General features: G+C 68.7%; 41 protein-coding genes and 8 pseudogenes. 24 read left to right on the top strand and 25 right to left on the bottom strand.

What is annotated here, in order from left to right:
* The first annotated feature begins 98 nt into the window (after positions 1–98).
* Positions 99–578 (top strand): hypothetical protein, encoded by a 480-nt coding sequence (locus tag FNH08_RS02850; RefSeq protein ID WP_228033831.1) that lies wholly within the window; start codon positions 99–101, stop codon positions 576–578.
* 141 nt (positions 579–719) lie between these two features.
* Positions 720–926: pseudogene (locus tag FNH08_RS51530) on the top strand (flavodoxin family protein); the annotation flags it as partial.
* A 521-nt stretch (positions 927–1,447) separates the two neighbouring features.
* Here the strand turns inward: FNH08_RS51530 and FNH08_RS02835 are convergent.
* A complete protein-coding gene (locus tag FNH08_RS02835; protein ID WP_322723553.1) occupies positions 1,448–2,695 on the bottom strand; it encodes an MFS transporter in 1,248 nt (415 codons plus the stop codon).
* A 93-nt stretch (positions 2,696–2,788) separates the two neighbouring features.
* On the opposite strand from FNH08_RS02835, the gene FNH08_RS02830 reads away from it, so the two are divergent.
* From FNH08_RS02830 to FNH08_RS02820, 3 genes are all read left to right on the top strand, one after another.
* Entirely contained in the window at positions 2,789–3,328 is a 540-nt protein-coding gene (locus FNH08_RS02830) for a TetR/AcrR family transcriptional regulator (RefSeq protein ID WP_152769616.1), read from the top strand.
* Positions 3,329–3,630: 302 nt separating this feature from the next.
* Complete coding sequence (locus tag FNH08_RS02825) at positions 3,631–4,002, top strand: hypothetical protein (RefSeq protein ID WP_152769615.1); 372 nt, start codon at positions 3,631–3,633, stop codon at positions 4,000–4,002.
* Positions 4,003–4,151: 149 nt separating this feature from the next.
* The gene (locus FNH08_RS02820; protein ID WP_152769614.1) at positions 4,152–4,442 is read left to right on the top strand and encodes a Tn3 family transposase; all 291 of its coding nucleotides are present in this window, start codon (positions 4,152–4,154) and stop codon (positions 4,440–4,442) included.
* Between the two features lie 110 nt (positions 4,443–4,552).
* Here FNH08_RS02820 and FNH08_RS02815 read toward each other — a convergent pair.
* From FNH08_RS02815 to FNH08_RS02805, 3 genes and pseudogenes are all read right to left on the bottom strand, one after another.
* Positions 4,553–4,645: pseudogene (locus FNH08_RS02815) on the bottom strand (transposase); the annotation flags it as partial.
* A gap of 133 nt (positions 4,646–4,778) precedes the next feature.
* Complete coding sequence (locus FNH08_RS02810; RefSeq protein ID WP_152769613.1) at positions 4,779–5,147, bottom strand: hypothetical protein; 369 nt, start codon at positions 5,145–5,147, stop codon at positions 4,779–4,781.
* Between the two features lie 454 nt (positions 5,148–5,601).
* A pseudogene (locus FNH08_RS02805) lies at positions 5,602–5,997 on the bottom strand (MFS transporter); the annotation flags it as partial.
* Positions 5,998–6,039: 42 nt separating this feature from the next.
* On the opposite strand from FNH08_RS02805, the pseudogene FNH08_RS53875 reads away from it, so the two are divergent.
* The 4 genes and pseudogenes from FNH08_RS53875 to FNH08_RS02790 all read left to right on the top strand — a co-directional run.
* Positions 6,040–6,471 (top strand): annotated as a pseudogene (locus FNH08_RS53875) (sensor histidine kinase); the annotation flags it as partial.
* Between the two features lie 71 nt (positions 6,472–6,542).
* Positions 6,543–6,674 carry a hypothetical protein gene (locus FNH08_RS53425; protein ID WP_322723552.1) on the top strand — a complete coding sequence of 44 codons (132 nt, stop codon included), beginning with the start codon at positions 6,543–6,545 and terminating at the stop codon, positions 6,672–6,674.
* Entirely contained in the window at positions 6,671–7,315 is a 645-nt protein-coding gene (locus FNH08_RS02795; protein ID WP_152769612.1) for a LuxR C-terminal-related transcriptional regulator, read from the top strand. The genes FNH08_RS53425 and FNH08_RS02795 overlap by 4 nt, the downstream gene beginning before the upstream one ends.
* A 194-nt stretch (positions 7,316–7,509) precedes the next feature.
* A pseudogene (locus FNH08_RS02790) lies at positions 7,510–8,535 on the top strand (AI-2E family transporter); the annotation flags it as partial.
* A 248-nt stretch (positions 8,536–8,783) separates the two neighbouring features.
* Here the strand turns inward: FNH08_RS02790 and FNH08_RS54320 are convergent.
* The 5 genes and pseudogenes from FNH08_RS54320 to FNH08_RS02765 all read right to left on the bottom strand — a co-directional run.
* A pseudogene (locus FNH08_RS54320) lies at positions 8,784–8,960 on the bottom strand (IS701 family transposase); the annotation flags it as partial.
* Between the two features lie 19 nt (positions 8,961–8,979).
* Positions 8,980–10,185, bottom strand: coding sequence for an ROK family transcriptional regulator (locus FNH08_RS02780; protein WP_152769611.1), 1,206 nt, complete (start codon positions 10,183–10,185; stop codon positions 8,980–8,982).
* A 13-nt stretch (positions 10,186–10,198) separates the two neighbouring features.
* Positions 10,199–11,479, bottom strand: coding sequence for a sugar ABC transporter permease (locus FNH08_RS02775; protein WP_228033830.1), 1,281 nt, complete (start codon positions 11,477–11,479; stop codon positions 10,199–10,201).
* Positions 11,476–12,252, bottom strand: a complete 777-nt coding sequence (locus FNH08_RS02770; RefSeq protein WP_152769610.1) for an ATP-binding cassette domain-containing protein — start codon at positions 12,250–12,252, stop codon at positions 11,476–11,478. Before FNH08_RS02770 ends, FNH08_RS02775 begins: the two co-directional genes overlap by 4 nt.
* A 112-nt stretch (positions 12,253–12,364) precedes the next feature.
* Positions 12,365–13,459, bottom strand: a complete 1,095-nt coding sequence (locus tag FNH08_RS02765; protein ID WP_152769609.1) for a sugar ABC transporter substrate-binding protein — start codon at positions 13,457–13,459, stop codon at positions 12,365–12,367.
* Positions 13,460–14,104: 645 nt separating this feature from the next.
* On the opposite strand from FNH08_RS02765, the gene FNH08_RS02760 reads away from it, so the two are divergent.
* Positions 14,105–15,922: a ricin-type beta-trefoil lectin domain protein gene (locus FNH08_RS02760; RefSeq protein WP_194238339.1), complete on the top strand. Its 1,818-nt coding sequence runs from the start codon at positions 14,105–14,107 to the stop codon at positions 15,920–15,922.
* 169 nt (positions 15,923–16,091) lie between these two features.
* Here the strand turns inward: FNH08_RS02760 and FNH08_RS02755 are convergent, their stop codons facing one another.
* The 12 genes from FNH08_RS02755 to FNH08_RS02700 all read right to left on the bottom strand — a co-directional run bounded on the left by FNH08_RS02755 (position 16,092) and on the right by FNH08_RS02700 (position 27,958).
* Positions 16,092–16,820 (bottom strand): FadR/GntR family transcriptional regulator, encoded by a 729-nt coding sequence (locus FNH08_RS02755; RefSeq protein ID WP_152769607.1) that lies wholly within the window; start codon positions 16,818–16,820, stop codon positions 16,092–16,094.
* Complete coding sequence (locus FNH08_RS02750) at positions 16,811–17,824, bottom strand: aldo/keto reductase (RefSeq protein ID WP_152769606.1); 1,014 nt, start codon at positions 17,822–17,824, stop codon at positions 16,811–16,813. The genes FNH08_RS02755 and FNH08_RS02750 overlap by 10 nt, the downstream gene beginning before the upstream one ends.
* A gap of 38 nt (positions 17,825–17,862) precedes the next feature.
* On the bottom strand, positions 17,863–18,918 hold the full coding sequence (locus FNH08_RS02745; protein ID WP_152769605.1) for a sugar kinase: 1,056 nt from the start codon (positions 18,916–18,918) through the stop codon (positions 17,863–17,865).
* Positions 18,915–19,544, bottom strand: a complete 630-nt coding sequence (locus FNH08_RS02740) for a bifunctional 4-hydroxy-2-oxoglutarate aldolase/2-dehydro-3-deoxy-phosphogluconate aldolase (RefSeq protein ID WP_152769604.1) — start codon at positions 19,542–19,544, stop codon at positions 18,915–18,917. Before FNH08_RS02740 ends, FNH08_RS02745 begins: the two co-directional genes overlap by 4 nt.
* The gene (locus FNH08_RS02735) at positions 19,541–20,311 is read right to left on the bottom strand and encodes an SDR family oxidoreductase (RefSeq protein ID WP_194238338.1); all 771 of its coding nucleotides are present in this window, start codon (positions 20,309–20,311) and stop codon (positions 19,541–19,543) included. The genes FNH08_RS02740 and FNH08_RS02735 overlap by 4 nt, the downstream gene beginning before the upstream one ends.
* The gene (locus tag FNH08_RS02730; RefSeq protein ID WP_152769603.1) at positions 20,308–21,378 is read right to left on the bottom strand and encodes a zinc-dependent alcohol dehydrogenase; all 1,071 of its coding nucleotides are present in this window, start codon (positions 21,376–21,378) and stop codon (positions 20,308–20,310) included. Before FNH08_RS02730 ends, FNH08_RS02735 begins: the two co-directional genes overlap by 4 nt.
* The gene (locus FNH08_RS02725; RefSeq protein WP_322723547.1) at positions 21,375–21,812 is read right to left on the bottom strand and encodes an RbsD/FucU domain-containing protein; all 438 of its coding nucleotides are present in this window, start codon (positions 21,810–21,812) and stop codon (positions 21,375–21,377) included. The genes FNH08_RS02730 and FNH08_RS02725 overlap by 4 nt, the downstream gene beginning before the upstream one ends.
* Entirely contained in the window at positions 21,803–22,723 is a 921-nt protein-coding gene (locus FNH08_RS02720) for an amidohydrolase family protein (protein WP_322723545.1), read from the bottom strand. The genes FNH08_RS02725 and FNH08_RS02720 overlap by 10 nt, the downstream gene beginning before the upstream one ends.
* Positions 22,716–24,041: an L-fuconate dehydratase gene (locus FNH08_RS02715; protein ID WP_152769602.1), complete on the bottom strand. Its 1,326-nt coding sequence runs from the start codon at positions 24,039–24,041 to the stop codon at positions 22,716–22,718. Before FNH08_RS02715 ends, FNH08_RS02720 begins: the two co-directional genes overlap by 8 nt.
* A gap of 141 nt (positions 24,042–24,182) precedes the next feature.
* The gene (locus tag FNH08_RS02710; RefSeq protein WP_152769601.1) at positions 24,183–25,235 is read right to left on the bottom strand and encodes an ABC transporter permease; all 1,053 of its coding nucleotides are present in this window, start codon (positions 25,233–25,235) and stop codon (positions 24,183–24,185) included.
* The gene (locus tag FNH08_RS02705) at positions 25,228–26,793 is read right to left on the bottom strand and encodes a sugar ABC transporter ATP-binding protein (RefSeq protein WP_152769600.1); all 1,566 of its coding nucleotides are present in this window, start codon (positions 26,791–26,793) and stop codon (positions 25,228–25,230) included. Before FNH08_RS02705 ends, FNH08_RS02710 begins: the two co-directional genes overlap by 8 nt.
* A 94-nt stretch (positions 26,794–26,887) precedes the next feature.
* Complete coding sequence (locus tag FNH08_RS02700; RefSeq protein WP_152769599.1) at positions 26,888–27,958, bottom strand: sugar ABC transporter substrate-binding protein; 1,071 nt, start codon at positions 27,956–27,958, stop codon at positions 26,888–26,890.
* Between the two features lie 696 nt (positions 27,959–28,654).
* Here FNH08_RS02700 and FNH08_RS02695 point away from each other — a divergent pair.
* Positions 28,655–30,886 (top strand): alpha-L-fucosidase, encoded by a 2,232-nt coding sequence (locus tag FNH08_RS02695; RefSeq protein WP_152769598.1) that lies wholly within the window; start codon positions 28,655–28,657, stop codon positions 30,884–30,886.
* Positions 30,887–31,030: 144 nt separating this feature from the next.
* A complete protein-coding gene (locus FNH08_RS02690) occupies positions 31,031–32,203 on the top strand; it encodes a LacI family DNA-binding transcriptional regulator (RefSeq protein ID WP_322723542.1) in 1,173 nt (390 codons plus the stop codon).
* A 49-nt stretch (positions 32,204–32,252) separates the two neighbouring features.
* Here the strand turns inward: FNH08_RS02690 and FNH08_RS53870 are convergent, their stop codons facing one another.
* Positions 32,253–33,707: a glycosyl hydrolase family 95 catalytic domain-containing protein gene (locus tag FNH08_RS53870; RefSeq protein WP_407704322.1), complete on the bottom strand. Its 1,455-nt coding sequence runs from the start codon at positions 33,705–33,707 to the stop codon at positions 32,253–32,255.
* Positions 33,708–33,853: 146 nt separating this feature from the next.
* A pseudogene (locus tag FNH08_RS02685) lies at positions 33,854–34,513 on the bottom strand (glycoside hydrolase N-terminal domain-containing protein); the annotation flags it as partial.
* A 226-nt stretch (positions 34,514–34,739) separates the two neighbouring features.
* Here FNH08_RS02685 and FNH08_RS02680 point away from each other — a divergent pair.
* From FNH08_RS02680 to FNH08_RS02655, 6 genes are all read left to right on the top strand, one after another.
* Positions 34,740–35,786 (top strand): LacI family DNA-binding transcriptional regulator, encoded by a 1,047-nt coding sequence (locus FNH08_RS02680; RefSeq protein WP_322723541.1) that lies wholly within the window; start codon positions 34,740–34,742, stop codon positions 35,784–35,786.
* A gap of 255 nt (positions 35,787–36,041) precedes the next feature.
* Entirely contained in the window at positions 36,042–37,325 is a 1,284-nt protein-coding gene (locus FNH08_RS02675; RefSeq protein WP_152769596.1) for an ABC transporter substrate-binding protein, read from the top strand.
* A gap of 41 nt (positions 37,326–37,366) precedes the next feature.
* Positions 37,367–38,278, top strand: a complete 912-nt coding sequence (locus FNH08_RS02670; protein ID WP_322723540.1) for a carbohydrate ABC transporter permease — start codon at positions 37,367–37,369, stop codon at positions 38,276–38,278.
* Positions 38,275–39,093 carry a carbohydrate ABC transporter permease gene (locus tag FNH08_RS02665; RefSeq protein WP_322723538.1) on the top strand — a complete coding sequence of 273 codons (819 nt, stop codon included), beginning with the start codon at positions 38,275–38,277 and terminating at the stop codon, positions 39,091–39,093. The genes FNH08_RS02670 and FNH08_RS02665 overlap by 4 nt, the downstream gene beginning before the upstream one ends.
* Positions 39,094–39,278: 185 nt before the next feature.
* Positions 39,279–41,609, top strand: coding sequence for a beta-glucosidase family protein (locus FNH08_RS02660; RefSeq protein WP_228033829.1), 2,331 nt, complete (start codon positions 39,279–39,281; stop codon positions 41,607–41,609).
* A gap of 122 nt (positions 41,610–41,731) precedes the next feature.
* Positions 41,732–43,897: an RICIN domain-containing protein gene (locus FNH08_RS02655; RefSeq protein WP_152769595.1), complete on the top strand. Its 2,166-nt coding sequence runs from the start codon at positions 41,732–41,734 to the stop codon at positions 43,895–43,897.
* 148 nt (positions 43,898–44,045) lie between these two features.
* Here the strand turns inward: FNH08_RS02655 and FNH08_RS02650 are convergent, their stop codons facing one another.
* Positions 44,046–46,961: a glycosyl hydrolase 115 family protein gene (locus FNH08_RS02650; protein WP_152769624.1), complete on the bottom strand. Its 2,916-nt coding sequence runs from the start codon at positions 46,959–46,961 to the stop codon at positions 44,046–44,048.
* A 361-nt stretch (positions 46,962–47,322) separates the two neighbouring features.
* Here FNH08_RS02650 and FNH08_RS02645 point away from each other — a divergent pair.
* Together FNH08_RS02645 and FNH08_RS02640 are read left to right on the top strand one after the other, a co-directional pair.
* Positions 47,323–48,585: pseudogene (locus tag FNH08_RS02645) on the top strand (NtaA/DmoA family FMN-dependent monooxygenase); the annotation flags it as partial.
* Positions 48,586–48,700: 115 nt separating this feature from the next.
* The gene (locus FNH08_RS02640) at positions 48,701–49,312 is read left to right on the top strand and encodes a malonic semialdehyde reductase (RefSeq protein WP_152769594.1); all 612 of its coding nucleotides are present in this window, start codon (positions 48,701–48,703) and stop codon (positions 49,310–49,312) included.
* Positions 49,313–49,339: 27 nt separating this feature from the next.
* On the opposite strand, the gene FNH08_RS02635 is transcribed toward FNH08_RS02640, so the two are convergent.
* Positions 49,340–49,705, bottom strand: coding sequence for a winged helix-turn-helix transcriptional regulator (locus FNH08_RS02635; protein ID WP_322723537.1), 366 nt, complete (start codon positions 49,703–49,705; stop codon positions 49,340–49,342).
* Positions 49,706–49,794: 89 nt separating this feature from the next.
* On the opposite strand from FNH08_RS02635, the gene FNH08_RS02630 reads away from it, so the two are divergent.
* From FNH08_RS02630 to FNH08_RS02615, 4 genes are all read left to right on the top strand, one after another.
* Complete coding sequence (locus FNH08_RS02630; protein ID WP_152769593.1) at positions 49,795–51,504, top strand: MFS transporter; 1,710 nt, start codon at positions 49,795–49,797, stop codon at positions 51,502–51,504.
* Between the two features lie 1,805 nt (positions 51,505–53,309).
* A complete protein-coding gene (locus FNH08_RS02625) occupies positions 53,310–56,180 on the top strand; it encodes a CRISPR-associated endonuclease Cas3'' (protein ID WP_152769622.1) in 2,871 nt (956 codons plus the stop codon).
* A 303-nt stretch (positions 56,181–56,483) separates the two neighbouring features.
* Positions 56,484–57,077 carry a type I-E CRISPR-associated protein Cse1/CasA gene (casA, locus tag FNH08_RS02620; RefSeq protein ID WP_152769592.1) on the top strand — a complete coding sequence of 198 codons (594 nt, stop codon included), beginning with the start codon at positions 56,484–56,486 and terminating at the stop codon, positions 57,075–57,077.
* 24 nt (positions 57,078–57,101) lie between these two features.
* A partial coding sequence (locus FNH08_RS02615; protein ID WP_194238337.1) for a transposase occupies positions 57,102–57,671 on the top strand: 570 nt, incomplete at its 3' end.

Raw genomic sequence — 57,671 nt, 5'->3', positions numbered from 1 at the left:
TCCAGTCGGCCTGTCTGCCGACGCGGGTATCAATCTTCGAACACCGGCTTATGGGGATGTGGGTGGAGGTTGGATGCATGATCGGTGACCGTTGGGGTGTGAGCGACAGCGAGATCGTGCGCACCTACCCGTGCGACGACTTCGTCACCTCACCCGCGCTGCAGGCGTGGCGGGGCGTGGGTGTCGAGGCGCCTGCCGAAGCCGTGTGGCCGTGGGTCGCACAAGTAAGGCTTGCGCCATACTCGTACGACTGGATCGACAACCTTGGCCGCCGCTCGCCTCGCGAGCTGGTAGGTATTCCCGAGCCTCAAGTCGGAGAAAGGTTCACTTCCGCTGGCGGGCGAGAGCTGGGCCGGATCGTCTCGGTCGAACCAGGGATCCAGCTGACGGGCACCATTATGGGCGCCTTTATGTCCTACGTCCTCGTGCCCCAGGATTGCGACACGACGCGCCTGCTACTCAAGGTCGTCATGCAAACCAGCCGTTGGGCGGCCCTGTGCCTGTCGGTCGGCGATCTGATCATGGCTCGACGGCAGTTGCTGAACCTGAAGCTGCTCGCCGAGCGACACCAGCATTGAGCTGTGGGCGCGGGTTGAGCGGCTTGAGGCTGAGAAAGCTGAGTTGGGGCCAGTTCCCAATCCCTCTTGGCGGAGCTCTGTCCAGATCTACTTTGGCGGCGAGCTCTGCGACACCGTCCGCGCCAAGCGTGCCCAAACCACGGCGAGGCGGGCCCCGGCCCTTCCTCTCTCGACCCGGCTCCGGCTCGGGCGCTCACAGAACGACCTCACCAACTGCAACACCACCTTCATGACCTGGAACCTGCTGCACCTGGCCGGGCCTTGAAGGACCTCGGCGGCATCCCCGCCTACGGCACATGGGACGCCGGCTGCCGGCGCGACTGCCAGAACCCCGAGCGAAGTGGCTGAGCGTGCCCTGCTTCTGACGCCGTACAGCGGCTCGTCGTGGTTGTGCCAGCCCGTGCTCTGCCCGGGCGGGATGGCGATCTCCCGCAGCGTGTAGTCGGTGCTGTTCACGGTTTTCTGACCGATCGCGGCGAGGACGCTGACGCGGTTGGCTCCGAGTCAGTGGATGCCCGCCGCCCCGCGCACGGTCAGCTGGTTGCGCCGCGACAACGCCGCGGCTGCTGTCGTACCCCGCCAGGCCCCGGCTCGGCCGAGACCACCGTGACCGTATGGCCAAGGGCGGTCCGGCAGGCCAGGACGGTGGGGTGGCGACCGTGGCCATCACCAGGAGGCTGGTGCGCAGCCCTCACTCCATCGCGAGAAACCCGCCGCGCGGCCCTGTATCCCGTTCGGAGTGACGGCCTGCCGCACCGCCACGACCGTGGAATTCGAGTTCCCGGGCGGCTATGTGTGTATCTATCCTGAGATCAACTTCGGGGGGGGAGCTGTGGGTGCGGCGGGCGGTCGACGGCTCGGGACCCCACCTACCCGTCGGAAAAGGCCCGGCTGTCCTTCCCTGTTCGATGGGGCTCAGCCAGGGGGCGCCGTGCCAGGCGGTTCGCCAGTTCGGAGAGGCTGAGGGCGAGGACGGCGATCATCGCGGCGAGGATGCTGACGCGGTTGGCTCCGAGCCAGCGGATGCCCGCCGCGCCGACGAGTCCGGACAGAGAGATCGCCAGGTAGAGGACGGCCTGGTTGAGCGGGATCAGTACCGATGCCGACTCGGGGTCCAAGGTGATGAGCCGGTGCTGCTGCGGGGTGGTGATGGCGAAGGCGGCGAAGCCGTACGCGGCGATCATCACAGTGGCGGGGATCGGCGCCGCGGTTGTCAGTGGGAGGATCACCAGGCCGACGGCGAGTGCGATCAGCGCGACCGTCACCACCGGTCGTCCGCTCCATCGGTCGGCCAGGGCACCGGCGGCGAGGTTGCCGAGCAGGCCGACGATCCCCAGCGTGAACAGCAGGACGGCCAGTCGTCCGCCCGAGCCTCCGGTGGCGGGCGTGAAGATCACTGAGATGTAGGTGTAGGGGATGTAGACCGCGGTGAACGCGGTCAGTGTGGTGGCGAAGAGGGCGAGAGCGCGGCGATCGCCGAGCGGCCTCAGGCGCTCCCGCAGGCCCGGCGCGGCCGGGGTGGGGATGCGCTTCGGTATCAGGGTCAGTACACCGGCGAGGCCGAGCACGGTCAGCACGGTGACGAACCACATGGTCGCCCGCCACCCGACAGCGCCCCCGATGGCTGTGCCCAATGGCACGCCCAGTGCGGTCGCGGCGGTGAACCCGGTGACCGTGGCCGCGATTGCCCTGCCCTGCCTCTCGGGGGGAACCAGCGCGGCTGCGGTCACCGATGCCGCCGGGACGAACATGCCGACCCCGGCCGCGGCGACCGCCTGGGCCACCAGGACGACGGGGAAGGTCGGCGCCAGGGCTGTAGCAGCGTTGCCCAGCGTAGAGGCCAGCACGGCCACCAGCAGAACCCGGCGCCGTGGCCACGCGCCGGTGAGCGCGCCCAGCAGGGGAGCGGCGATGGTGGCCGCGAGGGCGAAAGTGGTGACGACCTGTCCGGCAGTGGTCTCGCAGATACGAAACGACTCGCTGAGCAGCGAGAGGAGCCCCGCGAGGACGAACTCGCCGGTGCCGACGGCGAAGACCCCGAATCCGAGGGCCGCGACGCCCCAGCGGCTCGTTATGGCACCGGCGGCAGCTGCGGGCCTTGGTGTTGTCCGTGACACGTGGGCCTACCTCCAAATGGTACTGATCGGTTCCGTTCGTAAGACGGTACTGATCGGTTCCGCTCCGGGTCAACTCTCGTTAGTCTTGGCGGTATGCCGACACGCGCCCGTGACCGTCTCGTTGAAACCGCCGGAGAGCTCTTCTACTCCGAGGGCGTCCGGGCGGTTGGAATCGAACGACTGCTGGCCGTCTCCGGGGTGGGTCGCGCCTCGTTCTACCGGCATTTCGCCAGCAAGGACGATCTCGTGGTGGCCACGCTCCGGGACTACGGCGAGCGCTGGTGCCGACGGTTGGAACAGCAGGTGGCGGTGCGCGGAGGTGGGCCGCTGGCGGTATTCGACGCCCTGGCCGACAGTTTCGAACAGCCCGCGTTCCGGGGCTGCGCGTCGATCAACGCGATGGTGGAGGCCGCCGATCGCGACAGCGCGGCACATCGCGTGGCGGCCGAGCACAAGCGCGCCGTCACGGACTACATCGACGGCCTGCTCGAGCGAGCCGGGTACGAACAGCACGGCGAACTGGCCGAGCAGTTCATGATCCTCGTGGACGGGGCCATCATCACTGCGGTGCGTGAGCGCGGCGGTGAATCCGCCCGCCGAGCCAAGGCTGTTGCCTCCGTACTCCTCGGCTGACCGCCCAAGTCCACGCACCGGCCGAACGCGGCGATCAACGTCGAGGGCGCAGCTTGCGCTTGATGACGCGGGTCAGGTCGGCGAGTCTGGCGGCCGCGAGGTCTGCCGATCTCCTTCACCGGCCCGAGGGCCACCGGCTGACCGTGCGCGGGGACTGACCTCGACGACCGCCCTTCCAGGTCCCTGCCGCCACCTGTGCCCCGGTATGGCCGGTTCCGCACTGGTGTACGTCGCACCCTTCCGAAAGGCTGCTGACTGACCTCATGTCGGCAGAGACATGACAAAAGTCGCAAGGGGGGCTCATGAGAGGGAGAATCCGCCACGCCCTTGTGGTGGCGCTGGGGGCCGCGACGGCGGTCGTGATGGCGGTCGGCCCCGCCCAGGCGAAGGCCGCCGCTCCGTGGGCCAACTGTCCGGACGGAGCCGTCTGTCTGTACCCCGAGGGCCAGGACCCCGCGCAGTCACCCAGCCACATCTTCTGGAGCTACGGCGCTCACAACCTGAGCGGCCAGTACAACTACCACTGGATTCTCAACAACCAGTACGGCGGCGCACACGCGAAGCTGTGCAGCGGCTACAACGGGACCGGCACCTGCCACCACGACATGGCGCCGCAGAACGGCTGGTGGACCAACTTCACACCGGTCAACTCGGTCGTGCTCTACCTGCCGTGAGCCGACGGGGCCGCTCGTCCGTGACGGGCGGTCCCGGGCCGCGCGCTCCGGGACCGGGACCCGGCGGAGCTCTGGCAAGGTGTTGCAACCGACGTGCCACACAGAAGGCGTTTCGATCATGAGTCGCCCGTCTCGCGGGCCCATGGGAGTTGCCCGGTCAGACAGTCGGGAGAGGATTCTCCGGTGAGGCAGCCTCTGCCGCAGTTGCCGTCTACGGGCGGATCTTCAAGACCTTGCACCTGCTCCAGTTCGTCTCCGACGAGGGGTACCGGCGGATGATCGGAGCCCAGCTCAACGTCACCGAGGCCCGCTACCGCCTTGCCCGGAAGATCTTCTTCGGGCAGCGCGGTGGAATACGCCAGCGCCACCTTGAAGGCATGGAGGACCAGCTCGGCGCCCTCTGCCTTGCGCTGAACTCCGTCGTTTTGGTCAACAGCTAGTACAACCACACCAACTTCCTCGGCCGCGACACCTTCACCAGCCCGCCGACACCAGGCCTGCGGCAACTCCGCGGCCCGTACACGGATACCGCGGCTCGATGCCGGTTCCCGCGCTTGATGCGGCCGGTGAACTCCTGGTGTATCCGGCGGGCAGATACGCCTTTGAGGCTGTTGACCAGCTTCGAGACGGTGGCCTTGGGAGGGCACGATCGGGCCTACCCGGACGCCTCCCAGCGCTGTGCGCTGGCGAGTGCGTTCATCCCGGCTTCGCATCACCCAGGCCAAGCACACTGAGTGTGGACGGTCGCGTATTTCCCAGTTGCTGGAGACCGAGGGTCAGTTTCGCCAGTCGAGTTGCTGTTCCGGGACGCCGACGGAGCGGCTGTAGTCCTGGGCTTCGCGGCGGTCTTCGGCTTGCCCAGGTGGATAGCGGAAGACCTTGTTGGCAAAGATCACGAACGTGTCGGACGGGGTGTGGAAGTCGGTGTACCAACCTCCCGTCGAAGGCAGGCAGGAGGTCAGCTGATCTGCGAAGTGCCGGGCCCCGGCCTCCTCGGCGGTGAAGTCCAGCAGGGTCCAGAGCCGCGGCTGAGCATCCCCGACGTTCGTCATCTCGACCCGTGTCAGCTTGGTGATCTGCAGAGGGATCCCCGTCAGCTCGGCTCCGGCCAGCAGGCTTTCGGCGATCAGGACACCCTCGAGCATCTGAACCTCCTTGATGTGGGCGGGGCGAGACTAACTGCCGTTCTTAGGAATCTTGTTGGGTCGGTAGCTGGGCGCTCTGTTGCTGGTGATGATCAGATCTCGACCATGTCGACCACAGTGAATGTTCTCCTTGCCATCCGGTGCGTCCGTTGACCTCTCGGCTCGCAGGTCAAGGGACCGCGACGGCTCCCAGAGGCCAGCACCCTCAGCTCGGGCACCGGCATGCCCATGGGAGCCCGACCGATTCGCAAGCGAGATTCAACTTGGAACCAAAGCGCACAAAATATGAAATGTCGACCTAATTTGAGTGCAGGCGGCAGCCACGGCGCCGACGTGGCATCGCATCCTCGCGCCGCAGGCGAATGCACGAGAGGCGGGTTGATGCCGTGTGCCAGGCGTTACGAGGTTGTCGTTGCTGGCGCGGACGGCTTGGCCGGTGTGCGCGCTGAGACGGCGCCGGGCGCTGGCGGGGCAGAAAGGCGGCGAGCGCACAGCACAGCGCGGCGGCACCGGCGCCGATGGCCAGGACCCTTCTGAAGCCGTTCTCCGACGGAAGGGCGCGGCCCGCGAAACCGGTGGTCATCTGTGTCAGGACCACGCCGACGACAGCGCTGGAGAAAGAGGTGCCGAGGGTACGTATCAGAGTGTTGAGGCTGTTGGCGGCGGCGGTCTCGGACACCGGTACGGCCGCCACGATGAGCGCGGGCATCGCACCGTACGCCAGCCCCATGCCTGCGCCGACGACACAGCCGACCACGACCAGCTGCCAGATCTCGGACATCAGCACGATGCCGATCCCGTAGCCGGCGGTCACGACCAGCGAGCCGACCATCAGGGTGACCAGCGGGCCCGGCTCGCGGAAGCGGCGGAACGGGCACGGATATCCCGGGAGATGCACGACATCCTCGGCCACACCCTCGCCGTCATGGTCGGTCTCGCCGACGGTGCGGCCGGACTGGCCGAGGCCAAGCCCAAGCGGGGCGCCGAGACGCTGCAGATCATCGCAGACAGCGGGCGCGGCGCCCTGGCCGATCTGCGTCGGCTTCTCGGCGCTATCCGCGAGAACGACACCGAGTCCCACGACTCCCCGTTGGCGCCTCAGCCCGACCTGACCGACCTCGACGCCCTCCTGGAGAGGGTCCGGGCCGCCGGCCCCGTCGTCACGGTGCACAGTGAGGGTGATCCGGCCGGTCTGCGCGCGGGCCTTCAACTCGCCGCCTACCGCATCGTCCAGGAAGCACTGACCAACATTCTCAAGCACGCGGCCCCCGACACGACGATCGATGTTGTCGTCGTTGCGACCCAGCACGCGGTCCGTGTCGCTGTCGAGGACAGTGGCCCGCCTCGTACTCCCCGCAAGAGCCCTCGGGGCAGTGTGGGCAAGGACTCCTCGGTATGCGCGAACGCACCGCGCTGTACCAGGGGACCGTTACCGAGGGCACCAACTCCCGCGGCGGCTGGAGCGTTCGAGCGGAACTGCGCCTCATCCCACCCACCAACGCCCCTACGGAGAAGCACCCGGAATGACCACTGTCCTCATCGTCGACCACCAGGCCCTGCAACGCCTCCGCTTCAGCATGCTCATGGAACAGCACCCCGACCTCACCGTCGTCGGCGAGGCCACGCACGGCGCCGAAGCGGTACGCATGACGGCCGAACTCCACCCGGACGTCGTCCTGATGGACGTCCGCATGGACGGCATCGAGGCGACCCGACGCATCGCCACCTCCGGTGGCCGCTCCCGCGTTCTGGTCATGACCACCTTCGACCTGGACGAGTACGCCTACGCCGCACTTCGCGCCGGAGCCAGCGGCTTTCTCCTCAAGGGCGCCCTGCCCGACGAACCCCTCGCCGGCATTCGCGCGGTCGCGGCCGGGGACGCCGTCATTTCACCAGGGCTGACCCGCAAACTCATCGACGCCTTCAGCACACGCCTGCCCGGCCACACCTCCGAGCGGGTGCGACAGGTGGAAGCCCTCACCGAACGCGAACGCGAGGTTCTCACCGCGGTCGCCACCGGCTACAGCAACGCCGAGGTCGCCGAACACCTGCATCTGGCCGAGACCACCGTCAAGTCCCACGTCAGCCGCATCCTCGCCAAGATCGGTGCCCGGGACCGGGTCCAGGCGGTCATCTTCGCCTACGTGGGGCTCGTACGGCCGGCATGAACAGCCGGGGCGGTGTGGGGTCACGAAGCCAGACAGGGGCAGTGGTCGCCGGGTTCGGCCACGTGTGAGCGGAGAAGAACAAAGTGAGCATGCACATCGGGAATTCTCGGAGAGTCCGTCCGGGAGCAGGGCATGGCCGACGGCGAGGGCTGGTGCACCGAACGCGTCCGGTGCTTCGGAGCACGGGCGCGTCCATGAGCAGGTCGGGGCGGAGCGACCGACGCCGGAGGGAGCACCGGCACAACCCCCTGCCCGAGATCGCACGACGCGTGGCCGTGGGGTGTGCGCTGATACTCCTCGTCAGTGGTGTCATCTCCGTGGCGGTGTGGTTCTCGGCGCGGCCCTGCTGGGCCCGCTCTATCGTCGGCTGATCGCGATGAGGATCAACAAGTCGCTCGCCGCCGGGCTGACCTGTGCCGCCGTCATCGTGGTCATGGGCGGGGCCGCGTACATCGTGGTGACCGCCCTCATCGACACCGGTGACCAGATCATCTCCTCCCTGCGCGACGCGGGCGCGTCACTCGGGGAGAGATTCGAAGTGGCCGGGACATCCCTGGACGATCACGCGGCGAACGCGAAGGACCTGCTGTCGAAGTTCGGCGGCACCGCCGTCTCCTGCCTCTTGAGCGGCGTGAGCGTGGTCGTCGAGATGACCGCGACGGGCGCGCTCGCGATCCTGCTCATGTTCTTCTTCCTGCGTGACTCCCACGGGCCGTTGCCGCACTGCACTCGCTCGCCCCTCGGGGCTCCGATGAGACCCTTGAGGTGATGGCCCGTCGCGCCTTTCAGGCGATCGAGGGCTTCATGCGAGGCACGACGATTGTCGCCTTCATCGACGCCGTCTGCATCACCGTCGGTCTGCTCGTCCTGAAAGTACCGGGCGCGGTCGTGCTCGGGGCACTGGTGTTCATCGGTGCGTACATCCCTTACCTCGGTGCGTTCCTGTCCGGCGCGGTCGCGGTCCTGGTCGCATTCGCCGATGGTGGCCTCAGGACCGCGCTGTGGGTGCTGGGCCTTGTCTTCGTGGTGCAGCTCATCGAGGGCAATGTGCTTCAGCCGATGATCCAGAGCCGCACGTTGCAGATGCACCCCGCGGTGATACTGGTGGCCCTCACAGCCGGCGCCTCGTCCGCAGGGGTCCTCGGCATGCTCCTCTCCGTGCCATGACCGCGGTGGTGTTCGGAGTGCTGTCGGAACTGCGGGGCCGATACCAGGAAGGAGACCGTGGTACGGAAGAGGGTGAGACCAAGGCTTTCGACGACCCAGGAACCGGTCCGGGCGACTCGCAACGACGCCTGAGACGTCGGTCTCGACGTTTGTTCGGCGTTCCGGCTATGGGAATGCCATTTCGTCGACCGCGCAGGCTCAAGGGCACAGTGTCCGAAGCCCGACGAGGAGGTCGTACTCCGGCGTGATGACGAAGGCGGGGGCGATACCGGTCAGGCCGGCGGTGTCGGAGGGATGTCATGGGGTCGGAAGCGTTTCTGCCGCGGGCCGGCGCCCACCGCCGACGGACCGGGACAACGCCTTGGTGGTCGCACTCGGCCACGGTGGGCAGTTCCAGTGCCGCCCAGTGGTAGAGCCGCGGACCCTTGGCCCCGTCGCCGCACGAGATCGGCTCCCATGCCTCCGCAGGAGCCTGAGCCAAGGGTTCCCCGCGCCGACTACGTGCTGGTACGGGCCAGTGCTTCCAGTGGGCCCGCGAGGATGGTGGAGAAGGCGAGTTCTGCGGCGCCGATGAGGACAGCGTTGTCGCCCAGTGCGCCGACGCGGAGCCGCAGGTTTTCACGGGAGGCTGCCAGCGCGTGGCTGTTGACGCGGCTGCGGATCTGGGCGGCCGAGCCGAGGAACACCTCGCGGAGCGTTCCGCCGAAGACGACGGTGCGCGGGTTGAGGATGTTGACCAGGTTGGCGACGCCGATGCCGAGCCAGTCGCCGACGTCATGCAGGGCGGCGCGGGCGCTGATATCGCCCCGGTCGGCCGCCTCGACGACGGCGCGTACGGCCTCCCGACCCGTGGCCGAAGGGTCGCGCTGTGCGGCCTCCAGGAGAGCGCGTTCACCGGCTTCGGCTTCGAGGCAGCCACGCCCTCCGCATCCGCAGGGTCTGCCGGCCCGCGGGTTGACGACCATGTGCCCGATCTCCCCGCCGTATCCGCAGTCGCCGCCCAGGAGTTGGCCGCCTGCGATGACACCGCCGCCGATGCCTATGTCGCCGTGCAGGTACACGAGGTCCTGGCAGCCGGTCCCGGCGCCACGCAGGTGTTCGGCGAGGGCTCCGAGGCTTGCCTCGTTCCCGACCGAGACGGGAAGGCCGAGGTCCAGCCGGCGCGTGAGGCTTTCGCCGAACTCCTCGTCCTTCCAGTCGATGTAGGGTGCGGCACGGACCAGGCCGTCGGGCCGGCGCACCATTCCGCGAACGGCGGCGGCCACGCCGACGCAGACGGTTCCCTGCCGTGTGGTGTCCATCATCTGGTGGGCGAAGTCGGCGAGGACTTCCGTCACTTGGCCGGCTTCGCGATGGTCTGGGCGCATGCGGGCCTCCCTGCGGTCGAGGAAGACCCCGCCGAGACCGATGCGGGCGGCGGTCAGCCGGTCCACGCCGACGTCGAAGGCGAGGACGTACGCCTGGTCGGACTCGGGCCGCACGACCAGGGACGGCCGGCCCGCTCTGCCCGTGTCACGGGGTAGTTCCTCACGGACCAGGCCGGCCGAGGTCAGCTCGCTGACCAGACCCAGGATGGTGCTGCGGTTGAGTCCCATGCGGTCGGCGAGGACCGCCCGTGACATGGATCCGCCGATGTGCACATGGCGGAGCAGGGTGCCCAGGTTGTGCCGGCGGATCTCTTCCTGCGAGGGACCGGCTTTCATGGTGCCCCAGACCTCATCGTTGTACGGCCCTGCGACGGGACAGAGCGTCCACGCCTGCGGCCACCAGCAGGACCGAACCCGTGACAGCGTACTTGACCCCGGAGCTGTAGCCCATCAGACCCATGCCGTTCTGGATGACCGCGACGACCATGCCGCCGAGCACGGCGTCGACGACCCTGCCCCGCCCGCCGAAGAGGCTGGTTCCACCGATCACCGCGGCGCCGACCGCCAGCAACAGCACGTTGCTGCCACCGGTGTTGGGGTCGACCGAGTTGCCCCGGGACGCGGCGATGATGCCGCCGACCGCGGCCAGGGACGAGCAGATGACGAACGCGGTGATACGGATGGCGGCCACGTTGATGCCGGCCCGCCGTGCCGCCTCGGCGTTGCCCCCCACCGCGTAGATGTGCAGGCCGAACGAGGTGCGCTGGAGCAGGAAGGTACCGGCGACGAGCAGGACGGCGATGACCGGTACCACGATCGGCACGCCCTTGAGCGAGTCGACGATGACGTTGCGGCTGCGCTCCTGGTTGAGCAGGTGGACGGCGACCGCGCCGAGCACCGCCAGGCCGCCGATCCTGACCGCGAGCAGGGTAGGGGGAGAGGTGGCGAGCCCGCGCTGTCGGCGGTTGCGGTTCTGCCGGAACTGTATCGCCGCATAGGCCGCGACGCTGACGGCGAACAGTGACCAACCGAGCGCGGGGGAGAGGTTGTTGTTGGCGACGGCCAGGATCGTCTGGTCGCGGATGGAGATGTTGGTGCCCTCCTTGAGCAGCATCAGCACGATGCCCTGGAAGCCGAGGAAGGCGGCCAGGGTGACCACGAAGGAGGGGATGCCGACCTTCGCCACCAGGACGCCGAGCAGCAGGCCGATGACCGTGCCGGTGAGGATTGCCGCACCGACGGCGGCGAACCATGGCCATCCGTGGTCGGTGAGCAGGATGGCCAGGACGGCGGCACAGACCCCGCTGGCGTACCCCGCGGACAGGTCGATCTCGCCGAGGAGCAGGACGAAGACCAGTCCCATGGCGATGGCTATGCTGCCCGCGCCCTGAGTGAGCAGGTTGGCGAAGTTCAGCTCGGACAGGAAGACCGGGCGCAGGGCCGCGAAGAACACGCAGAGGACGATCAGGCCGAGGACGGCGGGCAGGGCCCCCAACTCTCCGCCGCGTACCCGCTCCACGTAGTTTCGGGCGACCGAGCGCAGACTCGCGGCTCCGGCCGTTCCGTTCCTCTTCGACGTACCAAGGCTGTCCGGCATCTCTGGCTTCTCGGGGGCGACGGCGGCGGTCATGCGGTGGCTCCGTTGGTGGTGGCGAGGCCGAGATCTCCGCTGCGGCCTGAGGTGATGAGTTCGACGACCTGGGCGTGCGTGACGTCGGACGTCCGGATCTGGGCGGCCATCCGGCCCAGGTAGAGGGCGGCGATCCGGTCGGACACCGCGAAGACGTCGTTCATGTTGTGCGAGATCAGGACCACGGCGAGCCCGTTGTCGGCGAGCCGCCGGACCAGTTCGAGGACCTGCGCGGTCTGGGCCACACCGAGCGCGGCGGTCGGCTCGTCCAGGATGACCACCTTGCTGTTCCACAGCACGGCCTTGGCGATGGCCACGGTCTGCCGTTGGCCGCCGGAGAGGCTGGAGACCTGCTGGCGGATGGACTTGACGGTGCGGACCGACAGCCCTTCGAGGGTCTTGGCGGCCATTTCCTCCATCGTCGCGTCGTCCAGGACGAGTCCCCGGCGCTTCTCGCGACCGAGGAACATGTTCTGGACGATGTCGAGGTTGTCACAGAGCGCCAGGTCCTGGTACACGATCTCGACGCCCAGGGCCGCCGCGTCGCGCGGGCTGTGCACCTGCACCTCCTCGTCCTCGAACCAGTACTCACCGCCGTCGATCGGGTGGATGCCGCCGATGCACTTGACCAACGTGGACTTGCCGGCTCCGTTGTCGCCGACCAGGGCGGTCACCTCGCCCGGGTGGACGTCGAAGGACACGTCGTGCAGCACCTGCACCGGGCCGAAACTCTTGTCGATCCCGCGCAGTCGGAGGATCGGGGTCGCTGTCATGGGAGACGGCTCCTTACGGTCGTGAGGTCGCGGGCCCCGGGGGCGAAAGGTTCCCGGGGCCCGCGGTCGGCCGGTCCGGACGGGGGGATCGTTCGAACCGGCCGGTCAGGGGCTACTTGATGCCGGCCTTGGCACACAGGGCGGCGTACTTGCCCGTGCACAGCTCGTCCTTGGTGACGAAACCGTCGTCCACGACGTCCTTGACGTTGTCCTTGTAGATGGCCACCGGCGTCTCCAGCACGGCCGCCACCTTGCGCTTGCCCTCGGGGTCCTCGACGGTCGCGTTCGTCTCGCCCTTCTCGCCCTTGGCGAGCGAGATGGCGAGCTTGGCCGTGGCGTCCGCCTCCTTCTTGACCGCCTTGTATACGGTCATGCACTGGTCGCCGGCGAGGATGTTCTGCAGGCCCTGCACGGTGGCGTCCTGGCCGGTGACCGGCACCTCGCCGTTGCGGTTCTGCTTGCGCAGCACGGCGATGGCCGCGTTGCCGAGACCGTCGTTGGCGGCGAGCACGCCGCCGATCTTCGGCGCGCTGGTGAGCATCTGCTCAAAGATGGTGCCGGCCTGGGTGTTGTCCCAGTCGGGGACGGACTGGTCCGGGCCCTTGACGTACTCGCCCGACTTGTACTTGGGGTCGAGGACGCTGTTGTAGCCCTTGGCGAAGAGGGTCGCGTTGTTGTCGGTCGGGGAGCCGTTGAGCGTGGCGATGATGGGCTTCTTGGCCTTCATGTCGCTCAGGCACTTGCTCAGGCCCTCGCCCTGCAACTTGCCGACCTCGGTGTTGTCGAAGCTCACGTAGTACTGGGCGGAGCCGCCGAGGGTGAGGCGGTCGTAGTCGATCGTCGCCACGCCCTGCGCCTTGGCCTTGTCCAGAACGGCCTTGCCGGTGCCGCTGTCCAGGTTCACGATCACCAGGACGTTGACACCGTTGGTGATCATCTGGTCCGCGATGGTCTGGAACTGCTGCTTGTCGCCCTGCGCGTTCTGGATGTCGTAGTCGACGCCCGCCGCCTTGAACGCCTCGCCGAGGTACTTGCGGTCCGCGGTCTCCCAGCGCGCCGAGGACTTGCTGTCCGGGAGGATCACGCCGATCTTCGGCTTCTTGGCGTCGGAGCCTGAGGCACTGTCGCTCGACGAGGAGCCGCCGCAGGCGGTGAGCGAGCTGACCAGCGCCACCGAGGCGGCGGTGAGGAGGAGTCCTTTGCGCATGGGCAGGGTCCTTTCTGGTGTTACGGCCGGACGACCGGACGCACGAGGGTGGAGAGGAAGAAGGCGAGAAGGGCGCTCTCGGAGGAATGGCCGGGGCTCAGGCGATCCGCCCGGCTGAATGTTGTGAGCGGGAACTTACGACGCTCTGCGGACTGTGCGCCAGATCTGGAGCGCGAGAATTTGTTACCTGCCATAACAATCAGGTGACGCGGTCGAAGCGCGGCGCCCCCTCCCTGTCTGGTGAGGTCCGGGGGAGTGTGGTCGCCCGAGTGGCGGCGCGGTCCGGTTCGCCGGGCTCGCATTCACCTGTTACGAAACCTTTCGCGGTCCACTGCTCCCTCGCCGGCGAGACCCGGATGATGATCTTCGGAACGTGGACTTCCGCAGGAGAACGCTGGTTCGGTCAGGATGATTGGTGCTGACGAACGGCCTTCCGGCCGGGGTGTGTCGGCGGTTCGAGCCCGCCCGCCGCGCCTGTCGCGGGTCTTGACGCGGGCATCGTTGGCCCTCGAAGGTGTGCCGCAATTAATCAACGGCCCTTACAAATGCACTGTCCTGGGGGACGGGACGGTGGGGGCCAGGGCAGGAAGAGGGACTGCTTCCATGCTTGTCAGACGAAGGCTCCGCAAAGGCGCTGCGCAGGTCATGGCATTGACAGTGGCTGTCGTAGGCGGGGTGGCGGTGCTGGGGCCCACCGCCGCCCACGCCGCTGGCACGGTGATCGGCGTGACCCTGACGACCGCGGACCTCGGCCAGGCGCTCACCCCGCAGCCGAGCATCACCCTCGGGCCGGCCTCCTCAGGGGCCGTGAACCTGAAGGTGGACAACACGAAGACCTTCCAGACCATCGACGGGTTCGGTGCCTCCTTCACCGACACCTCGACCTACCTGCTGCAGAACAAGCTCAGCGCGGCCACCCGTGACCGGGTGATGCGCGATCTGTTCGCCCGAGGACCCGGCATCGGCCTGTCCTTGATGCGGGTTCCGATGGGGTCGTCCGACTACACGGCGACCCCGCCCAGCAGCCCCGGCACCTACTCGTACGACGACAACGGCGGCGTCGCCGACCCCACCCTGGCCAACTTCTCCACCGCGCACGACGACGCGTACGTCATCCCGGTCATCAAGCAGGCCCAGGCACTCAACCCGGCGATGAAGCTCTTCGCCAACAACTGGAGCCCGCCGGCGTGGATGAAGACGACCAACACGATGCTGGGCACGAACAACGGCACCCTGCGCTCCGACATGTACGGCCCGCTGGCGCAGTACTACGTCAAGTTCCTCCAGGAGTACAAGGCCAAGGGCGTCAACGTCTGGGGCATCACCCCGCAGAACGAGCCGACCATCTCACCGTCCACGTACTCGGCCATGCTGTGGCCCGCGAGCAACGAGGCGAACTTCATCGCCGACAACCTCGCTCCCGCATTGCAACAAGCCGGCCTCGGCGACACGAAGATCCTCGGCGGCGACGCCGACCACGTGGACCTCAACTACGCCAACACACTGCTGAACAACCAGGCGACCCGCGACGCGATGTACGGCACCGCGTGGCACTGCTACCGCAACAACCTGGGCAACATGACCACCATCCACAACACCGCCCCGGACAAGCGGATCTACGAGAGCGAGTGCTCCACCGGCCCCGGCATCGCGCCGATGAACGCCGCGCAGCTCGCCCTGGAGTCCACCTTCAACTGGGCCAACGGCGCGCTGCTGTGGAACCTGGCGCTGGACACCAACGGCGGCCCCAAGATGGGTGTCGGCTGTGAGAAGTGCACCGGGCTCGTCACCGTCGACCAGGCGACCGGTGGCGTCACGTACACCAACAACTACTACCAACTCGGCCAGTTCTCCAAGTTCGTGGTACCCGGTGCCACGCGCATCGGCTACAGCGACGGCGGCAACGTCTGGGCCCAGGCGTACAAGAACCCCGACGGCAGCGAGGTGCTGGTCGCCCACAACAACAACTCCAGCAGCACCACGTTCACGACCACCTGGAACACGGAGGGGTCCTTCCAGTACACGCTGCCTGCCGGCGCCACGGCCACCTTCACCAAGACCGCCGACAACGCCGCGGCGCAGATCGTCGGACAGGGCTCGAAGCGGTGCCTCGACGACGCGAACAGCACGGCCAACGGCACCCAGCAGACCATCTGGGACTGCGGGGCGACGAATCCCAACCAGAAGTACCTGTACTCCGGTAACCGTGAACTGCAGATTGCCGGCAAGTGCCTGGGCGCGGAGGGCAACGCCACGACCAACGGCACCAAGGTCGTCCTCTGGGACTGCAACGGCCACAACAGTCAGAAGTGGACCTTCCGCGCCAACGGCAGCGTAACCAATGACCTGTCCGGGCTGTGCCTCGACGTCACCGGCAACGGTACGGCGAACGGCTCGAAGGTCCAGCTGTGGAGTTGCACCGGCAACTCGAACCAGAATTGGAGAGTCTCCAGCGGCGGCTGACGCCTCATCCCCGCTGTCACCGAGATCGTTGACGTCCCTCACGTCATGCCGACGACGACACCAGCGCGCTCCGTCATCACCGAATGCGAGACAGGGCGCCCTGGTGCCTTCTCCGGCCGGCCGGGGTCCCCCTGGGGCACTGTGGGCCGCTGGCTCTGGGCGGTGTCACTCAGGCGCTGTTGGCCGTCGGCGGTGCCTCCGGGAGGGACTCGGTGGATTGCAGATGCTCTCGCAGCCAGTGTTCCGTGTTGCTGACGTGCAGCAGAGCGGCGGCCTGGCTGAGAGCGGCGTCGCGACCGGCCAGGGCATCGAAGATCGCCTCGTGCTCCGCAAGGGTCCGCCCCGCTGCCCGGGCGTCCACCAGACCGCGCCAGATGCGTGCGCGCAAGGTGCGGCCCGAGACACCTTCAAGGAGGGTGAGCAGCGTTTCGTTGCCCGTGGCGGCGACGACGGCGCGGTGGAACGCCGCGTCGTGTGCGTTGAGTTGTTCGACGTCGTCGCGGGCCTCCCGCATGGCGTCCAGGTGCCGCTTCACCTCGGCCAGCTCCTCGTCGGAGATCCGGGTGGCGGCCAGAGCGGTGGCGACGGGTTCGAGCAGCCGCCTGACCTCCATCAGGTCCAGCAAGGCACCCGGATCGCTCTGCAGCAGGTCCACCGCACCGCCGAGGCCCTCCAGCAGCAGGCTCGGCTGCAGGCTGGTCACATAGGTGCCGTCGCCCCGCCTGACCTCCAGCACCCGGGCCACCGCCAGCGCCTTGACCGCCTCTCGCGCCAGGTTGCGGGACAGCCCCAACTGCGCTGCCAGCTCCGGTTCCGGAGGCAGCTTCGAGCCCGGGGGCAGCGCGCCCGAGCGGATCAGCGCACGGATCTGATCGATGGCCTTGTCCGTCAGAGACAACGCGAACCCCTTCCGTCAGTGTGCCCTCCGGGTACGTCCGACCTGATCAGGCCCTGGGCGCGAAGATCGTCCCAGAGACCCTCGGGGACCTGTTGACGGTGTAGCTCCACGTTGCGCCTGACTTGTTCGGGATTTCGCATACCAAGAGTGACGTTGATGGTACTGGGGTGGCTGAAGGGGAAAGCGATCGCCGCGGCGGGGAGGGTCGTGCCGTGCCGTTCGCAGACCTCCGCCATGGCGCGGGCGCGGGCGACGAGGTGCGGCGGGGCGTCCTGGTAGTCGTACTTCATACCCTGCGCGGGCCGGTCACGGGAGAGAAGGCCCGAGTTGAACACTCCGACCGCCACGACGCTCTTGTCGAGTTCGAGCGCGGCGGGGAGTACGTCGTCCAGCGCCGACTGGTCGAGGAGGGTGTAGCGTCCGGCCAGCATCACCACGTCGGCGGCGGTCTCGCGGAGGAAGCGGGCGAGCATGGCCGACTGGTTCATTCCGGCGCCGATGGCGCCGACGACTCCCTGGTCGCGCAGGTCCGCGAGGGTGGGCATGGCCTCCTCGGCGGCCTGCCGCCAGTGGTCGTCGGGATCGTGCAGGTACACGAGGTCCAGGCGGTCCAGTCCCGTGCGCTCCAGCGTGTCCTCGATGGAGCGGAGCACACCGTCGCGGCTGAAGTCCCACTTCCTGCGCAGATCGTCCCGTACGACGAAGCCCTCGCTGTCGAAGCCTCGTGACCGCTCGTTGGGTACGAGCAGCCGGCCCACCTTGGAGGAGACGACGTACCCGTCGCGCGGCCGGTCTCTGAGAGCGGCACCCAAGCGGCGCTCGGACAGGCCGAGCCCGTAGTGCGGTGCGGTGTCGAAGTACCGGACTCCCGCGTCCCATGCGGCGTCGATCGCGGCCGACGCGTCCTGGGCCGGGGTGACCCGGTAGAGGTTGCCGATGACCGAGGCCCCGAAGCCGAGTTCGGTGAGTGCGACAGGTGTGGTCGAGATCTTCCGGTGGTGCAAGGCGTTCTCCTCGGGGAATCACCGTGCCGTGTCGCAGGTCAGCGTCTGACGTGGGCGGAACTGCCCGCCATGAGCGCCTCGACCTCGGCGAGTGAGGCCATGGAGACGTCTCCGGGCGTGGTCATGGTGAGCGCGCCGTGGGCCGTGCCGTAGGCGAGGGCGTGTTCCAGGCCGACAGCGCTCAGCAGGCCGTGGACGAGCCCGGCGGCGAAGCCGTCGCCTGAGCCGATGCGGTCCAGCACGTGGAGGCCTGGCATCCGGGGGCCGGTGACGAAGCCGGTCTCGGGCGACCAGGCCGCCGAGGACCAGTCGTTCACCCCGGCCGAGGGCACCTCGCGCAGGGTTGTCGCCAGCACTCGTACCCCGGGCAGCCGGGCTGCCACCTGTGCGAAGGCGTCGGGCAGTTCGTCGGCGCCGATGCGCGGCTCGCCGGAGTGCCTTCCGGCCAGGCCCAGGGCGCCCACCACGACGTCGGCGTGCCGGGCGAGCCGCAGGTCGGTCTCGCGTGCCCGCTCGGGCCCGCCTCGGTCGGCCCAGAGGCTGGGGCGGTAGTTGGGGTCGTAGGAGACGGTGACGCCGTGGCGCCGGGCGGTCGCCATGGCCTCGTCCGCGACGTCCGCCGTGGTGTCCGACAGGCCGGCGAAAATGCCGCCGGTGTGGAACCAGCGCGGGCCCGTGGCGAAGACCGTGTCCCAGTCGATGTCTCCCTTGCGCAGTTGCGAGACGGCGGTGTTCGCGCGGTCGCTGACACCCAGTGCGCCACGGATGCCGAAGCCGCGTTCGACGAAGTTCAGTCCGTTGCGGGCGGTGCGGCCGATGCCGTCGCCGGGTATCCAACGGATCAGTGAGGTGTCGACGCCGCCCTGAAGGATCAGATCCTCGGTGAGCCGGCCCACCGCGTTGTCGACCAGGGCCGTGACGACGGCCGTGCGCAGACCGAAGCAGCGGCGGAGACTGCGTGCGACGTTGTACTCGCCGCCGCCTTCCCACACCTGGAAGGTGCGGGCCGTACGGATCCGCCCTTCGCCCGGGTCGAAGCGCAGCATCACCTCGCCCAGGGCGATCACGTCCGCACCTGGTCCGTGTCCGGTCATGGGGTGCTCCTCTCCACGGCCTCGGCGGTCAGCCGCCGGATCCCGTCGTAGTCGCCGCGCTCCAGATGGCCGGCGCTCGCCATCCAACTGCCGCCGACGGCGAGGACCGCCGGGTGGGAGAGATATCCGGTGAGGTGGGCGGGGCCGATGCCACCGGTCGGCACGAACCGCGCCTGAGGGAACGGCGCCGCCAGCGCCTTGAGCATGCCGGTGCCGCCCAACTGTTCTGCGGGGAACAGCTTGACCTTGTGCAGACCGCTCCCGAGGGCACGCATCAGCTCGGTCGCGGTGGCGATTCCCGGCACCATCGGCACGCCCAACTCCCGGCACCTGGCGATGACTTCCGCGTCGAAGCCGGGCGACACGACGAAGCGGGCCCCGGCCGACACGGCCCGCTCCGCCTGCTCGGGGGTGAGGACAGTGCCGGCGCCGACGGTGAGCCCTCCGTGGGCCGTCATCGCCTTGAGTGCCTGCTCGGCGTCCGGAGTGCGGAAGGTGACCTCGGCGCACCGGACGCCGCCGGTGGCGAGGGCCTCGGCGAGCGGGGCGGCCGTCGCGGCGTCGGGCACGGTCAGCACCGGCATGATCCGGGCGCCGGCCAGCAGGGAAGTGAGATCGGCGGTCATCGGCCGAGCCATCCGCCGTCGACGGGCAGGACGGTGCCGTGGACGTAGTCGGCGGCGTCGGAGGCCAGGAACACGGTGGCGCCCGCGAGGTCGTCTGCGGTGCCCCAGCGTGCTGCCGGGATGCGGTCGAGGATCGCGTTGCTGCGTGCCGGGTCGTCCTGGAGGGCCTGGGTGTTGTCGGTGGCGATGTAGCCGGGCGCGATGGCGTTGACGTTGACGCCGTGCGGCGCCCACTCGTTGGCCAGGGCCTTGGTCAGTCCGGCCACGCCGTGCTTGGCGGCGGTGTAGCCGGGGACGGTGATGCCGCCCTGGAAGCTGAGCAGCGACGCCGTGAAAACTATCTTGCCCCGGCCCCGGGCCACCATGGCCGCGCCCACCGCCCGGGCCAGCGCGAACTGTGCGCTGAGGTTGACCTGGAGGACCAACTCCCAGTCGGCTTCGGTGTGTTCGGCAGCCGGGGCGCGGCGGATGGTGCCCGCGTTGTTGACCAGGATGTCCACCGACCGCTCGCGTCCGGCGAGGTCCTCACCGAGCGCCCGTACGGCGTCGGGGTCGGCGAAGTCCGTCCGGATCGCTTCGAAGGAGCCGCCCGCGGCGAGCACGTCCTTCTCCACCGCGCTGTCGGAATCCTCCAGGTCGCGGCTGACACCGATGACGTCCGCTCCGGCCTCGGCGAGCGCGCGGGCCATGGCCCGGCCGATGCCGCGTCGGGCGCCGGTGACGACAGCGAGTCTGCCGGTCAGGTCGAACATGTCGAAGGCACTCATACGGCGGCTCCCTGTGCTTCGTCGATGGCACCCTGTGCGTCGGAGCAGTCCACAAGGATCTTCATCACGTCGCCCCCGGCCTCCAGGGCCTCGAACGCCGAGGGAGCCTCGGTGAGCGGTACGACCTTGCTGATCAGGCGGTCGGCGGGGACGGTTCCGTCCGCCACCAGCGCCACGGCGCGCTCGAAGTCCGCACGGTCGTACAACCGGGCGCCCACGAGAGTGAGTTCGCGCCAGAAGAACCGGTGCAGGTTCAGCTCGCGGGGCCGCGGATGGATGGCCACCAGGCACAGCCGGCCCCGCACCGCGAGCACCTCGACGGCCGTGTCCACGCCGGCCGCCGCGCCCGACACCTCGAAGGCGACGTCCGCGCCCGCGTCACCGGTCCACTCACGGACCAGCTCGGGGACGTCGTCCGTGGCGGGGTCCCAGGCAGTCAGCCCCGATTCCTCGGCGAGCAGCCGCCGGTGGCCGCTCAGCTCCACGACGCGGACGTCGGCTCCCGCGGAGCGGGCGACCAGCGCGATGAGGATGCCGACCGGTCCGCCGCCGACCACGACGACCCTCTCCCCGGCCTGGACACGGGCCCGGCCGACGTCGTGCACGGCCACCGCCGTGGGCTCGACGAGCGCCGCCCGGTCCAGGGGCACCGACTCCGGCAGGCGTACGAGCGTCGAGGCGGGCACGGTCCAGCGCTGCTGCATCGCGCCGGGGGAGTCGATGCCGATGAAGTCGAGATGCTGGCAGATGTGCCGGTGGCCCGCCCGGCAGGCGGGACAGGTGTCGTCCCAGCGCAGTGGCATCACGGTCACCGCGTTCCCGGGCCGCCAGCCCTCCACGTCCGGCCCGACGCGGACGATCCGGCCGGACATCTCGTGGCCGAGGACCGCGGGCGTGCGGACCCGGGCGTCCATGTCGCCGTGGAAGATGTGCAGGTCGGTGCCGCAGATGCCGACGAAGGCCGGGGCCAGCTCCACCTCCCCGGGGCCGGGAGGCGAACTCTCGGTGGGCGCTGTGTCCAGGGTCCGGGCGGAGGTGTACCGGACGGCGAGTGTCGAGGTCGTCATCGTGATCTCAGGGTCCCTTCAGCGCGGACGCCGATGGTCAGCAGCAGGTTGGCGTAGGTACGGATGTCGGCGGTGACGACGGCGAGCGCGAGGTCGGGCGAGCGCGCGGCGTCGTAGAACTCGAAGCGGCCCAGCGCCTCGACCGGAACGGGAGCCAGCATGGCGCGGTACTCGGCGAGGGCAGGCGGCTCGGGTTCGCCCTCGGGCGGAACCATCACCTGGGCCGATTCCACGGGCAGGGCCCGCAGCAGTACGTCCAGCACCGTGGTCACGTCCAACAGGCCCGGCGCCAGGTTGAGGTGTACCGTCCTGGCCCGTTCACCGGTGGCCGTGCTGGCGGGGTAGTGGCCGTCGGTGAGCAGGACGCGGGCGCCGTGTCCGGCTCGGGCCAGGGCTTCGAGCATGCCGGGGTGCAGTAGTTCGGTCAGGAGCACGGGGCAGTCCTCTCCTCTGTGTCCCTCGGGGTGGGTTCCAGCCCGTAGAAGGCGGTCGCGGTGCCCGCGAGGACGGCCTCGGTCTCGGTCCCGGAACAGCCGCACAGGAGCTCATCGACGGTGGCGGCCCAGCGGTTCCAGCCGCCCGCGAGGACGCAGACCGGCCAGTCGGAGCCGAACATCAGCCGCTCGGGGCCGAAGGCGGAGAGCAGCACGTCCCACACCGGCCGGATACCGGCGACGTTCCACGTCCGATGGCTGGCCTCGGTGACGAGCCCCGACACCTTGCACGCCACCTGTGGTCGTCGGGCCAGCAGCCGCACCTGCCGCTCCCAGTCGGCGAGGTCGCCGTGGGCGATGGGCGGCTTGCCCGCGTGGTCGAGGACCAGCCGCAGACCGGGGAGGCGTTCCGCCAGGCGGACGACCTGGGGGAACTGGTGGCTGCGGATCAGCACGTCGTAGCCCAGTTCGCGGTCACGGACCGCCCGCAACCCCCGTTCGACGGCGGGGTATTGCAGCCACTGCGGGTCCAGCTCCCCCTGGACGAGGTGCCGCAGCGCCCGCAGGTACGAACCGCCGGGCCCGGCACGCAGTTCGTCGAGAACGTCACCGATGGCCGGGGAGGTGAGATCCGCCCAGCCGACGACCCCGTCGACGAGAGGGTCGTCGTCGGCCAGGGCGAGGAGCTCCCGTGTCTCGGGGACGGACGTCACGCACTGGACGACCACCGTGCTCTCCAGACGCCGCCCGGCGATCGGCCGGGTCGCGGCGGAGCGCAGGTCGTCGACGCCGAAGGTGCGGCGGATCGGCTTGTGGGCGGGGCTGTCCAGCCAGGGCTGGGGACGGCGGGCCAGGTCCCACACGTGGTGGTGGGCGTCCACGAGACGCCGTGGGGGAGGGGTCTCAGACACGGGCGGTCCAGACCGGGCCGTCGGGGTACAGGTACTCCTTCAGGGACTCGGGGTGCATCTGCGCGCTCAGCCCGGGGACGGCGGGCGCGAGGTAGTGGCCGTCGGCGATGCGGACGGGGTTGACGAAGTGCTCGTGCAGGTGGTCGACGTACTCGATGACCCGGTCCTCGACCGTGCCGGAGACGGCGACGTAGTCGAACATCGACAGGTGCTGCACCATCTCGCACAGGCCCACCCCGCCCGCGTGCGGGCAGACCGGGACGCCGAACTTGGCGGCGAGCAGCAGGATCGCGATGTTCTCGTTGACGCCGCCGACCCGCGCGGAGTCGATCTGCACGACGTCCACGGCGCCCGCCTGCAGCAGTTGCTTGAAGACGACCCGGTTGGCGATGTGCTCGCCGGTGGCGACCTTGATGGGGCTGACGGCCTCGCGGACCGCGGCGTGGCCGAGGATGTCGTCCGGGGAGGTGGGCTCCTCGATCCAGTACGGATCGTAGGGGGCCAGCTCGCGCATCCAGTCGATGGCGGGCTGCACGTCCCATCGCTGGTTGGCGTCCACGGCGATGCGGATGGAGTCGCCGACCGTCTCGCGGGCGGTGCGCATGCGCCGTACGTCGTCCTCCAGGGACGCGCCGACCTTCAGCTTGATCTGGGTGAAGCCGTCGGCGACGGCCTCGCGGGCCAGGTGAGCCAGCTTCTCGTCGGAGTAGCCGAGCCAGCCGGGCGTGGTGGTGTAGGCGGGGTAGCCGCGCTCCAGCAGCCGGGCGATGCGCTCCTCGCGGCCCGGTTCGGCCTTGCGCAGGATGTCCAGCGCCTGCTCGGGGGTGAGGGCGTCGCTGAGCCAGCGGAAGTCGACCTGTGCGACCAGTTCCTCGGGCGACATCTCGCCGAGGAAGCGCCAGACGGGCTTGCCCGCGCGCTTGGCGGCCAGGTCCCATGCGGCGTTGACGACCGCGCCGGTGGCCATGTGGATGGCACCCTTCTCCGGGCCCAGCCAGCGCAGTTGGGGGTCGTGGACAAGGGAACGGGAGAACGTGCCGAGGTCTCCGCACATCTCCTCGACGGAGAGACCGACCACGTGCGGGGCGAGGGTCGCGATGGCGGCGGCCTGCGCGTCGTTGCCGCGTCCGGTGGTGAAGGCGAGGGCGTGGCCCTCCAGACCGTCGCCGGCGTCGGTGCGCAGGACGACGTAGGCGGCGGAGTAGTCGGGTTCGGGGTTCATCGCATCCGACCCGTCCAGGTGCTCGGACGTCGGGAACCGCACGTCGAGTACTTCCAGGGCGGTGATTCGAGCGGATGCGGACATGGCAGAGGACATGGCAGCAACTCCTGTGAAGGCAGGTGGGAACAGAGCCCCCTGCGGTGCGTGTGGTGCCGTTTGGCGCACACGCGGTTCAGATGATCACGTGTCTGTGCATGAAGGGGCGTCGACTCGTGCCCGGTCTTGGACTGTCCGGGCTCACTCCTGGACCTTGCCGCCGGTGATGCGCGAGATGGTCAGCGCGACCAGGATGATCAGACCATTGAGGGCGCCGATCCACTGCGCGGGGACGCCCGCGAGGGTGAGCACGTTCTGGATCATGAAGAGCAACAGGATGCCGGTGAAGGCGCCGAACATGGTGCCCTTGCCGCCGTTGAGGCTGATGCCGCCGATGACCGCGGCGGCGAAGACGGTGAAGATGTATCCGTTGCCCTGTGCCGAGGCGACAGAAGCCAGCCGGCCGGACAGCAGGAGTCCGGCGAGAGCGGCGAGCAGGCTGCCTGTGACGATGACGATCCACAGCACCCGGTCCGTGCGGATGCCGGCGGCCTTGGCGGCGTCGACGTTGCCGCCGATGGCGTACAACGAGCGGCCGAAGCTGGTCCAGCCGAGGACCACGACGGCGACGGCGAACAGGATCAGGCAGATCCAGATGGACGCGGGTACGCCGGCCCATTCCGCGGTGCCCGGGTAGAGCATCGACTGCGGCAGCTGGAAGAACGTCTGGCCGCCGGAGATGCCGGTGAGGATGCCGCGCAGCACGATGAGCATGCCGAGGGTGACGATGAAGCCGTTGAGGCCGAACCGGATGATGAGCAGGGCGTTGAGGACTCCGACGAGTACGCCCACCAGGAGTGTGACCGGGACTGCCCAGGCGCCGGGAAGCAGACCGAGTCCGTGACCCGTGCCGGCCGGGACCACGAGCCAGGCCGCCACACCGGGTGCGAGGCCCATGGTGGACTCCAGCGACAGGTCCATCTTCTTGACGATCAGGACCATCGTCTGGGCGAGCACGAGCAGGGCGATCTCGGACATGGTCTGCAGGACGTTGATGAGGTTGTCCGCCTGCAGGAAGATCGGGTTGACGATCTGGCCGACGACCGCGATGACCACGATCGCCGGGACGAGGGCGAGGTCGCGCAGCCGCGCCAGCGGTATCCGGCCGCCCAGCAGTGCGGGCCGCTTGGCGGTCGGCGCGGTGGCATCGGGTGCGGGGGCGTCCGACGTGTCCGCGAGGACGGTTTCAGACATCGAGGTCCACTCCTTCCATCGCGGCCACCAGGTCGTGGTCGTGCCAGCCGCGGGCGATTTCGGTTGTCACGCGGCCCTGGAACATCACCAGGATCCGGTCGCACATGCGCAGGTCGTCGAGTTCGTCGGAGGCGATGAGCACTCCGGTGCCGGTCTCCGCGGTCTCCTCGACCTTGCCGAGGAGAAACTCCTTGGAGCGCACGTCCACGCCCGCGGTCGGGTTGATCAGGACCAGCAGCCGGGGGTCGTCGGCCAGCGCGCGAGCCATGACGACCTTCTGCTGGTTGCCGCCGGACAGCCCGGAGACGGGCAGCTCGGGACCCGGTGTCTTGATCGCCAGGTTCTCGATCATGCCGTCGGCGAGCCGGTCCCGGCGGCGCCCGCTGATGAATCCGTGCCGGCCGAGTCGGCGCGGTACGGACAGCGTGGCGTTGTCCGCGATCGACATGTCCGGTACGAACCCCTGATGGTGCCGGTCCTGCGGGACGAAGCCCGCGCCGGCGGCGAGGGCGCCGGGCACGCTGCCCGGACGGGGCCGCTTCCCGGCGATCTCCACCTCACCCTGGTCGGCGGCTCGCAGCCCGACGACGGTCTCGGCCAGTTCGGTGCGCCCGCTGCCCGCGGCCCCGGCGAGGCCGACGATCTCTCCGGCGCCCACCTGGAAGGTCACATCCCTGTAGGCGCCGTCGCTGCTCAAGGACCGGACACTCAGCGCTGCCCGGACGTTGGAGTCGAGCGAGCTGACCCGCTGCTCACGCAGGGCTGCGGCGGCCTCGCCGGTCATGGCGGCGACGAGCTCCGTGCGGGGGAGATCCGCGACCGGGGCGGTCACGATGTGCCGGGCGTCCCGGAACACCGTCACCGTGTCGCAGATCTCGTAGACCTCCTGGAGGTGGTGGCTGATGAACAGGAAGGTCACGCCCTGCTGTTGCAGATCCCGGATGCGGTCGAAGAGACGGTTGATCGCCGCGCCGTCGAGCTGGGCGGTCGGCTCGTCGAGGATGATGAAGCGGGCCCCGAAGGACAGCGCCCGGGCGATCTCGACGAACTGCCGCTGTTCCACGGTGAGATCGCCGGCGAGGGTCTGCGGGTCGACGTTCACCGACCAGGTCGACAGCAGGTCCTGAGCACGGTGGCGCACGCCCTGCCAGCTGATCAGACGGGTGGGTGTGCGGTCGTGGCGGTTCAGGAAGAGGTTCTCCGCCACGGTCAGCGTGGGAATGATCGTCGACTTCTGGTAGACGCAGGCCACGCTCTGCCGCCAGGCGTCCCGGTCGGTCAGCCGCGGCGCGGGACGGCCGCCGAAGGTCACTGTCCCCGCGTCCGGGGCCTGCAGTCCGGTCAGGACGGACACCAGGGTCGACTTGCCGGCTCCGTTGCGGCCGACGAGCGCGTGCGTCTCCCCGGGCCGTACCGTGATCCGGGCGCCGTTCAGGGCCACCGTCGGACCGAATCGTTTGACAATGCCCGTCGCCTCGACGACGGGCGGGCCTGAAGGCACCCGCCCGTCATCCGCCGGGGCGGGCGCGGAGCTCAACTCTCGCTCCCCGTCGGTCATCTCAACCGCCTTGCGTTAGTTGTTGGTTGGGGTTCACGGCGTTTCTCTGGTCAGGGTTCCGGCCACACTCCGGGCCAGCGGGTCTGACGCTGGGTCATCCGAGGTGGTTGCCCCAGAGGGACTTGTCGTCGCTCTTGAGGCTGGGAACCCCGCCGTAGGTGCCGCCGTCCACCGTCACCAGCGGGGCGGAGAGCTGGTCCTCCAGCAGGCCGTCGCGGACCTGGACGATGGTGCTGTCGTGGTCGGTCTTGCCGGGCTTGAACGTCTTCCCGTCGATCGCGGCCTTGAGGTAGTAGAGCGCGTACTTCGCGTAGAGGTCGGCCGGCTGGGAGACCGTGGCGTCAATCTTGCCCGCGGCGATGTTCTTGAGCTCCTCGGGGATGCCGTCGTTGGAGACCACGAACACGTGCTTCTTGTTCTCCGGCCCGACCAACAGGCCCTTCTGCTTGAGCACTTGGAGCGTGCCGGACAGGGCGAAGCTGGACTGCATGTAGACGCCCTTGATGTCCGGGTGGGCGGTCAGGTCGGTCTGGAGCTTCTGTGCGGCGACGGCACCGTCCCAGTTGGTGGCCTCACCGAAGACCTTGATCTTGGGGTAGTTGGCCTTCATACACTCGTTGAACGCCTCGGTGCGGTCACGGCCGTTGATGGAGTCCAGACCGCCCTGCAGCATGACGACCTTGCCCTTGCCGTCGAGCTTGGTGCCGAGGAACTGGCAGGCTTTCTCGCCGTACGCGCGGTTGTCGGCGCGTACGACCATGTAGACCTTGCCGGTGTCGGGGCGGGTGTCCACGGTGACGACCGGGATCTTCTTCGCCTCCATCTGCGCCAGGGTGGGCGCGATGGCCGCGGTGTCCTGCGGGGCCATGGCAACGCCCTTGACGCCCTGGCTGATGAACGTCTGCGCGTTGGCCGTCAGCTTGGCGACGTCGTTCTGCGAGTTGGTGGTCTTCAGGTCCAGGCCCAGCTGCTTGGCGGACTGGGGGGTGTACTTGATGTACGAGTTCCAGAAGTCGGTGTCGGAGCGCGGGTAGTCGACGCCGACCAACGGCTTGTCGCTCGCCGCGGAGGTGGTGCTGGAGCCGGAGCTCCCGCCGCAGGCACTGACCAGCGCCAGTGCCGAGAGGGCGGAGACGGCGGAGCAGAGGGCGGTTCTGAGTCTCATCGGTGGTTTCCTCGCGCTGATCCGGTGGGCGACGGGCGATGGGTGTGTCGCTGGTGCGACGTCGACGTAACGCCTCATCGATTGATGGGATGTATGTATAGGTGCCAGTCGGGAGCCTGTCTAGTCTCCTGGGCGTATCGACATGAAAGTGCTGCTCATTCGAGGTTGGCTTGCCTGAGTGGCGATGGCTCCAGAGAAATTCATCCCATCAATGATGCGGATTCGTGAGGCGTCGACGACTCGCGCTTGGGTAGTGCTCGTCTGGGTGTCGCCGTGGGGTCAGGTTCCGCACTGCGCGATGGGAGTGCCGAAGACATGCCATGTTTAGGCATGAACAAACGGGACTGTTTCATCGCATAGCGGTCAAAGCCTCTCGCCGAGAGGTGCTTTTCATCCCTGTAGCCCTGTTGACATCAGGGGCTCACATGGTCGAACTTCGTCCGTAACATTCGGCGCTCGAGACCCGCGATAGCCGCGCCACCCGCGTCTTCTCGTCTTTCCAGCGGCGCCACGCTCTCCCGCTACGGGAGGAGACCGTCGCACCCTGCCCGAGCAACCACCGCGGCGGTGTTTCCGTGGTCCCTGACTCGGCGCCGGGGACCGCAGAGCGTCCGGCAGCCGTGCGCGTTATGGCGCTGATCTTGAATCATCAACATTCTGCCTTCGCAAGACACAGCGGTGATGGAGGTTCCTGCCATGTCGAGACCAATCAACAGACGCACGTTGCTCGCCTGCGCCACAGGCGTCGCGGCTGCCGCGGTGGTGGGCGGTGTGGCCGGTGCCGGCACTGCTTACGCAGCCCCGAGCACGTACACCCCCTCGTGGGATTCGGTCGACCAGCACCCGGCGGCCCCCGAGTGGTTCAAGGACGCCAAGTTCGGCATCTACTTCCACTGGGGCGTGTTCAGCGTGCCCGCGTACGACACCGAGTGGTACCCGCGCCACATGTACCTGAACAACAGCGTGGCGAACAAGCACCACATCGCCACGTACGGGGCCCCGTCCGCGTGGCCGTACCACAACTTCATCAACGGAGCGAACGACCTGGCGGGGAACCACACGGAGTTCGCGCCGAAGCTCAAGTCGGCCGGCGGGGCCTTCGACCCCGACGAGTGGGCGCAGCTGTTCGTGGACGCCGGCGCGAAGTTCGCCGGGCCGGTCGCCGAACACCACGACGGCTACTCCATGTGGGACAGCCAGGTCAACGAGTGGAACTCCGTCGACAAGGGCCCGAACCTGGACCTGCTGCACCTGTTCACCGACGCCATCCGCGCCAAGAACATGAAGCTGCTGGTGGCGATGCACCACGCGTACAACTTCACCGGCTACTTCGAGTACGCGCCGGCGCAGTCGGACGCGAGCCTCAAGAAGCTCTACGGGCAGCTGAGCTCGGGGCAGGAGAACCAGCTCTGGTACGACAAGCTCAAGGAGGTCGTCGACCGGGCCAAGCCGGACATCCTGTGGCAGGACTTCAGGCTGGACCATGTCGACGAGTCGCAACGGCTGAACTTCCTGTCGTACTACTACAACCAGGCCAACGCCTGGGGCAAGGACGTAGTCACCACGTACAAGGACGGCTTCGATCCCAAAGGTGCGGTCTTCGACTACGAGCGGGGCGGCCCGGCAGACCTCACCGCGCCCTACTGGCTGACCGACGAAAGCATCTCCAGCTCCAGCTGGTGCTACACCGAAGGCATCGGTTACTACAGCGTCAAGCAGATGCTGCACTCGCTGATCGACCGGATCAGCAAGAACGGCAACGTGCTGCTCAACATCGCGCCGAAGGCCGACGGCTCCATACCCCAGGCCCAGCGTGACATCCTGCTGGGTATCGGCGACTACCTGGGGCGCTTCGGCGAGTCGATCTACTCGACCAGGGCCTGGACCGCCTACGGCGAGGGTCCGACGAAGATGGGCGGTGCCACCTTCTCCCAACCGACGACCGGCACCGCGCAGGACATCCGCTACACACGCAACAAGGCGAACAACGTCCTGTACGCCACGGTCCTGGGCTGGCCCGGCAGCTCCCTGGAAATCAAGACGCTCAGCACCAGCCGCATCAACCTGGGCTCGCTGACCTCGGTGAAGCTGCTCGACTCGACGGCCGGCACCTACATCAGCCTTCCGACCCCGACGCAGAACGCGTCCGGGCTGCAGGTGAGCCTGCCGTCGTCGGCGCCCTTCTCCGCCCACGCGTACGTCCTGAAGCTCAGCTTCTCCGGCGAGATACCCAGCCTGCGGCCGCTTGCCGGCGCCGTGGTCTTCAACGACGTCAACTACTCCGGCGGCGCCGCCGTGCTCGCCCTCGGCAGCTACACCGCCGACGAGCTGACCCTCGCCGGGATCTCCCCGCTCAGCCTCTCCTCCCTGCGGGTGGCTCCGGGCCACCAGGTCACCGGCTACTCCGGGGACAACTTCAGCGGCACCTCGTGGACGTTCACCGCCGACAACCCGGACCTCAGGGTCACCGGCAACAACGACCAGATCACCTCGCTGAAAGTGACGCTCAACCCGTCCGCTTGGTTGAGGATCACCAACGTCACCAACGGCCTGGCCCTGGACAGCGGGGGCAACGTCGCCGGCGGTTCCAACCTCAAGCAGTGGACCTGGGACGGCAGCAACAACCTGCAGTGGCACGCGGTCGACCTCGGCAACGACTACTACAAGCTGGAGAACCGCACCAACGGCATGGTCGCCGACGGCTGGGGCGCCACCAGCAATGGCGCTGCGTGCAGGCAACTGGAGTGGAACGGCCACACCAACCAGCAGTGGAAGATCACGCACCGTGGTGATGGCAGGTACTCCCTCACCAACCGCACCACGGGCATGGCCCTGGACGGCGGCGGCAACGTCCCCTCCGGCTCCGTCGCCAAGCAGTGGAGCTTCAACAGCAGCACCAACCTGCTGTGGACGTTCACCGCGCTCTGACCGATCCCGGTGCGGGCGGGCCCGGCGTCGCCCGTGGTCCGCGTCTTGTTCGCGCGCCGCTGTCCCGCTAATTTGCAGCGGGATCGCGGCGAGCGACACGGTGTGCATGGGCGCATCGGTGTCGACGAGGAGAACAGGCAACTGGTGACAGCTCAAGGCAAGGCACACCGGGACGCGTCGTACGGTCTGCTGACGGCCATCGCCGGTGAGGCCGGGGTGTCGCTCAGCACCGTCTCCAAGGTGGTGCACCGTCGCCGTGACGTCGGCGCGGCGACCCGGGCCCGGGTCGAGGAGTTGCTCAGCAGGTACGGGTACGTGCGCCCGGGAGAGCGGGATCCCGCGATGCCGCAGCAGATCGTCGCGGTGTTCCGGGACCTGTCCGGTCCCTACACACTGGAGGTCGTCCGCGGGATCGTGGCGGCGGCGGACGAGCTCGGCATCGACGTGGTGACGGGAACGACCGGCCACCGCTCGATCTCGCAGTGGCTTCAGGAGAGCGTGGCGCTCGGCGCGGCCGGGCTGATCATCGTGATCTCGATGCTGTCCGAGGAGGACCAGCGCCGCATCGTCGAGCAGCGGCTGCCGGTGGTACTGATCGATCCGCTCAGCGCGCCGAGCCACGACATCCCGAGCATCGGGGTGACGAACTGGAGCGGGGCCAGGGACGCAGTACAGCACCTGGTGGCGCTCGGGCACACCAGGATCGGCATGGCCGCGGGCCGTGCGCATTCACTGGCCGGGGCGGCGCGGCTGCACGGCTACCGAGCCGCTCTTGAGGAGGCGGGGATCGCCTACGACCCGGCGATCGTGCGCTCGACCGACTTCGATTTCGAGGAGGGGCTGATCGCCAGTCTGCAGATTCTGGGCGCCGAGAATCCCCCCACAGCCGTCTTCGCGGCCAGCGACGCACAGGCGCTCGGCGTGCTGGAAGCCGCCCGTCAGCACGGGCTCAGTGTTCCCGGGGACCTGGCGGTCATGTCCTTCGACGACACGCTCGTGGCGGCCATGGCCTGCCCGCCGCTGAGCGCGGTGCGCCAGCCTTTCGAAGAACTGGGTCACGAGGCCACGCGGGTACTGCTGCATCTGGCCGAGGGACGACCGCCGGCCTCCCCTCGAATCGAGCTGGCGACGGAACTGGTGCTGCGCACCTCCACGTCGGTGCCCCGCGGCGCCCACACAGCGCCAGGGCACGGCGCCTCCGACCCGCAGGGCAAGGACGTGCGGACAGACTCGTACGTCGAGCCGCGCGACATGGGCGGTGACAAGGTCCTCGGCGTATCGGGCGGCTCCACCACCAACGGCGTCCAGGTCCGCTGACCGCACAGGTGCAGGAAGGGGCGGGCCGCAGACGCCCGGCCCTTCGGTGTCAGACGAGTGGGACGGTCACCGTGACGGGGCTGCCCGGCACAACACGTGCGGTGTGTCGCTGGGCGGCGCCGCGCCGGCACAGCACGACGACCTCCCGCTCGCGTGTGGAGGTGAGCACGACCCGCGCGAGGCCCTGTTCCACGTCCCAGGTCAGTTCGTCGACACGTACACCGGCGCGGGTGGCGATGCCGTGCAGGCTGCCGGACCGCCACTCCGCAGGCAGGGCGGGCAGGAGTTCCACGACGCCGGGCCGGGAGTCGAGGAGCATCTCCGCGACCACGGTCGGGAGACTGTGGGCGGCGTCCGCGTTGTAGATCTCCAGGTCGGGGTTGTGCGAGGTCATCAGTGACCGGAAGACCATGTTCCGCCCGAGGATCTTGAGGACGTTCGCCTTCGCCGTCTCGCCGTCCTTCAGGCGCGCGGCGACGAGGGCCCGGTGCAGGCTGCCGTGCGCGGACATGTTCTCGTCGCCACGCCGCAGGAGCGCCTCGCGAGCGGCGGCGGCCAGGTCGGGGGTGTCGTCGGGGGTGATGTCGTGCAGGGGCCACACCGGGTAGAGGTGGCTGATGTGCCGGTGGTCGTCGGCGGTCTCCAGCCCGGGCCACGCCCACTCCGCGAGTGCTCCCCGGTCGTCGACGCGATACGGCGGCAGCCGCTCGGCCAGCGCGCGCCAACGGTCGACGGCTGCCTGCTCGATGCCGAGGTGGGCGCAGACGTCCGCTGCGGTGGTGAGCGCGTGCCGGGCCGCGGCGACTTCCATGGTGGCGTTCACCCCGGCCACGCCCCGGACGTCCTTCGGGCCCACTTCCGGGGAGTAGGACGGGACGAGAACGACGTGGCCTTCGGCGTCCTCGCGGGTGAGGAAGTCCTCGAAGAAGACGGCGGCCTCGACGAGCCACGGGGCGAGCGTGTCGCCGAGGAAATCGTCGTCGCCGGTCGCCTGCCAGTACTCGTACAGCGGGAACAGCAGCCAGTCCGCGCCCGCCGACCACATCGTCCAGGGCCACTCGTCGTCGAGGTGGAACAGCAGCCCGTGCTCGCCGTCAGTTCGGCTGGGGGCGAGAATGCCCCGGGCGCCGTAGATGCTCAGGGCGTTGATGCGCCAGTCCTCGATCTGCCCGCCGATCAAGGCGGTGTACGGGGCGATCAGTTCGGGCATGCCGGTGAGGACCGCCCCGGCCATCTGCAGATTGATGTTGGCGTCCGTGGTGTAGTCGCCGGACCAGGCGGCGCCCCATTCCCCCAGCCACAGCCCGGTCAGCCGGGGCGGGAGTACCCCGCTGGAGCTGAGCAGCAGGTAGCGGCCGGAGTGGAACAGCGCCTCGACCAGCGCGCCGTCCAGCGCCTTGGGGTCGGCACGGGCGAGCAGCTCGGCCACGGGGAGGTGCCGGTCGCTGTCGGGCATGCCCAGGTCGAGTTCGGCGCGGCCGTAGAGCTCGCCGTACGGGCGCACGGCGAGCGAGTAACTCCTCGTAGTCGGCGGGCAGTTCGGCGAGGCGCGCGCAGCCCCTCGAGGTCCGCGGGAGTCGACGACCGGTCCATCCGGGTCAGCAGCACCACGCGCCTCGCTCCCTCCACACGGGCCGCGTCCCCATCCACCGTGAGCCGGCCGCCGGTGACGACGAGCCGGGTCACCCCGGCGAACCCCGCCGCACCAGGGCCGAACGGATACGCTCCCACGGCGGCGAGGTACGCCTCATCGTTCCCGGCGGCCTCGGCGGACGTCGAGAAGGTCACCTCGGGTGGGCGGCCGGGCAACTCGCCGGAGAGCCGTACGGCCAGGTCGACCCGCGGACCAGCGATCTCGACGACCGCCACGGCATCGATGCGCGAAACGAACGCACCACGAACCGATTGCCGCTCTCCGTCGGACCAGGCGACCCGCACTTCGCCGGTGGTGAAGTCCGTGATCCGGCGGTAGCGCTCAGCGGGGCCTTCGACCGGAGCGTCCAGGTGGAGGACGTGCCCGGGGTGGAAGGGCTGGGTCCAGGCCATCGACCTGCCGTCGGAGAACATGCGCTGGGCTTGCTCCCGCTCGCCGGCGAGGATCAGGTCGCGGACGTGCTCGAGACGGTCGGCGACAGCCGGCGGACGCATCCCGAGGGACTCGTTGGGGAGCACGCAGCGGTGATGGTTGTGGATGATCCGTTCCCGGTGGGGATGCCCGAACACCATGATCCCGTACTCGCCGTTGCCGGAGAGGAAGGCGTCCTCCCAGCGGTCGGCGGGTTGAGTGTCGTGGATGCAGTGCACCGGCATTCCCGGCCTCCAGAGAAGCGACGTGCCCGAGCGGCTCGAACAGGGTGCAGGGAGCCTACAAGAGGTGACCGCTTCGGCCACGAAAGACTTTCGTGGGTCGAAAGTCGCTGCGTATCCGCAGGTCCCCGCAGTGTCTGGCGTCCTTCGTCGATCGGTGCCACCCACCCGGCGTGTACTTTCACTCCGCGCATGATCAGGGAACGCCGAGCGGGAGGTTCACGCCGAAGTGACCGGCACAGCCAGGTCGGACCGGAGCGCCCAGTACGGGCTTCTCACCTGGATAGCGGGCGAGGCCGGCGTCTCGCTCGCGACCGTATCGAAGGTCGTCCACCGGCGACGCGACGTGTCCGAGGCGACGCGGGCCCGGATCGAGGCGCTGCTGGCCGAGCGCGGCTACGTCCGGCCCTGGGAGAGCGAAGCGCGCCGACCGCGGCAGATCCTGGCCGTGTTCCGGGACCTGGCCGGCCCGTACACCTTGGAAGTGGTCCGCGGCATCGTGGAGTCGGCGTCCGAGCTGAACGTCCACACGACCCTGGGCACTACCGGCCGGCGCTCGATCTCCCAGTGGCTGGGGGAGTCCGTGGCGCTCGGCGCCTCGGGCGTGGTCATCGTCATCTCCACTCTCGCCGAGCAGGACCAGCACCGGATCCTGGACCAGCGGCTGCCGGTGGTGCTCGTCGATCCCCTGAACGCGCCGTTGCCGGACATCCCGAGCATCGGAGTGACGAACTGGCACGGCGCGACGACCGCCGTCCAGCACCTGATCGACCTCGGGCACCGCCGGATCGGCATGCTGGCCGGCCGGTCGCACTCGCTGGCCGGGTCCGCGCGTCTGCACGGCTATCGCGCCGCCCTGGCGGAGGCCGGGATCCCGTACGACCCGGGTCTCGTCCGGGCGACGGACTTCGACTACGGCGAGGCCCTGCGCGCCGCCCGTGGTGTCCTGGACCGGCACGAGCGGCCGACGGCTCTCTTCGCCGCGAGTGACGCCCAGGCGCTCGGTGCCCTGGAGGCCGCCCGGCAGCTGGGCATCACCGTACCGCGTGAGCTGTCGGTGATGTCGTTCGACGACACTTTGGTGGCCGCCATGGCCTCACCGCCACTGAGCGCCGTACGACAACCGTTCCGGGAGCTCGGTCAGGAGGCCACGCGCGTTCTGCTGCAGCTGGCCGATGGAAAGCCTCCCGCGACGACGCGCAGGGAACTCGCGACGGAACTGGTCGTGCGCCTGTCGACAGCTCCGCCCGAAGCCGAGGAGCACGGGCGCATGTGACCCCGGTTCCGCAAGCCCTCGCATCGCGAAAGTCTTTCGGAACTGATGCCCCTCCGATATTGCAGCGGCCGAATTGCGCCGCTTAGCGTGACCGTCGCCAGCTCAGCCACAGGAGCAACGGTACGCAACCCTTGCGTAGGCACCTGACGGGCATGGCCCTCGAACCTCATCCCTCAGCGCACACAGGCCCGGGACGGCCTGCCGGTGGAGTGCACCCGCGAACGGGATCCTGCCGACCCCGAAAGGTGTTCAACGATGAACAGAGTGTCCAGACGGTGGTTTCTCACCGCCACGGCGGCGACCACGCTGAGCGTCACCGTGACGGGCTGCGGCTCGTCCGACAGCAAGGCGTCCGGCGCCACGGGCAACGTGGACTTCTGGACCCTGCAGGACCCGACCAACCCGGTGCAGAAGGCGGCCGTGACCACCTTCAACTCCACCGGGCACGGCAAGGTCACCCTGTCCGTGATCGCCTCGGACGGCTACAAGGACAAGCTGCGCACGGCGATGGGCTCGGCGAAGATGCCCGGGCTGTTCTTCAACTGGGGTGGCGGCAGCCTCGACGACTACGTCAAGGCGGGCAAGCTGGTCGAGCTCGACAAGATGCTGGAGGCCTACTACCTGCCCTCCGCGCTGGAGGCCGGCAAGGTCGACGGCAAGCTGGTCGGCGTCCCGTGCCGCGGCACCCAGCCGGTGTTCCTCTTCTACAACAAGAAGGTCTTCGCCGACGCCGGCGTCGAGCCGCCCAAGACGTACGCCGACCTGACGAAGCTGGTCAAGGTGTTCAGGCGCAAGGGCGTCACGCCGTTCGCGCTCGCGGGCAACGCCAGCTCCTCGTGGACTGAGCTGATGTGGGTCGAGTACCTCGTCGACCGCCTCGCGGGGCCGGTGCTCTTCCAGCGGATCCAGGACGGCGACTGGTCCCAGTGGCAGGACCCGGCGGTCCTCAGGACCGCGCGGATGATCAAGGACCTCGTGGACGACGGCGCCTTCGGCAAGAGCTTCGGCTCGGTGAACTATGGCGCCGGCGGCACCTCCACCCTGCTGTCCAAGGGCAAGGCGGCGATGGTCCTGATGGGCTCGTGGGAGTACGCCGTCCAGCAGGGTGAGGACCCGGACTTCGCCAAGAACGGCCTGGGATACGTGGCCTTCCCCTCGGTGGAGGGAGGCAAGGGCGACCCGAAGAACGTCGTCGGGAACCCCACCAACTACATCTCGGTGACCACCGCCGCTCCGAAGGAGACCGCGGCGGAGTTCCTGAAGACCACCTACAGCGACGACTACGTCCAGGGCCTGGTCGAGAAGGGCGAGGTGCCGGTCACGACGAACGCCGAGAAGCTGCTCGCCAAGGCGCCCGACCCGGCGTACGCGAAGTTCCAGTACGACCTCGTGCAGAAGGCCCCCTCCTTCACCCAGTCCTGGGACCAGGCACTCGGCCTCACCCTCGGCACCCCACTGCTCACCGAGATCCAGAAGCTGTTCAACGGACAGAGCACTCCGGAGAAGTTCGTCAGCGCGGTGCTGGCGAGCAAGAAGTAGGAAGGCACGTCCACGTGGTCTCCGCAACGACCTCCCGGCCCGTGAGCAAGACCCGGGCGCGCGACCGGGCCGCTCCTCCCACCCTGGAGCGGCCTGGCGTGGCCTGGGCGATCCCCGGGCTGCTGTTCTTCCTCGTCTTCGCCGTCGCGCCCATGGTGGGGGTTCTCTACCTCTCCTTCACCCACTGGGACGGCCTGAGTACGCCCCGGTTCACGGGCACGGAGAACTGGTCGCGCTTCTTCAGCGACAGCCAGGTCGGGCAGTCCACCCTCGTCACGGGAATCCTGCTGGTCGGCAACATCGCGGTGCAGGCACCGATCAGCATCCTGCTGGGCGTCTGGTCGGCGGGCCACCAGCGCAACCGGGCCGTACTGTCCGCGGTCTTCTTCCTGCCGTTGCTGCTGTCCACGGCGGCCACCGCCGTCATGTGGAGGCAACTGCTCGACCCGAACTTCGGAATCCCCTCGACGTTCGGACGGCTCTTCGGCGGCACGACCGATCCGCTCGGCACCCAGCAGGGCGCGATCGCCTGTCTGGTCCTCGTCACCAGCTGGCAGTTCATCCCTTTCCACAGCCTGCTCTACCAGGGTGCCGCCCGCGCCATCCCGCACACGCTGTACCAGGCGGCCGCGATCGACGGAGCGGGCCGGGTCCGGCAGTTCTTCCACATCACGCTGCCGCAGCTGCGCAACACGATCATCACCTCGACCACCTTCATGGTCGTCGGTGGTCTCACGGCCTTCGACATCGTGTTGCTGCTGACCAACGGCGGGCCCGGTACGGACACCTCGATCCTGCCCTTCTCCATGTACCAGACCGCCTTCCGCACCTACGACTACGGCTACGCCAGCGCCATCGCGGCCTTCCTGCTGCTCCTGGCCACCTGTGCCTCGGTCCTTCTCACCAAGCTCAGTGGGTACGACAAGATGACGAGCACCCTGGAGGGGCTGTGAGAACACGCCCCAACTACGCGGCCGGCGCCGCGGCGTTCGTCTGGCTCCTGATCATCGGCATCCCGCTGTACGCGCTGGTGAACACGGCGGTCCAGCCCCAGACGACGTACACCGACAAGGGCCCTGTCTCCCTGCCCTCGGCGGTGACGGCGGACAACTTCCGCACGGTGCTGGACAGCGGGTTCCCGCAGTACATCTGGAACACCCTCGTCGTGGCGGCGTCCACGGTCGCCATCGTGCTGGCGCTCGCGATCCCGGTCAGCTACGCGGTCGTGCGCGGGCGAGGCTGGATTACGAAGGGAGTGTTCCGTCTGTTCCTCCTGGGGCTGGCGATCCCCTCGCAGGCGGTGATCATCCCGCTCTTCCTCATCGTCAACAACCTCGGTTTCTACGACACCCTCTGGGGCATCGTCCTGCCCACCGCGGCGTTCGCGCTGCCGGTGAGCGTGCTGGTCCTCAGCGGCGGGATGCGGGACATCTCGTCCGAGCTGTACGAGGCAATGGCTCTGGACGGCGCCAGTCCCGCCAGGACACTCGTGAAGCTGGTCGTGCCGATGTCGCGCTCCGCGATCGCGACGACGTCCGTCTTCACCGCCCTGCAGGCGTGGAACGGCTTCCTGTTCCCGCTGATCATGACCCAGTCCGAGGACACCAAGCTGGTGACGCTGGGCCTGTACAACTTCGTCTCCGAGTACGGGGCGAATGTGCCGGCCCTGCTGGCCGCGGTGCTGATGTCCGCGCTCCCCATCCTCGTCGTCTACCTCTTCGCGCGACGGGCCCTCGTCGCCGGTCTGATGGGTGCAGGCGGCAAGTAATCCACCGACGCCCGCTCGGGCCTGGTCCGGCAAGCCTCCGACGCCCATCGCCCGGACCCGGTCCGGACATCGTCGACCCGAGCGCTCCTGCCTCTCGGTGCTGCCCGCATCTCTTCGTCGACTCCTTCACCAGACCGCTCGCGGGGCTTGATCGCGCCTGCGCTCACCACAGAAATGGACGACCCTTGACGATCAGCGACGAACGCCCGACGACCGGGCTGTGGAACGACCGCGCTCTGCCGACGTCCGTCCGCGCGCGAGCCCTGCTCGATGCCATGACCGAGTCCGAGAAGATCGCGCAGCTCGGCAGCACCTGGCCGGGATTCAGACCGTCGTCCGGTGACGTGGCCCCGATGCAGGACAGCTTCGGCGACCCCGAGAGCTTCGACGAAGCGATCGCCGACGGTCTCGGGCACCTGACCCGGGTGTTCGGCACGGCTCCGGTTGCTCCGGAGGCCGGCCGCGAGCGCCTGGCCGCACTCCAGGAACAGGTGTGCGCCGCGAACCGATTCCGTATCCCGGCCATCGCCCACGAGGAGTGCCTGACCGGGTTCACCACCTGGCAGGCCACCGTCTACCCGACCCCGCTCGCCTGGGCAGCCACCTGGAACCCGGAACTCGTGCGGCGTATGGCGGCGGCGATCGGTTCCGACATGGCGGCCGTCGGCGTCCACCAGGGTCTGGCCCCCGTCCTGGACGTGGTGCGCGACTACCGCTGGGGCCGGGTGGAGGAGACCCTCGGTGAGGACCCCTACCTGGTCTCCGAACTCGGTGTCTCCTACGTGAAGGGGCTGCAGTCGTCCGGCGTCGTCGCCACGGTGAAACACTTCGCCGGCTACTCCGCCTCGCGGGCGGCACGCAACCATGCCCCGGCCGCCGTCGGTCCACGGGAGTTCGCCGACGTGATCCTCCTACCATTTGAGAAGGCGGTGGTCACCGGGCGCGTGGACTCGGTGATGAACGCCTACAACGACGTCGACGGCCTACCCTGCGGCGCCAACGACACCCTGCTCTCCGGACTCCTGCGCGACCGCTGGGGGTTCGAGGGCACCGTGGTGTCCGACTACTGGTCGATCGTGTTCCTCGCTTCCATGCACCACGTGGCCGCCGACCTGCCCGGTGCGGCACGGTCCGCGCTGCACGCCGGCATCGATGTCGAGCTGCCCCACACCTCGGGCTACGGGGAACCGCTGCGCTGCCTACGGGAGAACGGCAGCGTCCCCGCAGACCTGCTGGACCGCGCGGTGTTGCGCGTCCTGAAGCAGAAGGCCCGACTCGGCCTGCTGGATCCCGACTGGCACCCCGGCCAGTACACGGCGCCCGCGGGCTTCGACTCGCCCCGCAACCGCTCCCTGGCCCGCGGCCTCGCCGAGCAGTCCGTCACACTGCTCGACAACGACGCGGCCGTCCTGCCGCTCGTCTCTCCGAGCTCCGTCGCCGTCATCGGCCCCGCCGCCGACGACACTCGCTGCCTGTTCGGCTGCTACTCCTTCCCCAACCACGTCCTGCCCCACCACCCCGACACTCCCATGGGCATTGACGCCCCCACGATCCTCGACGCCATCCGACAGGAGTTCCCCGACGCGGTGGTGCGCCACGAGGCCGGGTGCCCGATCACAGGGGACGACCGCAACGGCATCGAAGCGGCCGTGGCCGCCGCCGCGGCGGCGGACGTGACCGTCCTCGTCGTGGGCGACCGCTCCGGGATGTTCGGGGAGGGCACCTCGGGCGAGGGCTGTGACGTCGGCGCGCTGACGCTCCCCGGAGTACAGGAGGACCTGGTGGAGGCCGTCCTCGCCACCGCGCAACGGGCCGTGCTTGTCGTCGTGTCGGGCCGCCCGTACGCGATCGGCCGGCACGCACGCGCCGCGGACGCGACCCTGCAGGCCTTCTTCCCCGGCGAGGAGGGTGCCGTGGCGATCGCCGGCGTCCTGTCCGGGCGGGTGAACCCCTGCGGACACCTGCCCGTCCAGATCCCGGGCGACGCGGCAGGCCAGCCCGGCACCTACCTGGCGCCCCCGCTCGCCCTCAAGAGCGACGGCGTGAGCAACATCGACCCGACACCCGCTTTCCCCTTCGGGCACGGCCTGTCGTACACGACCTTCGAGATCGGGGACGTGGACGTCGAGGAAGCGGTCGTGGCGGTCGACGCGACGATCACCGTACGGGCCACGGTCTCCAACACCGGCGACCGGGCGGGCACGCTGGTGCCCCAGCTCTACCTCACCGACCCGGTCGCCTCCGTCACCCGCCCCGTCCGCCAGCTGATCGGCTTCACCCGCGTCGATCTCACCGCCGGTGAGAGCCGTGCCGTTGAGTTCGAGGTCCACACGGACATGACCAGCTTCACGGGAACGGATCTGCGCCGACGCGTCGAGCCCGGTGCGATCACGCTGACCGTGGCGCAGTCGGCGGGCGACCCGGGCTCCCCCGTGCAGGTGCGACTCGAAGGCGACACACGCGGGGTCGACCACACCAGGGTGATGACCACCGCCGTCACGGTGCGGTGGGACTGACGGCAGGGCCTGGAGCGTGGTTTGTTCCTCAGCCGACGTACGTCGCGTTCCTATTCGGTCGCGGAGCTTCCCTCTCACCAACACGTAGCCGCCAACAGTACAAATCAGAGGAGCCGCAAGAAATGCAACCATGGGCAAGGAAGGCTCTCGCGACCGCGACAGCTTTCGGAGTCGGCGTGGCGTTCGCCATCGCCTCCGTGACGAGTGCGTCGGCGTATCAGCCGAGCCAGGCGAACCTGTATGTGGCGGACAGTCCCTCCACGTGCAACAAGAAGCCCTGCGTTCTGTACCCGAAGTCGGCGCAGCTCCCGGGCGGCCGAATCGTGGCAGCGTTCGAGAACAGTCAGGGCGCTCCTGTGGGGCAGACCATGCCGGTCTACAAGAGCGACGACGACGGCACCACGTGGCAGAAGCTTTCGGATGTCAAGGCACCTGCCTATCTCTCGAACGATTCCCCATACGCGAAGTACACGAGCAACTGGACCAACCCGTATTTCTACGTGCTCCCGCAGGACGTCGGAAACCTGAGCGCCGGCACGCTGCTTCTCGCGACCGTCGTCTCCGGTGACGACTACTACTACCAGGAGCGGAAGGCCGCCGACCCCAGCTGGACGCCGACTGGAGACGGCGACCGCAAGGACGTGGCGATCGCGTTGTACTCCAGCACCGACCAAGGCGCGACGTGGAGCTTTCAGAACATCATCGCCGCCGGGGGATGGGCGGGCTCGGTCGTCTCGACCGCCAACACCCACGCGCAGAAGGATCCGGTCTGGGAGCCGTATCTGGAAGCCCGGGGCGGTCAGTTGGTCGCCTACTACTCCGACGAGAACGACTTCACCGGCTATGACTCCGGCACCGGAGTGCCGGCCCTCGACCCGGACAACGACACCGCGACGGACTCGGGCGGCCAGATCCTCGCGCACAGGACGTGGAACGGCAGCAGCACCTCCCCCTGGAGCCGGCCGGTAGTCGATGTCCCGGGCACCACGGTGAACAACAACGGCAAGACGGAGATCGGCGGCGGACGCCCCGGCATGACGACGATCGCCCCGACCACCGACGGCAAATGGCTCCTCACCTACGAGTACTGGGGCGGCGGCGCGAACGTCCGCTACAGGCTCTCGGACGACCCGCTGAAGTTCTTCTCGGGCACGGACGCGACGATCACCTCCCTGCCCGTCCCCTCGGGCGGACACACCCTCGCGACCGGCGGCAGCCCGGTGCTCATGGCCATGCCGGACGGACGCATCGTCTACAACGCCGCCGGCAGCGCCAGTGTCTGGGTGAACGAGTCAGGCCTGAGCACAGGCACCTGGAAGGAGTACCAGACGCCGATCATCTCCGGTTACAGCCGTAACCTCCAGTACGTCGAAGGCACGGGGCGCGTTCTCATCCTCCAGGCGGGGTTCGGCGGCGGAGGCATCGGACCAGTCCGCTACGCCGAGGTGGACCTCGGCCGGTCCCAGGGTGCCTACTACACCCTCGTCAACCGTCTGACCGGTCAGGCCCTCAGCCCCGCCGGCGGAAAGACGCAGGACGCGAACCTCACCGGAGACGTCCCCGACATCGTCCTGGCGAACCGGAACTCCACGGACGACTCACAGCGCTGGCACCGGACGGCCAATGGCAGCAACGTGACCCTGCTCAACAAGACCGGCGGTCGCGCGGTCGGGATCTGGACCGGCGCTGCGACGGCCGGACAGAAGCTGGCCCAGTGGGTCGACGACGGAGCCACCGACAAGCAGTGGACGCTCGTCCCATCAACCAATGGCTACTACAAGCTCCGCTCGGTCCGCGACAGCAGCCTGTACATGACGGGCGCGACCGCGAACGGCGCCGTCACCCTGGCGACGTCGACCGACGACGGCTCGCAGGACTGGCAGCTCGTCCAGGACCCCCTGCCCACGGACTCCACCTTCACCTTGAAGGGCGCCAACTCCGGCCGCTGCCTCGACGTGCCGAACGGTCAGACGGGCGTCCAGGTGCAGATCTACGACTGCTCCGGTAACGCCAACCAGACCATCACGCAGACCACCGCCGGCGAACTTCGCGTCTCCGGCAACTGCCTGGCCGCAGCCGGCGACGGCACCACCGCGGGCACCAAGCTCATCCTCTGGCCCTGCAACGGAAAGTCCAGCCAGAAATGGTGGTTCCGCCTGGACGGATCCGTCATCAACCGCTCCAACGGCCTGGCCGTCGACGTCGCCAACTGGGCGACCGCCAACGGCTCGAAGGTGCAGCTCTGGACCGCCCTCGGCAACGCCACCCAGAGGTGGAGCCGAGGATAGGAACTCGATCGCGGTACCACGGCTCGTCCATCCACAGCGTCTCGTAGGGACGGCGGCTGACATCGGAGTCCGGACGACACCCGGACCCGCAGCGCGGAGCAGCCCGCCTCCTGTCCTCTGCGGCCAGTTCCCTGCGGATCCTGACGCTCTACCGGTCCGGTGAGTCCAGGCCCTCCACGGACACCGGATCGGGACTGAACACAGGGTGGTAACTCTCCGGCGGTGCGAGGTAGGTGGTGGGTAGGCCGCCGGTGTCGATAACGATCTGGTCCACGGCGATCGCGGGGTCGGCCATGAACAGCCGCAGGACGTGGTCGCCCGGCTCGGTGACGGTCACCGTGGCAGTCAGTTTCTCCACGCCGTCCTCGACGTTGCGGGCCCACGCGTCGCCCCGGTTGCCGGTTGCGATGGCCTGGCCCGAGAGGACGGTGACCTGCTGGTCGTCGAGGGCCAGGGCCAGTCGGCGGTGACCGCGCTCGTCGAGAGAGGGCAGACGGAAGACCGTGACGGGGAAGGTACCGGTGGTGGCGAAGCGCACCAGGTACCGCAACTCCGCTGCTTCGGTGGTGAAGTCCGTAGTGACCGGGACCGCCGTCGACGGAACCGCCTCCACCGCGCCCGAACGGCGGCCGAGCCCCCGCACGGTCCGCCAGCGGCAGCCGTTGCGCGCCACCCGCCGGTCGGCGTGCACAGCGTCCATCGACACGTATCCGTGGGCCTCGACGAAGCCGCGGACCCGCCGACGCGCCCGCTCCCCGTCGTTGCGTACCCGCAGCGGCACCTCGACGCGCTGCCCGGCGCCGGCGACGGCGACCGTGGCGTCGTGTGTGCCCTCGGGCACGCGAGCCCAGTCGATTTCCACCCACACACGGGTCTGCTCGGTGAAGGAGCCGCCCGCCTCGCTCAGCCTCACCCAGGGATGGCTGGACTCGGCAGTCCAGTCCATCGCCAGGAAGCCGGTGTTGAAGACGTCCACGAAACGCCGGTCCCGGGTGTAGGAGGAGAAGGACAACGCCCGGTCCACTCCGGTCTCGTTCCCCTCGGATGCCACCCCAAGCCCGGAAGTGTCCTGCCGGGCCACCCTGGTGACGCTCGGACGGCCCGGCGCCTTCGGGATCTGCGACGGGTACGGGTTGACGATCCCGTCCCATTTTCCGCCCGCCACCTCGGTGTTGTACCGCTCGGTGATCGCCACTTCATCGGCGTGGGCGGCCTCGGCCAGGTCCGCGAAGCGGTTGGTCCCCGCCCCGCGCCCCTGGCGCACGGCGAGCGCGTTGCGGTCCGCCCAGTAGTACTTCAGGTTCATCAGGTACGCGCCGTGCACCGGGTACTCGACCAGTTCGTAGAACGCGTCCCGGTAGGTCTCCGGCAGCTTGGTCCCCAGCGCTCGGACCCGCTTGAGCAGCCGGTCGTACGCCCCCATCCGGTGCCCCGCCTCGTCGCCGTGGTGAACCGCGGAGAGTAACCCGCGAGCGATGAACTCCGGGCGCAGCTCGGCCGCGAGCCGGTAGTACTCGGTGCGGATCGCCGCGATCTCCCGTCCGTGGAGGCGCCCGAACTGCCGCCCGGCCCACTCGGCCAGGAAGTCCTCGACGTCGTCCGCGCCCCAGCGGTCCACGTCCCAGGCCATGTCCATGGAGAAGGACAGCCCGGTCTCGATCGACTTGATGTCACCGACGTTGAAGATCCACATCCGGTCGGCGCCGTGCTCGTACACACGCCGCAACTCCTGCCAGACCTTGGCCGGTTGGGTGGTGTCCAGCCAGAGGTAGCTCTTGGGGCGGCCCCAGTAGGAGAGGTGGTAGTAGATGCCGTTGCCGCCCTGGCGGCGGCGCTCGGCCTCGGTCGGCAGCTGCCGCATGTTGCCGTGGTTGTCGTCCGGCCAGATCAGCGTGACGTCGTCGGGGACCTGGACACCCGCGTTGTACAGCTCCAGGACCTCCTTGTACGGGATGAAGATCTGCGGCTGGGCCGCGGTGCCGATCTCCTCGGCCAGGATCCGGCGCTGGTCGGCGATGATGTCGTTCATCACCGCGACCTTCTCCGGGACGGTGGTGGCGTGCCGGGTCTCCAGCGCGCTGTCGTGCAGCCCGCGCATGCCGAGCGTCCAGCTGCTGTCGTACGCGGCGTTCTGCCGGGCCCGCGCCCGCCAGTAGTCGGAGATGACACCGGGGTCCACCGTGTAGTCGTAGAGCGGCAGGCTGCCGTCCGCGCCGCGGTGCTCCTCCGCCCAGGGCGCCCACTCGTGGACTCCGTTGCGCAGCAGGGCCTCGGGGTGGCTGGAGCCGACGACGATGCCGTAGCGGTCGGCCAGTTCGGGGTTCTCGCGGTGCTTGTTGAAGAAGTCGGAGTACGGGTGCATGGCCGGCCACAGGTAGTTGGCCTTGAGACGCAGCAGTAGCTCGAAGATCCGCTTGTACGTCTCGGGGCCGATGTTCTTGTCCGGCTCCTGGGTGCGGTGGGACCACGTGGTGAGGTTCTGCTCGTCGTTGATGAAGACGCCCCGGTAGCGCACGGACGGCTCCAGGCGCTTGAAGGTGCCCGTCGGCAGGGTCACGGTGTCGCGCCGTACGACCGGCACGTCTGCCCACCAGTACCACGGCGTGACGCCGAGCCGCTCCGAGGTGTCGTAGATGCCGTAGACGGTGCCGCGCCTGTCGCTGCCCGCGATGACCAGCGCGCGATCCACCCCGGGTGCCGGACGGTCCACCACCTGAGTCACAGAGGCCTCCCAAAGGCCCTTCACCCGAGAGACATCCAGGCGCCCTTCGGCGACGAGCCGATCGACGACCGGGCTCGCGCCGATGGTGCCCACCAGGATCAGCCGTGTCGCGCGCTCCGGCAGGGTGTGCCGCAGTTCGGGCCGCACGCCGCTGACCCGTTCGACATCCGCTTGCAGATCGCCGGCTGCGCGGATCACCGCCGCGTCGTCGGCCGCGTCCACGAACACGTCGACCGCGGCGCCGTCCCGCACCAGCGTGAAGCCGGACCGGTCCGATGCCACGGCCCGCGCGGTTGAGGGAAGCGCGGCCGGAAGCAGCGGGGCCGCCCCGACGGCCGCCATGCCCCGCAGAAACGATTTGCGGCTCCACAGCGGCGGTTCCTGCGGTTCGGTGTGCGGCACGAGACGCTCCCTTGTCCGCGCCTGCCACGCCGACGGTCCTCGCGTGGACCGTCGGCGGGCTGAGCGCATGGCTGGTTGGGGAAGAGGCCGAAGTGCAACGGGTGACGCGAAGAGCGGCATGGCATGGCCATGCTAGAAAGCGCTTGCTGGCCTGACCCTAAGCCAGGCTCGGCCGGGACGTCCAGACCGGTGCGTGGGGACGCCTGTGGCAATGCCGTCGGCCGTCGTGCCGCCGCAGTGGTGCTGTGCAGTGAGAAGTGCCGCGATGAGGTGAACCTGCCCGGGATATCTCTGACCCTCCATGCTGCCTATCAGAAGAAGGCGATCAGTCCGGAGGGAAGCAACCGTGACACGGAAGTTCCATCTCGCCTGCATCTTCAACTTCACCCCGGACGACTGGCAGGGCCCGTTCGGCACCGGTGGCGCCCCCTGGGACGGCAGGTTCCACACGGAAGTGGCCCAGGCACTGGAGCGCGCCTGCTTCGACTACGTGATCATCGAGGACAAGCTCATGGTCCCGGAGAGCTACGGCGGCTCCTCTGAGCGGGCGCTGCGGCAGGGCATGGTCGTCCCCAAGCATGACCCGGTCCCGCTCGCCGTCGCGATGGGGCTGGCAACCTCCCACCTGGGCATCGTCGCCACCCTGTCGACCATGGCGTACCCGCCGTTCATGACCGCGCGGCTCGCCTCGACGACGGACAGCATGCTCGGCGGCCGGTTCGGCTGGAACATCGTCACCAGCGCCGAGGACCTGGCCGCCCAGAACTTCGGCATGGAGAAACTGCCGTCGTGGGACGTCCGCTACGCGATGGCCGACGAGTACGTCGACGTGGTCCGGCAGCTGTTCGCCTCCTGGGACGCGGACGCCGTCGTGCTCGACCGGGAGCAAGGGATCTACGCCGACCACACCAAGGTCCGGCCGATCCATTTCAAGGGCGAGTACTTCCAAGGGCGCGGCCCGCTGAACACCGTGCCCTCCCCACAACACCGGCCCGCGTTCGTCCAGGCCGGCGCCTCGCCCAGGGGCCGGATGTTTGCCGCCCGCAACGCGGACTCGGTCATCGCCATCGCCAACGGCCCATCCGGCATGAAGCAGTTCCGAGACGACGTGCGCAAACACGCCGAGGCCGCCGGCCGCGATCCCGACGAGGTCAAGGTGCTGTTCTGCGTCACGCCGACCCTCGGCGAGACAGAGCAGGACGCGCGGGACAAGTACGAACGGATGATCTCCTCGCCCCAGTTAATCCACGACATCCTCGCCGAGACGTCCGCGCTCACGGAGATCGACTTCGCCCAGTTCGACCTGGACAAGCCGCTGCCCTACCGGCTGGAGACCAACGGCGAACAGGGGTCGCTGGACCAACTGCAGCAGTGGGGCAGCGGCAAAACCCTGCGGGAGCTGGTCATGGACGCCGCCGGGGGGCTGGTCTCCTCAGTGGAGCTGATCGGCACACCGGAGCAGGTGGCCGAGCGGATGGGCGAGGTGATGGAGGAAGTCGGAGGCGACGGCTTCATGCTGACGACACCGGTGCTGCGGCTTAACCGCCGCTGGGTTGCCGAGGTCGCCGACGGCCTCGTGCCCGCGCTGCAACGCCGTGGCCTGACCAGGTTGGCGTACACGCCAGGGAACAGAACAACCTCCGGCAGAACCTCGCGGAATTCTGACACCGGCCGCAGCGATGACGACCCCCACGAAACCCCGGCTGGTCCTGGATGCAAGCGCCCAGGACGTGCTGTTCAGGCGGGCGCGCACCGTCGAACGCTTCACCGGCGAACCGGTCGACGACGAGACGATCCGGGCCGTGTACGACCTTGTCCGCGACGGCCCGACCGCTTTCAACCAGCAGCCCCTCAGGATTCTTCTGCTCCGCTCCTCGGAAAGCCGCACACGGCTGGCCGTCCATCTCTCGCGGAGCAACCGGGAGAAAACCCTGCGGGCGCCGCTGACTGCCCTGCTGGCGGTGGACAACGAATTCCACCGCAACCTTTCCAGATTGTTTCCCGGATTTCCCGGAGCTGCGGATCTTTACGCCGAGAATCGCGCTCTACGGGAACGGTCTGCGTTGCTGAACGGTGCGCTGCAGGCCGCTTATTTCATCATCGGGATACGGGCTGCGGGCTTGGCCGCCGGACCCATGAGCGGCTTTGACGAGGACGGCGTCAACCGGGAGTTCTTCCCGTCCGGCGACCTCTCGGCACTGCTCGTGGTGAACATCGGCCGGCCCGAGCGCTCCGGGGAGCGGCCGCGTGGGCCCCGCTTGTCCCACAGCGAGGTGTGTACGACACTGTGACGCCGCACCGTCCGGCCTTCGCCCCGCTCACGCGGGTGGGCGAGGGCCGGACGGGTCCTCGGGGCGTATTGTCTCGCGGTACCAGCGGCCCCACTTGTCCAGTTCCTCTGTGATGGAGTCCAGGCTGTGCCCGACCTCGGTGAGCGCGTACTCGACCCGCGGCGGCACTTCGCGGTACACGGTCCGCGCCACCAGACCGTCGGCTTCCAGTTCCCGTAACTGGCGGGTCAGCATGCGCTGGGTGATGCCCGGTAGCGCGCGCCTGAGTTCACCGAACCGACGGGTGCCCGCGACCAGCTGCTTGAGAATGGCCAGCTTCCAACGACCCCCGAGCATCTCCATAGCGAACTCGATCGCACAGTGATCCGGGGCTTCTTCGACGCTGGAACGCACGACTGACCTCCATTGGTATACAGCGTGACACTAAGGGACACCAAAGACCGTACTTGTGGCCCGCGTTGGTACGCCCTGAAACTGAGACTATGTCAAACAAGGAGGCGCCCGCACCGGTGCGAGCAATAGAAGAGACCGAACATAGGGACCCTTCGGCCGCCCCACCGAAGCGGCGGTGGCTGGTGCTGGCCGTAGTGTCGGGCAGCCTGCTGCTGTGCGGTATCGACCTCACCGTGCTGCACGTCGCCGTACCCAGCATGAGCCGGGAACTCGACCCCTCTCCCGCCGGGCTACTGTGGATTGTCGACGTCTACTCGCTCACGCTCGCGGCCCTGCTCGTGACCTGCGGCACCCTCGGCGACCGGATCGGCCGGCGCCGCATGGTGCTCAGCGGTTTTGTCACCTTCGGCTTCGCCTCGGCAGCGGCCGCCTTCTCGACATCGACGGCGCAACTCATCGCCGCGCGCGCCGCGCTCGGAGTCGGCGCGGCGATGATCATGGCCTCCACGGTGGCGATCATCAGGGTCGTCTTCACCGACGACCGCGAACGGGCCGTCGCCATCGGCATCTGGACAGCCGCCCACAGCGTTGGCGCCACGATCGGTCCGCTGGTCGGCGGTCTGGTCACCGCGAAGTGGGGCTGGGGTGCGGTCTTCTTGATCAACGTGCCCGTCATCGTCGTCATCTTGGCTGTCGGCGCCCGGGTCATCCCCGAGTCCCAAAACCCCGTTCCCCGCCGCTGGGACCTGGCCAGTGTGGCGCTGTCCGTCACCGGCCTGGCCAGCGTGGTCTACGCGCTCAAGCAGGCCGGCGAGCACGCCGGGGTGAACGGCGTCATCGTCATCACAGCCGTCGCCGGAAGCCTCCTGCTCTACCTCTTCGTGCGCCGTCAACGGCGCATCGCCGAGCCGCTGCTGGACTTCTCCCTCTTCCGTGAACGCCGCTTCACCACCGCCACCTTGTGCGTCATCGGCTGCTTTGGCTCCTACGTCGCCCTTCTGTTCTTCCTCACCCAGTGGCTCCAGCAGGTGGGCGAGTACTCGCCGCTGAGCGCCGGACTCGCACTGATGCCACTGGCCGGCGCCAACGCCATCGGCGCTGTCACAGCGCCCTGGGCCGCGAACCGGTGGGGCAACCGGTGGGCGCTCACCGGGGCGCTCGCCCTCTTCGCCACCGCCCTAGCTGCCATGGCCGCCGTCGGCGACACCGCCCACTACGGAGTGCTGCTCGTGCCGTTGCTGGGCGCGGGATACGGCGCCGGCATCGTGATGACCCTGGGCGCCGACTCCATCATGAGCGCCGCGCAGCCGGAACGCTCCGGGGAAGCAGCCGCCATCCAGGAGACATCCTTCGAACTCGGCGCGGGCCTCGGCGTAGCCGTCCTCGGCACCGTCCTGACGGCCGTGTACCGAACCGGCCTGCCCCAGGTACCGGGGCTCGGTCCGGACGGGCGGGCGACGGCCGAGGAATCGTTCGCGCACGCCGAGGACCTCATCGCCCACCTTCCGTCCGAAACCGCCCAGACACTACTGCGCGCGGCACAACAGGCCTACGATCAGGGCTTTACCACCGTGCTGACCCTCGCCGCCATCGGCTTGGTCGTCACCGCCGCCATGGCGGCCGTCCTGCTGCGCCCCCCCCCCCGAAGACGAGGTGACGAAGCCGCATTAGGACCGCAGTGCGCGCGTGTTCCGCTGCACGGCATGAACGGCGACGATGTGCTGACTCTCACTTCCCCGCCATGGGCGATCCTCATTCCGATGTCATTTGAGATGGCTCTATGGCCCGCTAGATGGTAGGAGAGATGCGGGATTGCTGTCAGACATGACATGAGAACTGTTGATGCAGGCATCTGAGAGTTGCCTGTTCATTCCACTGAGAATCACAATACGAAGAAGGCTGCGACCTGCTGTTTCGCTCTGAAGGTGTTCGGTGAGGTGACCTCCACGTGGCGCCACTCCGTCCACGTGTGCCGCCCGTCGCAGACTTGTCAGCAGGCTGTCCGATGGCCGATGAGTACAGCACTGGCGACCGCCGCTCGCATGTGCTGCACCTTGAACCGATCGACGACGACTCACTCCGGCTTGCGCGGGCCGCATGCTCCCGTGTTGTCGATCGAGGCACCCCCGCTCGCGCGGGCGCTACTGAGAGGAGAACTTCGGTGCCGCCAGGGGGTATGAGTCACTCCCGCTCGCGCTGGCTCTACAGGAACGTGCGGGCCAGGGCGGTCGGGCACTCCTGCTCGCGCAGGCTCTACGACGTGACCAGCGACGCCGGTGTCGCGGCCGACGCGTCATTCCCGCTCGCGCGGGCTCTATACGTCCACCACAATCCCCACGACGTCCGACAGATCGAGTCACTCCCGCTTGCGCGGGCTTGACGGGTGTTGCCAACCGAGTCTCGGCTTCGAGAATACTCCAGCCCTGTGTGGGCCGTGCCCTTGTGTCTGAAGACAGAGGACCAGGGAGCGGAGTTGCGCCTGCTCGCGCGGGATTTACCCCAAGTTCGCCCGGCGCGACGGCTTCGGGCCACTCCCGCCCATGCGGGCTCTACCGCCGCGCTCTGCCGCCTGAGCTGCGCGACCGCGTGTCACTCCCGCTCGCGCGGGCTCTCCAGGAACGTGCGGGCCGTTCGGCCAGGGCGGTCGGGTCACTCCTGCTCGCGCAGGCTCTACGGCGCGGGTGTTGCCAGCCGGGGCTCGGCCCCGAGACCACTCCAGCCCAGCGCCTGCCGTACCCCTGCGTCTGAACACAGAGGGCCTGGAGACGCAGTTACTCCCGCTCGCGCGGGCTCTACCTGGCCAGCAACGCGAATGATCCCCTCCGGGTCGCGTCACTCCCGCTCGCGCGGGCTCTACAGGTCCTCGGCAGTTCGAGGCCGGGCAGGATCGCGTCACTCCCGCTCGCGCGGGCTCCAACTTCTCCCCCAATCAGGGGACTTGCTCTGCTCCCGGCCGGCCACTCCTGCTCGTGCGGGCGCTGCAACGCGGCGGTTACCGTCCTGGACAGGAAGTCTGGGTCACTCCCGCTCGCCGAGGCGCTACCGGAATGTCGGGCGGGTCGTACGCCCGGATGGTGCGTCACTCCCGCTCGCGCGGGCTCTACTATCGGCCGGAGTCACTGGTGTGGCTGGAGGGCGATTCACTCCCGCTCACGCAGGCTCTACCCGAACGTCGAAGTGGACTTGGAGTATATCGCCGAGTCACTCCCGCTCGCGTGGGCTCCACGCCATGGAGCTCGGCGAGGTCGGTGGGATGGCCGCGTCACTCCCGCTCGCGCGGGCTCTGCAAACGGCGGATCCGAGCACCAGGAGCGTCCGCCGCGTCACTCCCGCTCGCGCGGGCTCTACGTGCCGGTGGAAATGCGTAGGGGGCGGCCGGACGCGTCACTCCCGCTCGCGCGGGCTCTACCCTTCTCGACCTGGGCACTCTTGGGCACTTTGCCTGTCATTTGCTTGCGACCGGCTACGAAAATGATGCCACATCAGAGGTTGAGGCCGTACGAGATGTACGGGCAGAGCGTGGATTCTAGCGGGCGCGAGGCTGATTGCTCTGCTTTTGCGTGATCATGTTGTCGTGGGTTCCGCGAGGTGGCAGCGTGTGGAGATGGGAGCTGTTGAGGACGCCCGGTACGACGGTGTTAGCCGTCGTCCCTGCGGGAAGTTCGATCGTGCGACGCTGAGGGTGTATTCGCTGCTGTTCCACCTGATCGATGTGGGTGCGGTGGCCGCGGTGCTCTGGGACCGGTTCCTGACCCCGAGCCAACGTAAGGTCATCAGCGCCGGGCTCGATGTCTCGCAGGAGCATGCGCGTTCGCTGGTGTCTTTCCTGGCTGCCATGCATGACATCGGAAAGCTAATTCCGAGTTTCCAGTCCTTTGAGCCCTCAGTACGCATACGGCTAGGGGAGGACCTGCTGGCGGACATGGGCCTGGTGGTGCACGTGCCGCACGCACGCGCGTCGATGCATGCGGGGCTGCATCTGCTGGGCGAGCTGGGATTCGCCGTCGGCGGTAACGACAGTCCCGCCGTCCGTGCTGCTCAGGGTCTGGGCGGGCACCACGGCCGGTTCCTGCAACTCGACGTGGACGGGGCGGCATCCGCCCACCGGGTGCAGGCCACCCTGGGCGGACCCGTGTGGCAGGACCTGCGCCGCCGCTACACCCGGCTGCTGTGGCACCTGTTCGGTGTCGACGAGGCTCCGGACCGGATGTCGGTCGAGGCGGCGGTGCTGATCACGGGTCTGACGATGGTTGCCGACCGTGTCGCGAGCCAGCGCCGGTATTGGGTGCCCAACGCGGACACTCCGTCCTTCGGGGCTGCCGAGCACTACAGTCACGCCCGCGAGCAGGCCGAGGAAGAGGTCGAGCGGCTCGGCCTTACCCGCTTCGCTTTGGACCGGGTCCCGTTCACCACCGCCCACCCGGGACTTGAGGAACCCAACGCTCTTCAAGCCTCCGTGATGGAGGAGTTGCCGCGGCTGGTCGCCGAGCGGGGGAGTGGCATCGCGGTGGTCATGGATGCCATGGGGGCGGGAAAGAGCGTGACCGCCCTGGAGATGGCGCGGATCTTCAACGAGCACTGTGGCACTCAGGGGGTGATGTGGCTGCTCCCGGCCACGGCCGCCGCCGACCAGGCCTACGAGGTCCTGGACCGGTACGTGCGCGCCCACCAGCCCGAGTACGCCCCCGTGATGCTGGTGCACCACCACAGCGACCTCAACGAGGCCTACACCGGCCGGCGCCTGTCCCCGGCGGACATGTCCGTTTTGGACGGACCACCCGACAGCCCGTTCACCGACGACCCGGACGATCTTGCGGCTGGCGACGAGACGGAGTCCGGCCCGGGCACCGCCGGCCCTGACCGATGGCTGCGCGGAGGGGACAACGCGCTCCTGGCCCAGTACACCGTCTCTACCACCGACCAGGCACAGATGGCTGTCCTCCCCGTCCGCTACAGCGCGCTGCGCATGCTGGCCCTGTCGGGCAAGACAGTCGTGGTCGACGAAGCCCACGCGCTGGACCCGTTCAGCCAGCTCCAGTTGCTGCGCCTGCTGCACTGGCTGGGAGCCCTGAACTGTCCGGTTGTCTTGCTGTCGGCGACGATGCCTGCGTCCACCGCCACCGAGCTGGTACGGGCGTACCTGTCCGGAGCCGGCCAAACAGGTCTCCACGGTGCCTCGTTCGCCCCCCGCTACCCCGGGTGGCTGTTCGCGGACGCGGCAACCGCCACCGCCCACCGCATGTCCGAACCGGCCCAGGACCGGCAAAGGGCCGCCCAGCGCAGGACCGCTCACATCCGCATCCGCCCGGTCACTTACCGGCGCCTCGAACAGACCGGCCGCACTGTCGACCCGGGGGAGCGCCTGGCCATGATCGCCGACACGCTCCAGCCGGTGGTCCGCCACGGCGGATGCGCGGCCGTGGTGTGCGCGACCGTCGCCGACGCGCAGGACACCTACCAATACCTGTGCCGTACATGGACCGGCCCACCGCACGACCTGGTCCTCGTCCACGCCCGGGTCCGGGGGTGGCGACGGCAGAGCACGCTGCGAGACCTCCGCCACCGGCTGGGGCCCGCCGGCCCGCGCCCGGCGCGCCTCGTCTTCGTCACCACCAGCCTCCTCGACATGAGCCTGGACATTGATGTCGACCTGATGGTCAGCGATCTCGCTTCTCTGGCACGCCTGCTGCAGCGCCTGGGGCGCCTGGGCCGCTTCACCCGTCTGTGGGCCGGGCAGGACCGCCGCCCCGCATGGTGGGACCGTGACAACAGCCCGACGTTGACGGTGCTGAACCCGGTCAACTCCCGCGGCGCGACCGCTCTGCCGCCCGGGTGGGGCACGGTCGAGCCCGCCGTCACCCTCCACGAAACCGCCCGGCTCCTCCTCACCCTGGAGAAGGAACCCCTTGTTGTACCCGACGATGTCCAGGCCCTCGTCGAACAGGTCCACGGTGTCACCTCCGGTTTCGCGGGGGAAACGACGCGTCTGCAGCAGATGGCAGCCACCCACCAGACCCGCACCAGTCGTCAGCAGCAGCTCAGCGCGATCCACCTGGCGCCCCCGGCGATACGGGTCTCGTCCCTGGCCGACCTGCACCGTCAGCACCTCACCACCGCCCAGGCGGCCACCCGGCCCGGCATCCTGCCCCGCCGCCTGCTGCCCTGCTACCGCGGCCCCGAGGGCACCCTGACCCTCGACGCAGCCGGCCTTCTCCCGCTCCCGGACCAGGAACACCTCAGCCGGCGCCACCTGCGCAGCATCCTGGAACACACACTGCCTGTCCCGGCCGCCTGGGTCACCCGCGCTTCCGACCGGCATCAGCCGCCCGAAAGCTGGAAGAAGCATCCTCTTCTCGCCGACACCGTGCTGCTGCCCACTGATTCTTCAACACGGGAGAGTGAACAGCGTTTCGGCCATCACTGGCTCCGCATGGACGAAGAACTCGGCCTCCTGCACCGCAAAGACCATCAATGATCACTGCACGTAACACTCAGGGCTGAAAGCATCACGCCACCCTTCGATAGTCGGACTTTCTCACCGGTCGCGAAGCGCTGTGGCGACATGATTCGCTGTGCCGCACACCACCGAACGCCCAGTCGCACATCGCACACCGCTCTGCCCCACAAGGGCGCTGCGATATCCCCTGCACAGCACCGGCCGCGCTCGGCCCGGCCGCAGCGTTGCCCCGCAGCAGCAAACTAGCCGAGAACATGCCCTGGTCCCGGCGGCCCGCACCCTGCCTCCTCACGCTTCTCCCTCTTTCCGGAAGACACCCCCGTGCCCTCGTTACCCCCGCCCGCCACGTTCAGCGCAGCCGACAGCCCCTGGATCGACGTCCGCTCCGGTGACCAGTACGACCAAGTGGGCCTGCGGACCCTGTTCCTGGACGCCCACCGCATCGACGATCTCGCCCTGCCCCACCCGCCGGCAGCCTCAGCGCTGCTGCGGGTCGCGGTCGCCATCACCGCCCGGATCACCGGCCTGGACGACCCCGAACTCACAGCCTCCCGATGGAACGCCCTGCGCCGCCGCTGCCTGGTCCAGGGCCGCTTCGACCCAGACGCCGTCCACGCCTACTTCGACCAGCACGGCTGGGACGTCTTCGACCTGGTCCGGCCCTGGCTGCAGGACCCCTCGCTGCGCACCCAGTGCCCCCACAGCACCGGCATCAACGTCTTCGTGCCCGGGCGCCCCGCCGGCAACAACTTGGCCTGGTTCAGTCCGCACAGCCATCACACCGCCGAACCCGTTCCCACCGCCGACGCCCTGCAGATCCTGCTCATCCACCACTACTACGGGCGTTGCGGCAAAGGCACCCCCCGCACTCTGGGGTCATGTCCCCTGTGGGGGTCTGTACGGTGGATGGTGTAACTCCCAAGCTGGAAGCGACAGTTGATGACTGACGTGACGAGTGACACCGAGGCCGGGAAGGCCGCTGTGAGTGGGACGGGCGCCGTGGACGACGGGCTGGTCGCCGAGCTGGTTGCCCGGGCCCAGGCCGGTGGCGTGAAGCTCACCGGGGAAGGCGGTCTCCTGCAGCAGTTGACGAAGCGGGTGCTGGAGTCGGCGCTGGAGGGCGAGCTCACTGATCATCTGGGGCACGAGCCCGGTGAGCGGGCCGAGGGCGGCCGGGACAACTACCGCAACGGGCATCGCTCCAAGACGGTGATCACCGAATCGGGGCCGGTCGAGATCGCAGTGCCGCGGGACAGGTCCGGGTCGTTCGAGCCGCAGCTGGTCAGGAAGCGGCAGCGGCGTCTGGGCGGCGTGGACGAGATGGTCCTGTCACTGTCGGCGAAAGGACTCACGCACGGGGAGATCTCCGCGCATCTCGCCGAGGTGTACGGCGCGGAAATCTCCAAGTCCACGATCTCCACGATCACCGACAGCGTGATGGCCGGCATGACGGAGTGGCAGAACCGTCCGCTGGACAGCGTCTACCCGGTCGTCTTCATCGACTGTGTG

Source organism: Streptomyces spongiae (assembly GCF_009377185.1).
Lineage (GTDB): Bacteria > Actinomycetota > Actinomycetes > Streptomycetales > Streptomycetaceae > Streptomyces > Streptomyces spongiae.
This window is presented reverse-complemented; position numbering and strand designations above follow the sequence as displayed.

What these genes read in the sequence shown, in the direction of transcription:
- FNH08_RS02830 (WP_152769616.1), top strand. Translation starts at nt 2,789, where the DNA reads ATGCCGACACGCGCCCGTGACCGTCTCGTTGAAACCGCCGGAGAGCTC.
- FNH08_RS02825 (WP_152769615.1), top strand. Translation starts at nt 3,631, where the DNA reads ATGAGAGGGAGAATCCGCCACGCCCTTGTGGTGGCGCTGGGGGCCGCG.
- FNH08_RS02810 (WP_152769613.1), bottom strand. Translation starts at nt 5,147, where the DNA reads ATGCTCGAGGGTGTCCTGATCGCCGAAAGCCTGCTGGCCGGAGCCGAG.
- FNH08_RS53425 (WP_322723552.1), top strand. Translation starts at nt 6,543, where the DNA reads ATGCGCGAACGCACCGCGCTGTACCAGGGGACCGTTACCGAGGGCACC.
- FNH08_RS02795 (WP_152769612.1), top strand. Translation starts at nt 6,671, where the DNA reads ATGACCACTGTCCTCATCGTCGACCACCAGGCCCTGCAACGCCTCCGC.
- FNH08_RS02780 (WP_152769611.1), bottom strand. Translation starts at nt 10,185, where the DNA reads ATGAAAGCCGGTCCCTCGCAGGAAGAGATCCGCCGGCACAACCTGGGC.
- FNH08_RS02775 (WP_228033830.1), bottom strand. Translation starts at nt 11,479, where the DNA reads ATGACCGCCGCCGTCGCCCCCGAGAAGCCAGAGATGCCGGACAGCCTT.
- FNH08_RS02770 (WP_152769610.1), bottom strand. Translation starts at nt 12,252, where the DNA reads ATGACAGCGACCCCGATCCTCCGACTGCGCGGGATCGACAAGAGTTTC.
- FNH08_RS02765 (WP_152769609.1), bottom strand. Translation starts at nt 13,459, where the DNA reads ATGCGCAAAGGACTCCTCCTCACCGCCGCCTCGGTGGCGCTGGTCAGC.
- FNH08_RS02760 (WP_194238339.1), top strand. Translation starts at nt 14,105, where the DNA reads ATGGCATTGACAGTGGCTGTCGTAGGCGGGGTGGCGGTGCTGGGGCCC.
- FNH08_RS02745 (WP_152769605.1), bottom strand. Translation starts at nt 18,918, where the DNA reads ATGACCGGACACGGACCAGGTGCGGACGTGATCGCCCTGGGCGAGGTG.
- FNH08_RS02740 (WP_152769604.1), bottom strand. Translation starts at nt 19,544, where the DNA reads ATGACCGCCGATCTCACTTCCCTGCTGGCCGGCGCCCGGATCATGCCG.
- FNH08_RS02735 (WP_194238338.1), bottom strand. Translation starts at nt 20,311, where the DNA reads ATGAGTGCCTTCGACATGTTCGACCTGACCGGCAGACTCGCTGTCGTC.
- FNH08_RS02730 (WP_152769603.1), bottom strand. Translation starts at nt 21,378, where the DNA reads ATGACGACCTCGACACTCGCCGTCCGGTACACCTCCGCCCGGACCCTG.
- FNH08_RS02715 (WP_152769602.1), bottom strand. Translation starts at nt 24,041, where the DNA reads ATGTCCTCTGCCATGTCCGCATCCGCTCGAATCACCGCCCTGGAAGTA.
- FNH08_RS02710 (WP_152769601.1), bottom strand. Translation starts at nt 25,235, where the DNA reads ATGTCTGAAACCGTCCTCGCGGACACGTCGGACGCCCCCGCACCCGAT.
- FNH08_RS02705 (WP_152769600.1), bottom strand. Translation starts at nt 26,793, where the DNA reads ATGACCGACGGGGAGCGAGAGTTGAGCTCCGCGCCCGCCCCGGCGGAT.
- FNH08_RS02700 (WP_152769599.1), bottom strand. Translation starts at nt 27,958, where the DNA reads ATGAGACTCAGAACCGCCCTCTGCTCCGCCGTCTCCGCCCTCTCGGCA.
- FNH08_RS02695 (WP_152769598.1), top strand. Translation starts at nt 28,655, where the DNA reads ATGTCGAGACCAATCAACAGACGCACGTTGCTCGCCTGCGCCACAGGC.
- FNH08_RS02675 (WP_152769596.1), top strand. Translation starts at nt 36,042, where the DNA reads ATGAACAGAGTGTCCAGACGGTGGTTTCTCACCGCCACGGCGGCGACC.
- FNH08_RS02655 (WP_152769595.1), top strand. Translation starts at nt 41,732, where the DNA reads ATGCAACCATGGGCAAGGAAGGCTCTCGCGACCGCGACAGCTTTCGGA.
- FNH08_RS02650 (WP_152769624.1), bottom strand. Translation starts at nt 46,961, where the DNA reads ATGGCGGCCGTCGGGGCGGCCCCGCTGCTTCCGGCCGCGCTTCCCTCA.
- FNH08_RS02640 (WP_152769594.1), top strand. Translation starts at nt 48,701, where the DNA reads ATGACGACCCCCACGAAACCCCGGCTGGTCCTGGATGCAAGCGCCCAG.
- FNH08_RS02630 (WP_152769593.1), top strand. Translation starts at nt 49,795, where the DNA reads ATGTCAAACAAGGAGGCGCCCGCACCGGTGCGAGCAATAGAAGAGACC.
- FNH08_RS02625 (WP_152769622.1), top strand. Translation starts at nt 53,310, where the DNA reads ATGGGAGCTGTTGAGGACGCCCGGTACGACGGTGTTAGCCGTCGTCCC.